Consider the following 57,671-nt stretch of genomic DNA (forward strand, 5'->3'; position numbering starts at 1 on the left):
TGCTGTAGCCATTCCTAAATCATTATGACAGTGGCATGACAGGATTACGTTATCAATTCCTTTGACGTTTTCTTTTAGATATTTAATCTTTGCGCCATATTCTTCCGGCAAGCAATAGCCAGTTGTATCTGGGATATTAAGCACGGTAGCACCTGATTTAATGACTGCTTCACAGACTCGAGCCAAGAACTCGTTGTCCGTTCTGCCAGCATCCTCCGCATAAAACTCCACATCTTCAACATACGATTTAGCATGGGAAACGGCAAATTTTGCTCGGGCAATAATATCTTCTCTGGTAGTATTCAGCTTGTGTACAATGTGTGACTCCGAAGTTCCTATTCCGGTATGTATTCTTGGTCTTTTTGCATGTTTTAAGGCTTGTGCCGCAACATCTATATCATTTTTTATCGCTCTGGTTAATCCACAAACAACTGCATTCTTAACGATTTTACTTATTTCTGAAACAGATAAAAAATCACCTGGACTAGATACCGGAAAACCCGCTTCGATGATGTCAACACCCATTTCGTCCAGTCGATTGGCTATGACTAGTTTTTGATTGGTATCTAATTTACATCCCGGAACTTGTTCGCCGTCTCTCAAGGTGGTATCAAAAATTTGAACTTTCTCTCTATTCATTTTCATTTATTTAATGTAATTTCACAACTTGATAACAAAAATATCTTTCATTACGTTAATATAAAACTCAATTTAATGAAATATACTGTTTATAAAGCAATAAAAAACTTAGTAAACAATTGAATTACAAAACATTAAGCTACACTATTCTACAATGGCTAACCATCAAAAAGATTTCTTGTTCGTATTAATTAAATCGCTTTCAAAATCTGAAAAAAGACAATTTAAGATTTTTGCCAGCCGATTAGAAACCAGTTCCAATACAAAATTCATCGAGTTATTTAATGTTTTAGACAAATCAGAAGTCTATGAGGAGAAGCTTATTTTGAAAAGTGGGATTATCAAAAAAGTACAATTATCCAATCTGAAATCGTATTTATATAAACAAATTTTAGTAAGCATCCGATTGAATATTCCCAGTCAGAATATTCGATATCAGCTTAGAGAACAAATTGATTTTGCTGCTATTTTGTACAATAAAGGGCTGTACAAACAAAGTTTAAAAATCTTGGATAAAACAAAGATTTTAGCGTTGGAAAATGACGAAAAACTCATGGCCTATGAAATTGTAGAATTTGAGAAACTCATTGAATCCCAATACATAACCCGAAGTATTCAAGGACGCGCAGATGAATTGGTTATTCAGGCTAAAGAACTGAATTATCGCAATACCATTTCCAGTAAATTATCTAATTTATCCTTGCAATTGTACGGTATTATGCTTAAAACCGGATATGTAAAAAGCGACGAAGAATACACCTATATAGATGATTATTTCAACAAGCATATTTCAAAATTTGACGAGAAAAAGTTCGGTTTCAGAGAGAAATATTGGTTTTACAATGCCAATCTTTGGCGAAGCTTTTTAGTTCAGGATTTTTTATCCTGTTACAAATATGCTTTAAAGTGGGTGACTCTTTTTTATGACAACCCAAGTATGATTCATTTAAATCCGGTGTTTTTCCTGAAAGGCAATCATTATTTATTGGAGTCTCTATACATGCTGAAGTACAAATCAAAATTCAAAAAATATTTATTACTGCTGGAAAATACCATAAAAGATTCCCATTTTCCTGTAAATGATAATATTGCATCTTTATCATTTCTGTATTTATATAATAATAAATTGAATTATCATATACTGGAAGGTACTTTTGCAGAAGGAGAATACTTAATTCCTGAAGTTCTGGGCAAGTTGAAAATACATACCGATCATCTTGATGAACACCACGAAATGCTGTTTTACTATAAATTTGCTTCTATATATTTTGGGAATGAAAAATATACAGATTGTATTTTTTATTTGGAGAAAATCATAAACAATAAAAATCTTTCCATGCGAGAAGATTTAATGTGTTTTGCCAGATTACTCTGTTTGATAGCTCATTATGAATTAGGAAAAGATTATTATCTGGAAAATCAATTGAAAAATACCTATAAATTCCTAATCAAAATGAATGATTTGCATGAAGTGCAAAAAGAAATTATTAAGTTTTTGAAAAATTTAAACTCCATTTATCCAACAGATATCAAAAAAGAATTTGTAAAAATGAGAACAAGATTTATAGAACTGGAGAAAAACACCTATGAAAAAAGAGCTTTCCTTTATTTGGATATTATTTCTTGGCTAGAGAGCAAAATCGAAAACCGAAAAATAAGCGATATCATTAAAGAAAAAGCAAAATTGAATAATCGATAAAATAAAGTGGAACTATGCCCTTAATAATTTAAACGGATGAACGGATTTTTTAAAACAATTCTCGCAGGTTACGGTGCCAAAAAACTAGGCGGCGGCTGTTTTGGTACAATTTTAATTTTCATAATTATCTATTGGATATTAGGTTATTTTTAGAATTAAAACGCTAAAAATAACCTACTTATAATTTTAAAATTAATACGTCAATAGTTCTTTTAGGTCATTTTCGAATCGGCCTTTTGGCAAATATTGATCTTCCAATGCTTTAGTAAACGGAATTGGTGTGTCTAAACTTGCCACTCGTTTTACAGGAGCATCTAAGTATTTGAAACAATTTTCCATTATCATTGCCGAAAGATCACTGGCAATTCCACCAAACATACTGTCTTCCTGATAAATAATTACTCTTCCCGTTTTCTTTACCGAAGCAAAAATAGCTTCGGTATCCAAAGGTTGTAAAGTTCTTAAATCCAATAAATCCGCTGAAATTTCAGGATTTTTTGCTAAAGTATCCAAAGCCCAATGCACTGCGGCACCAAACGAGATGATCGTAACCTGATCTCCTTCTTTCAACAAAGCCGCTTTTCCTAGTGGAATCGTATAATAATCAGAAGGAACCTCTTGATAAACGCTTCTGTACAATTGCTTGTGTTCAAAAAACAGTACTGGATTTGGGTCGTTTATGGAAGTATTCAACAATCCTTTCGCATCATACGGAAATGCTGGGTAAACCACTTTTAATCCCGGTGTTTTAGTAAACCAAGCCTCATTGGTCTGCGAATGAAAAGGCCCAGCTTGTGTTCCGCCACCGCAAGGCATTCGGACTACAACATCTGCTTTTTCTAACCATCGGTAATGTGATTTGGCTAATAAATTCACAATTGGATTGAATCCTGTCGAAACAAAATCGGCAAACTGCATTTCCACAATCGCTTTGTATCCATTTATGGATAATCCCATTCCTGCCGAAACCACTGCACTTTCACAAATTGGCGTATTGATGACACGCTCTTTGCCAAACTGCGCTACAAAACCATCTGTGATTTTGAAAGCACCACCATAGTCAGCAATGTCTTGGCCCATAATTACTGAGTTCTCATGGCGTTCCATCGATTGTCTCAAACTGGCAGAAATGGCATCTACAAAACGAATATTTTCTTTTTTTTCTGAAGGGTTAACTTGTTCAAATACATGCGTTTTATAAACATCATTTAGTTCTTCACTTAAAGTAGCTTCAATTTCTGGTTCGGCATTGGCAATAGCCAAACTTTCATCAATATCCTTCTTTATTTCAGCATGTAAAGCAGCGTCAAAATCCGCGGTAAGAATCCCATTTTCTGACAAGTATTTTCTATAATTTTCTACTGGATCTTTAATCGCCCACAGGTCCATTAATTCCTGCGGAACGTATTTAGTCCCACTCGCCTCTTCATGTCCACGCATCCGGAAGGTTTTAAATTCCAATAAAACAGGACGTGGATTTTCTTTCATCGAAGCTTTTAATTCAGATAATAAATTATAAACTTCCAGAATATTATTTCCATCAACAATATGGCTTTCCATTCCGTAGCCTTTTCCTTTATCGGCCAGGTTTTCGCAACGGTATTGTTCATTTGTAGGTGTTGAAAGCCCATACCCGTTATTCTCTATCACAAATAAAACCGGTAATTCCCAAACCGAAGCAATATTCAACGCTTCATGAAAATCGCCTTCACTTGTTGCTCCTTCGCCTGTAAAAACGGCAGTAACTTTTCCGTTTTTCTTTAGTTTATTGGCTAAAGCGATTCCGTCAGCCACACCTAATTGCGGACCTAAATGCGAAATCATTCCTATAATTTTATATTGTTGGGTTCCAAAGTGAAAACTGCGATCACGTCCTTTAGTAAAACCGTTGGCTTTGCCCTGCCATTGCGAAAAAAGACGGTACAACGGAATGTTTCTTCCGGTAAAAACTCCTAGGTTTCTATGCATTGGCAAAATGTATTCATCCGAATCTAAAACTGCCGTAACACCAACAGAAATTGCCTCTTGACCTATTCCAGAGAACCATTTTGATACTTTTCCCTGACGGATAAGAATCAGCATTTTTTCCTCTATCAGTCTTGGTTTCAGTATTCTTTTATATAAATCTAATAATTGATCGTCAGTAAGATTTTTTTTGTCAAAGGTCATTTTTCCTGTTTTATTATATGGTTCAAAGATAAAAAAATACAACAGTTTGATGTTGTTTTGTTATATTTTTTTACATTGTTTGTACGTTTTAAAATTCAGATATAAAATTATTCTTTACATTTGTATCTGCAAGGTTTTTAACCTTCAAGTTATTAAAAAATATTTAAAAGTATGCAAAACATTCCTAGTGTTGACTTGCGTGATTTCCTTTCGGACGATCCGAAACGTAAACAAAAATTTGTAAATGAAATCGGAAGTGCATTTGAAGATATTGGCTTCGTAGCACTCAAAGGGCATTTTTTAAACGACCAGTTGGTTGATGAATTGTATGGTGAAATCCGAAATTTTTTCGCTTTACCTTTAGAAACAAAACACGGGTATGAAATTCCTGGTATTGGCGGACAAAGAGGGTATATTTCTTTTGGAACAGAGCATGCCAAAGGCAGAAAAGAAGGCGATTTGAAGGAGTTTTGGCACTTTGGACAATACGTATCCGAAGGTTCAAAATACGCTTCTGAATATCCTGAAAATGTCGAAGTAAAAGAACTGCCTCGTTTTAATGTAGCCGGTAAGGAGGCCTATCAAATGCTGGAGAAAACCGGTGTTTATGTTTTAAGAGCTTTGGCAATTCACCTTGGTTTGGATGAATTTTATTTTGACCAATATGCCAAAGATGGAAATTCAATCTTACGACCTATTCACTACCCACCAATCACGTCTGAACCAGAAAATGCTATTCGTGCTGCTGCTCACGGTGATATCAACTTGATTACTTTGTTGATGGGTGCGCAAGGGAAAGGGTTACAAGTGCAAAATCATAACGGAGAATGGATTGATGCCATTGCAGAACCGGATGAATTAGTGATCAATGTGGGTGATATGTTATCGCGTCATACGAATAACAAATTGAAATCGACCATTCATCAGGTGGTAAACCCACCAAGAGAGTTATGGGGAACTTCACGGTATTCTATTCCGTTTTTTATGCATCCGGTGAGTGATATGAAATTGAATTGTTTGGAAAACTGTATTGATGCAGAACATCCAAAAAAATTCGAAGACATTACTTCGGGAGCCTATTTATACGAACGTTTAGTAGATTTGGGACTTATTAAAAAATAAACTTAAATTTACTTCAGATACCAAAAGACATTAAGTGTATGCTTAATGTCTTTTGTTTTTTTTTAATGGTGGAGACTTAAAGAAAACAGCATAATTTTAACCACATAAAAACATAGATAGAACAGAATAATACAAACCATTTTTGAATTTACATAGCAATGTTTTACTGTAAAAAAGTAAAACGCATCATTCTATGAAATATGGCTATGATTCTATGTGGTAAAAAATAATTTAAATATAATATGGACTTACAAGACCAATTAAAAAACCTTTTTCCGGATCACGAACCATCGCCTGAAGAGCCGATTGAAGAAATGACACACGAATTATACGTTCAAAAGGAGCCTATGATTTGCAAATTCGAAAAACGAAAAGGAAAAGCAACCACTATAATTGAGGGTTATGAAGGAACCGACGCCGATTTTAAAGTTCTTGCTAAGGAAATTAAAACCAAATTGAGTGTTGGCGGTACTTTTAAAGATGATTCTATTATTATTCAGGGGGATTATCGCGATAAAATAATGATTATTTTAAAAGAAAAAGGCTTTAAAGTAAAACGTGTGGGAGGGTAATCCCCACCTAACCTCCCCAAAGGGAAGGAACCAAAACGAAATAAAAGAATATAATCTAAATCAGGAATCGGCTCCCTCTCCTTTGGAGAGGGCTAAGGAGACGAAAAAATACTTTAATAATGATACAATCATCCGAATTAATATTAAATCCAGACGGTAGCGTTTACCATTTGAATTTAAAACCAGAACATATTGCACATGATATCCTCTTTGTAGGAGATCAAAATCGCGTGGAGAAAATCACACAGTTTTTTGACAGTATTGAATTTTCGACACAAAAAAGAGAATTCAAAACCCAAACCGGGATTTTCAAAGGCAAACGAATTACTGTAATGTCCACAGGAATTGGTCCTGACAATATTGATATCGTTATCAACGAATTGGACGCTTTAGTCAATATTGATTTGGAAACCCGTCTACCAAAAGAAAATTTGACTTCATTGAATATCATCCGAATTGGAACTTCGGGTTCTTTACAAGCGGATATTCCTGTGGACAGTTTTGTACTATCAAAATTCGGATTAGGATTGGATAACATGCTCCGCTCCTATTTGATTGACGAAGTTTCGAATCTTGAAATGGAAGATGCTTTTGTAAAACACACCAATTGGGATTTACGAAAAGGAAAACCATACGTGATTGCTTGTTCCGAAAAATTGGAAAAAATTATAGAAAGCGACAAAATGCACAAAGGAATTACCGCAACTGCAGGTGGTTTTTATGGTCCTCAAGGTCGCGTGTTGCGTTTGAATATTCAAGATGAAGCATTAAATTCTAAAATGGATAATTTTAAATTCGGTGACAACCATATCACGAACTTGGAGATGGAAACTGCAGCTATTTATGGACTATCGGCACTTTTAGGGCACAATGCATTATCATTAAACGCCATTATTGCCAATCGTGCTTCGGGAACATTTAGCAAAGATCCATACAAAGCCGTTGATGAATTGATTGCGTATACATTAGAAAAAATTGCTTTAGGATAGAGAAATTAATTTTCAAAATCTTCTCCATTTGTAGTTTTAAAAAAGTGCTGTTTAATTTTTTTAAAACTACATTTGTTTTTAGAACAAAATGATAATGAAAATAATACTTACAGGTGCAACAGGAGTTTTGGGATCTCATATTATGTATGAAATTCTGGAGCTTTTCATCAACACTAAAATTGATGGAAAACTATTTATTATTGCCCGAAATAAAGGAAAAAACTCCGCTTTAGATAGAATAAACGAACTTTTATCCAGCAGTTATACACCACAAATCATAAAAGACAAAGGGATAGCAAAACTGCACGAATACATTGAAATCATTGATACTGATTTGGCTGTCATTCAGGACACTTTTTCAAGCCAAATAAAAGATGCGTATTTCATTCATTCGGCTGGATTCGTGAATTTATCTACCGATGAAGAACAACGCGAAAAGATTTTTGAAGAGAATACTAAAATCACAAAATCCCTTTTCAATCTATTTCATCCTTTTATAAAAAAGTTTATCTACATCGGAACTGCTTTTTCATCTGGAAACCGAAAAGGATTAATTGACAATGATTTTCATAGTTTAGGATTCAAACCCGAGCATCGCAATGCCTATGAAAATGCTAAATTCCATTCGGAAAATTTTATAGCACAAGAATGTAAAAAAATTGGTTTGCCTTTTCAAATTCTGCGTCCAAGTGTGATTGGAGGCAAAATGTTAGGAACTGAAAATCCGTATTTTATTTCAAAATATATGGTTTTTTATCTTTTGGCAAAATTTTTTCATTTTACTTCCCAACGAAAAGGGGAACAAGAAAATGTGCGTTTTATCGTTAACGAAGACACCGTTTTGAACATTATTCCGGTGGATTATGTGGCAAAAGTGATTGTAAATACGTTTCAAAGAGACGATATTGAACAGCTTAATATTGTACATCATAAAAGTTTCAATATGGCAGATGGATTACAGTTAATCATGAAGGAAGTGGGGTACACTAATTTTACTTTGATACAAAATTCACTGGATTTTGCATATAAAAACACCATCGAAAAACTGTATTATGAAAGCATTGGCAAACATTTAAACCCTTATTTTACTACAGCTGCCAACGAATACGATACCACTTTGTTGAACTCCATTCTGGAAATACCCAAACTGGATCAGGAGGCTTTCACCAATATGATTCGGTATGCAAAATTGAATAATTTTAAAGATATTAATGTGTGATTGCTTCGTTCCTCGCAATAACATAATACCACAGCTATCAGGCTAAATCGTTAACCATGAAATTTCTAATAAAACATGAATCTTATTTTAGAAACCGACCGATTAATTTTAAGAGAAATGCTATTTTCAGATGCCGACGCATTATTTGAAATGGACAGCAATCCTAAGGTACATCAATATCTTTGGAACAAACCATTGACGGATATTAGCGAAGTACATTCCTATATAGAACTTGTTAGAGCACAATACTTTCGAAATAATATTGGACGATTTGTGGTTGTTTTGAAAAAAACCAATGAATTAATGGGTTGGGCCGGATTAAAATACAACACTGAAATGGTAAATAACAAAGTTCATTTCTATGATATTGGTTATCGGTTAAATGAAAAATTCTGGGGCAAAGGATACGCCAGCGAAGCCAGTTTTGCCTGGCTGGATTATGGTTTTAATGTAATGAAAATAAAAATTATGGAAGCCGCAGCACATACGGATAATATCGCCTCAAACAGAATATTAAAAAAAATTGGACTAAAAATGACGGAACAATATCTGGAAGATGGCGTTTCTTGGAATTGGTACGAATTAAAAAATCCTAACCTATAATGAACACAATAAAAATAGCCGGAGTTCCGGAACATTTTAATCTTCCTTGGCATTTAGCCATAGAAAGCGGAGATTTCGAAAAAGAAAATATCGATTTACAATGGACTGATGTTCCTGAAGGAACCGGAAAAATGTGTCAAATGCTCCGTGATGGCGAAACGGATATCGCCATAATCCTAACCGAAGGAATTGTAAAAGATATCCTTGCCGGAAACCCAAGTAAAATAGTGCAGCTGTATGTGGAAAGTCCATTAATTTGGGGAATTCACGTAGCTGCAAACTCCAATTATAAGACAGTAGCAGACTTAGAAAACACCAAAGTTGCCATATCCAGATTGGGTTCCGGTTCCCAATTAATGGCGTATGTCAATGCCGATAATCAGTCCCGACTGCATTCAGGATGGAAAACAGATACTCTTCAGTTTGAAATTGTAAATACTATCGATGGAGCCGTTGAAGCCTTGACAAACGGAACTGCAGATTATTTTATGTGGGAACGTTTCATGACCAAACCATTAGTTGACAAAGGTATTTTTCGTAGAATTGCGGATTGTCCAACACCTTGGCCTTGTTTTGTAATTGCGGTTCGAGAAGAATTTTTGAAAAATAATCCAGTCCTTATTTCAAAAATTCTGGCAATCATTAATCAAACTACAGAAGATTTCAAAGATATTCCAAGTATTGACAAAACGTTGGCTTCAAATTACCATCAAAAAATAGAAGATATTCAAGAATGGCTGTCGTTAACACAGTGGTCACAAAAACCATTAACTGTTGAAATGTTAAACAAAATTCAAAATCAGCTTTTTCAACTTAAAATTATCGAGAAAAAAGGTACTTTTGAAGACATTGTAAAAGCAGTCTAGATTATTGTTTTTATGCTACCATGATAAAAATAAAAAAAATCAATTTTCAAGGAATTAAACAAAAATTTCAGGTTGCAAAACCTTGGGATGACGTTATTATTTTTGTCCTGAACATATTGATTGCCATTCCGGTTTTTATCATCTTACATCAGAATTTAATCAACCCAAATTGGCCTCTTAATATTGATAGAGTCGTTCTGTTTATAGTAATGATAGTCGTTATTCAAGTGCTCTTGCGGTTCATGAGAACGATTATTCTTTTTTGTATTATCCTTTATTTTTTAATTTTAATTTATGGTTCTACTATAGGGAATTATGGGTTTAACAGCGTTTTTGAAGATTACAATTCTATCATGTATACCATGTCAGACAATCCATATCCGCAAGATATTATCATCGCTAAGCTACTTCCTTTCCCTAGTAAATCTAAGATTATTAATGCGATAGAATATCAAAATCCTAAAATTAGAAATTTTGCAATTATGGCAACGTCAAAACATTTTAAAGATATAAAAGGGTATTCCGATTACAGGACTATTATCCAGTGTTTTGCAGTTTTCAAAGAAATTAACAATCGGTGGAACTACGTCAGCGATCCAAAAGGCGGGGATTATATAGCAACAGCCACGGAGTCCTTACTTTATTTTTCGGGTGATTGCGATGACCATTCGATATTAATGGCAGCCAGTATCAAAGCTATTGGCGGTACACCGCGATTGATTCATACCAAAGGGCACATTTATCCGGAAATTTTGATTGGTTCTGTTACTGATTTAGAAAAAGTAAATTTTCTAATTAAAAATATCCTTTTTGTAAATGAAAGCAAAGAAAAAAAACTCTTTTATCATGTTGATGAACGCGGCCAAATCTGGATGAATTTAGATTATACGGCCAGATATCCCGGAGGTCCTTTTTTATCAGAAGAAATTTTAGGAGCTTTGACCTTGAATTAATTAAAATCTTTTTTTAGTACTAATACTTCTCATTTGATAAAAATTAATGAATCTTAAAGAAAGACCAATTGCAGTATTTTCTAATTTTTTTGATACTTTTTGAGAGTTATTTTCCGCTCTAAATACAGAAGTATCCCGTTGTTACGTCATTTTATTCATTAATTTTTTCTATCTTAACCCAACTGAAAATATTATTTTAATTAAAGTGTGTTATGGAAAATTCAAAACTCAAAGCCTTTATTCCTTTTTTTTACCTTGCTTGGTCAGACGATCTTTTAACTCAAAAAGAGATTGTTACTTTGCAAGATTTCATACGCTCACAAAAATGGATTTCCAGAAAAGAGCAGGAATATCTACTTTCAAAAGTAACGGTTTCAGCACCTCCTTCAAGAATAGAACTTGCGGAGTGGAAATTTGAAATAGATACTGCTATTGATCAGAATCCTTTGCTGAAATCTATATTTGATGTTTCAATGGTACTTGCAGAAAAAAATTCTGTTATCAAAGATCTTGCGACTGATTTTATGAAACTGGAAAACGATTTGGGAATTTTAAGTGAAGAAGCCGTTTCAAATTTAAAAAAAACGGCAAAAACCGTTACTTCAAATTATCATACGAGCAACACATTCGACATAGAAAAACTAACTCAGATTCTGGATGGCAAACAGGCTGCTATTATTAAAAAAGTAAAAACGGTCATCAGTCGACCGGATTTTGCCTATGAAACTTCGACTGATATAGCGGTTTATCGTGAAAAAGTGTACGATTGGTGCACAATTCTTGCAAAAGAAAATCTGGGAAATATGGCGTATCCTAAAAAATACGGCGGCGGTGAAAATAGTGCCGATTATTTTGCTATAATGGAAACATTAAGCTACCATGATTTAAGCCTGGTTATTAAATTTGGAGTGCAATTCGGGCTATGGGGAATGAGCATACAATCACTAGGTACCGAAAAACATTACAGTAAATACTTAAAAGATATTGGTTCGTTCCAGTTGCCCGGCTGTTTTGCCATGACCGAAACCAATCATGGTTCAAATGTAAAAGGATTAGAAACAACTGCTACATATAACCACGACAACCAAACGTTTATCATTCATACACCACATGAAAAGGCGCAGAAAGAATACATTGGCAATGCGGCAGTACACGGTCAAATGGCTACGGTATTTGCTAAATTGATTATTGATGAAATGGATTACGGCGTAAATGCCTTTATTGTTCCAATACGGGATACTAATAGTACAATCCTGAAAGGCATTACTATTAGTGATTGCGGACATAAAATGGGACTTAATGGCGTTGATAACGGTACCATTCGTTTTGAAAATGTCGTTATTCCAAAAGAAAACATGTTGGATCGATTTGCTTCGGTAAATGATGAAGGAAAATTTGAAAGTCCAATTCCAAGTGACAATCGCCGTTTTTTTACGATGTTAGGCACTTTAGTTGGCGGCCGAATTGGGATTCCGAGATCTGCTTTGGCGGCAGCCAAATCCGGATTAACAATAGCAATACAGTATAGCGACTCACGCAGGCAATTTGGACCCGAAGGCGGTTCAGAAGTTCCAATCTTAAATTACAGAATACACCAACGCAGGCTACTGCCTTTGCTGGCAAAAACGTATGCCATTCATTTTGCGTTGCAATACGTGACAAATAGATACCTAGAACGAACAGAAACTGAAATGCCAGAAATTGAAGCCTTGGCTGCCGGAATGAAAGCGTATTCAACCTGGAGTACTACTGCTGTTTTGCAGGAATGCCGTGAAGCCTGCGGTGGCAAAGGATACCTATCAGAAAACAGGATCGATGCCTTGAAAAATGATACCGAAATCTACACAACCTTTGAAGGGGATAATACGGTATTAATGCAATTAGTTGCTAAAAACAGGTTGTCGGAATTCCGCAAGACATTTGGAGAAATGGATGCTATGGGTATAATAAATTACGTTTTTGAGACTGCTAAAACTGCTATTGCTAAAAAAAATCCTATTATAACCCGAAAAACAGATGAGGATCATTTATTAGAGGATGCCTTTCATCTGGATGCCTTTCAATATAGGGAAAAAACGATATTGGCATCGGCAGCAAAACGATTAAAAAAACTGATTGATGGCGGACTTGAACCTTATGATGCCTTTAATGTGGTGCAGCACCACATGATTGATGTGGCTCAGGCATATCTGGAGCGAATTGTTCTGGAGCAGTTTCAAAAAGCCGTACAAGCTATTGAAGATCAGAAAAACAAGGAAATAGTGACAAAATTATGCCAGTTGTATGCGCTTTCACAAATGGAGAAAAATAAAGGCTGGTATCTTGAAGATGGCTACATGGAGGGGATAAAAACAAAAGCCATACGCAAGATGGTCAATCAGCTTTGCTGGGAAATAAGGCCGGATGCTGTCTCATTAGTAAAAGCATTTGACATTCCGGATAGTTGCCTTGCAGCACCAATTGCATTCTAAGGATTCAAACTCTTAAAAGTAATTTTCTTTAAACTTAAAAAACTCCATTATTTCTAATGGAGTTTTTTTGTGGTTCATACTGAACTTACAAACCGTTTTTTACCGGATTTAAATAAGTTAGCATTGCAATTTAATTACATCTTATAATTTACAAACTATTATTTTTCAACAAATTAATCTTCAGGTCTACATATTGCAGCCGAAGGTTGTTTTTTAGCACTTCATATTCTGCAGAAATAAATTGATTTTTTACTGATGAATATAAAATAGCTTCCACTTTTCCACTTTCAAATTTGGCTTGGGTAGTGGCCAGAGATGCCTTCGCATAAGACTGTTTTTGGTTCAATTTATCTTGAAACTCCTTATAATTTCTTTTGTTTTGATTTTCTAATTCAATTTGATTGCGCAAGACTTGTTTTGTCTGTTCGATAACCAGATTTGTCTTTTCACTTTCTATTTTTGAAGCACTAATTTTTTTATTATTTCTAAATCCGTTGAAAATTGGAATTGTCAATTGCATTGCTATATGCTGACTTTTATTCGCTTCTAATTGAGTGAAAAAAGCATCCGTGTTTGAATTTATCTGATTCAATGTTTTATAATAAAAAGAGGAGAACCCATAATAGGCTGATAACACCGGTAAATTGAGCGCGCGTTCTTCGGTAATTGATTTCAAACTGTTTTCGTATTGGAGTTCCGCAAGCTTTATTTTAGGATTAAATATTTGTTGATCAAAATCTTCGGTGGCTCTTTCGTTAAAATAAGACACCAATACAATTGCATCATAAAGGCTCGTATCGCTAACATTCATGAGTTGGAACAATTGCATTTTTTTAATAGCATACAATTGTTCGGTTTCCAAATTTCGGTTTTCTTCCTCCGAAAAGCTCAATTGCATATCATACAAATCGCTTTGAGGTTTGCTACCAATTGCTACTTCTTTAGTTACTCTGTCTAAGTTAAAGACAGCTTGTTTCAGTTGTTCATTTTGAATTTTAGATAATTCCTGAGTATAAAGTGCCTGATAATAGCTTTCCAAAAGCTGCAGTTTATATTCGTTTTCTAAAACTTCTTTTTCGGCTTTGGCTTGTTCGATATTGATTTTATCTTTTTGAGCATTCGCAAATGCGCCGAAATCAATCAGATTCGTTCTGGCATTGAGATAAAAATTATCACTTTGAAAATTAGAACTTACCCTTGCATTAGTGGCTGGGTCAATCGTGGAACCTAAAATGTACCCTTGTTGTCCATTTAAATTGATAGTTGGCAACATTCGATTTAAAACCGAATTTTGTGATCGCTCTGTTCTTTTTATTTCTAGCTGCCTAATTTTTATTTCGATAGTATTCTGCAAACCCGTTTCCATGCATTTTGTTAGCGACCAAGAATTTTCTTGACCGCTGGCAAAAGCACTAAAAATTAGAAATAAAAGTGTTATCACTGTTTTTTTATTCATATTTTAAATATTTCAAAACATCTATTTTTGTTGCTTGATAGGCTCTTGACAAAACAATGATTAACGTTAAAACCAATAGTATTATAAAACCAAAAAGGAATGGAAATAAGGTCATTTCAATTCTAAAGGCAAAATTTTCGAGCCATTTGTTCAACAAATAATACACTGGAAACAAAGCGATTAAAAACCCGATTGCGCAATATAAAATATACTGTTTTGATAATTCTTTAAGCAAAGTATTGGTTTCTGCACCCAAAGTTTTTCGGATAGCAATTTCTTTCATCCGACTTTGTATCGAATAAGAAGCCAAAGCAAACAGCCCGAAAAGCGCAATACCAATTACCACAATATTTAACAATGAAAAAAGATTCTTTTGTTTTACATAGGTTTCATAGGTTCTGGCGTACTCCTTATCAACAAAATCATATTTGAATGGGTATTCAGTATTGACTTTAGAAGTCCATAATTTCTCGATATCGGCTATGCTATTTTCCATATCATCAGCTTTTAGTTTTACATACACTCGACGAATGGCAGAGTAAGACATATTGAAGGAAGTAGCATGAAAAATTGTCATTGGCGGAACTTGGTCTTCTGGACTAAATAGATTGAAATCTTTTACGACTCCAACTATTTTTAATTTTTTTCCAAGCAATTCAATTTCTTTTCCCAACGGATTTTTCTCCTTTATCATTTTGAGAGCTGTTTCATTTATGATAACTGAATTAATTGTGTCACTAGCAAATTTTTCGTCAAGACCTCTGCCTTTTATCACTTTAATTTTCATCATGTCAAGCATACCAAAATCAACAGCCATATTTTGTCCTTGAAAATTTACCTCTTTATATGCAACGTTTGAAGACATTGCGCCATCACCAAACTTAACAATACCTGTCGAAGCCTGTTCAACTCCTTTTATCTTAGATAATTCCCGTTTAATAGTAGTATATCTATTGAATATATTTTGCAATAAAGGCGCTTCCTGATAATAGTCTGAAGCAGGGGGAGTAAAAGTTATAGACATTACTTGATCTCCCTTAAATCCAAGATCTTTATTGCTTAAATAGTTGACTTGCTGATAGACAATATGAGATCCAATAATAAAAAATGTCGCAATAGAAAATTGTAAAACCAGCATACCGTTGCGCAACCAAACGCCACTTTTACTTCTTCCGAAATTCCCTTTCAATACTTTTAAGGTTTCAAAATTGGAAATATAAACCGCTGGAAATATCCCTGCAACCAAAATGGTAATCATAAAAATTGCAAGTAATTGCAAATAAAATTCATTGCCGTTTATTATTAGTTCTTTTTCCAAAAATTCATTGTAATAAGGCAACCCTAACTCTACAATTACCAATGCCAATAAAATAGAAAACGAACTGATAAGGATTGTTTCAAAAATGAATTGACTAATAATATTGCCTCTTGATGCACCAACTACTTTACGCACACCCACTTCTTTGGCTCGCTTTATGGCATTGGCCGTAGCCATATTGACATAATTGACAATGGATAAAATGAGAATTAAAACAGATAAACCAACCATTATAAGTAGAAACTGATAGTTACCTCTCCCCTCTGGATAGCCATCAACAACGGAGTGCAATCTGGCGGTTGAGAGCGGTTCCAAAATAATTTTAATACGGCCATCTCTTTTAATTACATCATCAGGTGTAATTCCTTGTTCTTTCGCATTGTTTAGCGTTAATTCATTATAATATATTTGTTCAATCTTCTTTTTGATATCCTCTGCGTTAGAATAGGCTTTTAGTTTTAGAAAGACTTTAAAATTAAAAATATCTCGTTGGATATTATTTGAATCTAAATTCCTTCCTATCCTGTCAATCAATATCTCTGGAACAATGGACGAATTTCCAGGAATACGATAAACTGCGCGAACAACAAACATTCCGTAAAAAACTTTTAGTTGTTTACCGATAGGGTTTTCGTTACCAAAAACTCTTTTCGCAACATCTTCCGAAATGGCAATACTCGTTTCATCTTTCAATGCTGAAATAGCGTCTCCTTTAATAATTTTAAAAGGAAAAAACGAAAAGAAATTACTTTGAACATTGATGATTTTGTTGATTTCTTCACTCTTTCCGTTATAGAAAATTCGGTCATTTACATAATCCCCTTTCATATATATGATAGTTTCAATTTCAGGATCTTTTTCTAACAAAGATTTTAATATCGGAGGTTGATTTGCAGATACGGTTCCATCAGGCATTTCAATCAATACCTGAAATACATTATCTTTTTCTGGATTCCAAGCGTTATAACTTTGTTCATCATTCCAATAAAGCAATGCAAAAATCAATCCTGCAATTCCAATCGCTAAGCCGAAAACATTCAAAGCCGAAAAAAGCTTGTTTTTTTTGAGATGGTATAAAAATATATTTATCCAATTTTTTAGCATGATTGATAGAATTTATTGGTTGATTAACACATCAACATTACGACTATTTGTTTTTTCTGAAAGTATCATTCCATCTTTCATCAAAATTGTTTTTTGGGAAAAAGACGCATCGTACTCAGAATGTGTAACCATCAGGATCGTTGCTCCGTTGGAATGTAGATCAGTGAGCAATTCCATAACTTCATTTCCATTTTTGCTGTCTAGATTTCCTGTAGGTTCATCGGCAAGGATGATTTTCGGATCGTTAATTAAAGCTCTTGCCACGGCCACACGTTGTTGTTGTCCTCCGGAAAGCTGTTGTGGATAATGTTTTAATCGGTGTGAAATCCCTAATTTATCGGCAATTGCTTCTACTTTTTTCTTTCTTTCAGAAGAAGGAACTTTGTTATAAATCAATGGCAATTCGATATTATCATAAACCGATAATTCGTCTATCAAATTGAAATTCTGAAAAATAAAACCAATATTTTCTTTTCTGGCTTTCGATTTTCCTTTTTCTTTCAATCCAATCATTTCCTGATTTAACAATTGATAACTTCCACTGGAAGCGCTGTCGAGCAATCCAACAATATTTAATAAAGTGGATTTTCCGCTTCCCGAAGGCCCCATGATGGACACAAAATCACCTTGATTTATGGTTATAGAAACTTCACTTAATGCTTTCGTTTCTAATTCCTCGGTTCTAAATACTCTTGAAAGATTTTTAATTTGAATCATACTATTGTTCGTTTTTTGATTGATGCTATTTTTATGTTTCCTACTATTTCTTATTCTAAATTTAATATTTCCGCCCGTTTATAATCTTTGTACGATGACGTGATTACTTTTTCGCCAGCTTTCAATCCGCCAAGAACTTCATAATATAATGGATTTTCTTTCCCAAGTTTGATTGCTCTTCGTTCTCCTTTGCTGCCGTTGACAACAAAAATCCATTTTCCATTGGTTTCTTCATAAAAACTTCCTTTGGAAAGCACTACTGTTTTTGTTTTTTCTGACAAATTTAATTTAACCCCAAAACTCAATCCCTGTTGTAAATTCAAACTTTCTGAGGAGGTGAAATTCAATTCGACCACAAATCGTCCACTTTTTATTTCGGGAATGACTTTCGTAATCTGAACACGGATTGGTTTTCCATTAAAATCGACTGTTCCTTTTTGGCCATCAGTGATTTTGTTCAAATAAAACTCATCCACATCGGCAAGCAATTTATAGCCTTTCATTACATCAATTGTCCCAATACTTAGTCCCTGAATGTATGTTTTCCCCAGGATCGGTTCAAAAGAAGAAAGTCTTCCTGAAAGCGGGGCTGAGATTAAAAAATGCTGCTTGTTTGTTCTCAAAATCCCCAAACTTTTATCCATGAAGGCGATAGATTGATTCAGTTGTCCAATTTGGATTTGATTCGCCCGTTTCTCTTTGGTAACACTTTCCTTAATGATTTTCATTCTTTCTTTCTGGAAACGTAAATTTTCTACTGTTTTTTCCCATTCATTTATAGAAAGGATTTCTTGCTCAAATAATTTCTTATTTAAATCGTATAAATTTTTAGAATCCAAATAATCGTGCTCTATTGCAATTAAATCTTTGGCCAAATTCAACTCCTGGTTTCTTAAATCGAGTTTTGATTTGTTCAAATTATTGATTTGTTCGATAATGGCAGTTTCTTGTTGCATATAATTCAACTCGGTGTTGGGATTGTAAAGTCGGGCCAAAGCTTGTCCTTTTTTAACCATCGCCCCATTTTCAACATAAATTTCCTGAACAGCGCCACCTTCGGTAATATTAATCAAAATAGAATTCAATGGCGTTACTTTTGCCTGAAACACGATAAAATCTTCAAAGAAATTATTTTCGACTGTTTTAATAGTAATTTCTGCTCTTTTGACATTCAGGCTCCTTTTTTTAGTCACTGAAGAATAAACCAAAAAACCAAAAACCAAAAAAAGCGGCAATGCGATGAATAGATACTTATTTTTATTATTTTTACGAGGAAGGATGGTGTCCATTGTTTTTATTTTCAGGTGTATAAAGCAATTTCGTGCCAAAAATTTAAACCTTGCAATCGCCTCATTTTTAAATATTTTACTTTTAATACAAATTTCACGTGTTCAGTATTGAACACTTTTTGTCCAAAAACGAACAGTTAATGAAAAAGACAAACGCAAGCATTTTAGTGATTGACGATCAGGAAGACATCCTTTTTGCTGCTAAGATGCTGCTTAAAAAACATTTTGAGAACATTTATACACTCACTAATCCAAAAAATGTGGTAGAATTATTGTCAAAAAGCACCATTGATGTGGTTTTACTCGACATGAATTACAGAATAGGTTTCGAGGACGGAAGAGAAGGTTTGTATCTGTTAAAGGAAATAAAAACGCTTTCGCCAAAAACCATTGTTATTTTAATGACCGCTTTTGGTAAAGTAGAAACAGCTGTTGAAGGATTAAAATCAGGGGCTTTTGATTATATTTTAAAGCCTTGGGACAACGAAAAATTGCTTAATCTTGTTAGACAAGCTGTTAGTAAATCACGCAAAGAACAAAAGAAACTAATTGATGTTGCCACTACTGACGATTTCTTTATTGGTAATTCAGAGGCTATAAAAAAGGCTTATTTACTGGCTGATAAAGTCGCAATAACAGAAGCCAATGTTTTAATTCTCGGAGAAAATGGTACCGGTAAATTTGTTTTGGCACATCACATCTATCTGCAGTCCGAAAGAAAAAATAATGCTTTTATTCCTGTTGATTTGGGTTCTTTGAATTCCAATATTTTCGAAAGCGAATTATTCGGTTATGCTAAAGGGGCTTTTACCGATGCCAAAACAGATACTCCGGGACGTTTTGAATTGGCTGAAAATGGAACTATTTTTTTAGATGAAATTGGAAATGTACCACTGCATCTGCAGGCTAAACTCTTGCAGGTTATCCAAACCAAAACAATAACCCGATTGGGCGAATCCAAAGCCAGACCTTTGAATGTTCGCATTATTACCGCCACCAACTTGAATTTGAAGCAAGAAGTCGCAGACAAAAATTTCAGAGAGGATTTATATTATCGCATTAACACTATGAAAATTGTTTTGCCTCCATTACGGGAACGCAACGAAGATAAAATCCCTTTGGCTCACTATCTCTTGCAAAAAATGATGGCTAAGTACGGACGAGATGAAATCGCTTTTGATGAAAAATCATTGGAACAAATCGAAAAACATGCTTGGAACGGAAACATCAGAGAATTGGAAAACAGAATAGAACGCGCCGTGATTCTTTGCGAGAACAATCATATTACCGTTTCCGACTTAGATTTAGAACAAATAACAACTTACGAGGATAATCCAGACGATATTCAGCTGTCGGCTATCGAAAAAGCAGCCGTCGAAAAGATGCTATTGAAAAACAATAACAATATCAGTAAAACGGCGGAGGAATTGGGATTGTCAAGAGGTGCTTTATACCGAAGAATTGAAAAATATAACATCAGCACCAACTAATATGTTTACATCCTGGAAAATATACCATCTCCTTTTTATAAGATTGCTACTTATTCTTTTGACTACCGGAATTTCCTTCTTTCTTTTTCAAAAAGGATTGGTTTTCACGGCCGTATTTGGTGTCCTTATCATTTTTATACTGCTCGTTGAAATGTATTTTTATGTGAAGCAGGCCTTTTTACTTTTCGACAGAACGATTACTTCTATTTTGCAAAATGATTTCACCTCCGATTTTTCAAAGCATAAATCGTATAAAAATTATTCCAACGTATTCAAATTGTATGAAAATCTAAAAAACAAACAAAACGAAGAAGTTTCAAAAGACATTATTTACCGTTCAATTTTGAACAATATTGAAACTGGAATTATTATCCTGCAAAAACAGGAAACCGATTGGAATATATTTTTGATGAATGATTATTTTTCCAAACATTTTAACGTTCCAAAAGTTTCTAAATGGAAATACTTGAAAAATCAGTTGCCTTCTTTGTGTAAAGTTATTGAGGAGCAAGATTTTCAGGAAATTAAAACGTCATTAGAGATCCGTGTGAATCAACAAGACAGACAAACATTTGTACTGCAGACTTCGAGGAGTGAAATTTACAATCAGGATTATTTTATCGTTTTGCTGGATTCGATTCAAAATGTAATCGAGAAAAAAGAAAAAGAGGCTTGGGTCAATCTGATGAAAGTTATTTCTCATGAATTGTTGAATTCGATTACTCCCATTCGGTCACTTTCTCAGAATCTACAGGATTTAGTTCAGCAGGAAACCATTTCAACGGAAGACTTGGACGATATGAAAAGTAGTGTTGCCACGATGTTAAGGCGGAGCGACCATCTACAGCAATTTGTTGAAAGTTACCGCAAACTGGCCATGCTGCCTTCTCCCAAAAAAGAAAAAACAGAATTGTTGAAAATGGTTGAAAACAGTTTCCAAATTATGGATCCAATTTTCAAAAAAGAACAAATAGAAGTCATAAACACGATTGCTTTCGACCACAGGCTAAATGTTGACATGCAACAAATGGAACATGTATTGATTAATCTTTTGACGAATTGTATTTACGCCCTGGCAGATACAGAAAAAAAGCGGATTATTATTTCGGCAGAAGTTAAAGAAAAGCGAATTTTTATTAAGATTACCGATAACGGAAAAGGCATTGAAAAAGAAATAGAAAGCAAAATATTCTTACCTTTTTTTACCACTCGTAACGAAGGAGCCGGAATAGGTTTGACTTTATCTAAAAGTATAGTCGAAGCGCACGGAGGGTATCTGGCATATCAAAATGAAGGTGAAGAAACAGCTTTTGTAATTTGTCTGGTTGATAATTAAATTTCTGTTTTGGATTAATCCTGAAGGAGAGAAAAATTAGTTATAATAATTATATACTAATCTTTTCCGTCTTCATTTTTACTCATAAAACTAAGAGCAATATAACCCAATACAAAGAAAATCGCCAATATAAAAATTGAATTCCTAATCGAGTTTGTAATTGAAGCTACAAAACCAAAAATAAATGTACCAAGCACTATGGCAATTTTTTCAGTAACATCAAAAAAACTAAAATAGGTAGCATGATCTTCCGTTTCAGGCAATAACTTGGAATAGGTTGAACGTGATAAGGATTGAATAGCCCCTAAAACCATTCCTATCATTCCTCCAAGCGCATAAATTTGGATATCAATATATGTACTTTTAGCATCTAAGAAGTAGACCGTAAACCAAATAAACGCCCAAATTGCTACAGTAAGTTTTAGTGTTTTTATATTTCCAATTTTCTCTGATATTCTTGAAAATAAATAAGCGCCGAAAATAGCAATTACATTTATTAATAAAATTATAATAATCAATTTACTCGTACTAATTCCTAGTTCTTTTTTAAAGAAAATACCAGCCAATAATATCATTGTTTGTACCCCTATGCTGTAAAGAAAAAAAGCGGTTAAGAATTGTTTTAATTTTGTTAGTTTCTTTATACTTTTTGAAACAACTTTAAGCGCTATTAATCCTTTAAAAATATAATCTTTTTCGGGTTTTTTATGAAATACATTATTAGGCAAATAATAAAAAGTTACTTGGGCAAAACCAATCCACCAAATACCAACAGATAAAAACGAAATCCTCGCCGGTAAAGAAGAATCTGTTATCCCATACCATTGAGGCATCATAACCATCGTCAAATTAAACGCCAATAAAATTACAGAACCAAAATAACCATACATAAATCCTTTTGCACTTACTCGATCATGTTGTTCTGGAAAAGCAATTTCTGGCAAATAAGAATTATAAAAAACAATACTTCCCCAAAAGCCAACACTGGCTAAAATGGTACCTAAAATTCCAATCCACAATGTGTCCTGTCCCTTAAAAAAGAATAAACTCATGACTGATAACGAACCCAAGTAACAAAAAAACTGCATAAATCGTTTTTTGTTACCCGTATAATCAGCAATTCCAGACAATATTGGTGATAAGAGAGCAACTACCAAAAATGAGAATGATAAAGAGTAAGATAGCAAAGTTGAATTAATGAATTCTGTTCCAAAAAAATGAACAATCCCATTGTTTCCGCTTGTTACCGTTTCATAATAAATGGGAAAAACAGCTGTCGAAATTACTAAACTATAAACGGAGTTAGCCCAATCATAAAAAGCCCAAGCGTTAATAAGCTTTTTATCTCCTTTTTGTAATCCTTTCATATTTCATTTATTTATGCTACGAATTTATTTATTTTTTGTTTAACATTAGACAAAACGGGATGAAATCGTACATTAATAATCCGTTATCATAAGCACGCCGTTAGGATAAACAAAAAAAAGCTTTTCTGAAAAAGAAAAGCTTTTGTATAAAATTAGATTTACTAATTAATATGATTTTTATCTGTATATAATTCCAACTTTTACAGCTGTTGCTTTAGCTTCAGGAATTAATGCTTTCAAATTCGCAATTCGGGTAGCATCAGAGGGGTGTGTACTCATGAATTCTGGCGGTGCTTGCCCAGCGGATTGCGCTGACATCCTTTGCCAAAAAACAACTGATTCCTCTGGATTGTATCCTGCAATAGCCATTAAAGTAAGTCCTATTTTATCGGCCTCCGTTTCATGACCTCTACTAAAAGGTAACATTCCGCCATATTGTGTGGTTACTCCGTAAGCCTGTTGCCAAATTTGTTGATTCTCAGCACTTTTTCCTCCCGTTGCAACAGCAACTCCTACAGCACCTAATTGTTGCAATTGAGCAGCACTCATACGTTGAGCTCCATGATTGGCTAATGCATGCGAAACCTCATGTCCCATTACGGTAGCTAAACCCGCATCATCTTTAGTTATAGGCAGTATTCCGGTATACACTACAATTTTTCCTCCTGGCATACACCAGGCATTCACATCTTTATTGTCAATTAATTTATATTCCCAACGGTAATCCTTCAAATATTGTGATTGATCTAAATATATTAAATATTTTTCTGCAGCAGCTTTAATTCGAAGACCAACTGTTTCCACTTTTTTTGCATCAGCAGTTCCAGTAATTACTTTGTTTTCACTTAAAAAAGTACCATATTGCTGAAATGAGGTTGGAAACAACTCACTATTGGGAACAAAATTTAAGTTTTTTTTTCCTGTAAGCGGATTAGTTGCACAAGAAGATAAAATACCTAGAGCAAAAACCCCTACTATTAAATGCTTTTTCATGATTTTATTATTTTTAGATGTCATACAAAAATACAATTATTAATATTTTAAAACATTGAATTATTACTTGTATTTATAAAAACAAAATAGATCGATAATTGAATAAGAGACAATTAATGGATATTCCGGGGCAAACTGAACACCCTATTCCGGTTTAAACTGTGCATGTGATTCCGGAGCAAAGTGAATTAACGCATATGTCTTAAAAAAAATCGAAATAGGAAGAAGTAGAATATCCAAACAATAATTTGATTGAAGGTAAGCCGCTTTTATTTCATCTATTAATATTTTATGACAGGATTCATTTCAAATCCTCACGCTCTAAAATGAGACTTAAAATACAGATTTACGATAATTGCAAAGAACTTTTTTTAATCTATAGTGGACACTAGTGATTTTATGATAAAAATAAAATAACATGATATTAAAGATTGTATTGTTGCTTGTCTCTCTTGTATTGGAAATTATTGCAAAGTTAATCTTTCTATAATTTGAATTTGTCAATATATAAACGCGAAACTTTATCTTTTCAAAGAAAAATGTGATTTATACTCTTTAGAAACATTGTCTTCGGTATACGAGATAGAAAACCAGTAGTCATCTGCTGGGAGCGAATATCCCTTGAAAGTTCCGTCCCAACCGGAATCGTTCGGAAAAAGTTCTTTCAACAATTTTCCATATCGGTCAAAAATATATAATTTTAAGTTTTCTCCATTTGGTATTCCACTTATATTCCAAGTGTCGTTAAATCCATCTCCGTTTGGAGTAAAAAATTTAGGAGCATTTATGAGTTTGATTACAACTGGAATTGTAGCTCCACAACCTAGCGCATCACTTATGCTTATTTCATGAGTTCCAGGACTTACATTTGTAAATATATTGCTAGTTTGCGGAGAACTTCCATCTAATGAGTAAAGAAAATTACTTCCGTCACCCAAGCTTGGTATTGCATTTACGGTAATAGTTTGACTGTCTGTAAACCAGCCAGAAGTTGTCAAGGATATGGAAGCTGGAGGTGAAGACTCAATAACAGTGAATGGAACTGCATCCGATGTACAACCAAATATAGACAAATCGGTTACTGTTAATGTATACTTCCCTATTTGACTTGTTGAAAAATCAGAAGCAGTGCTTAACAAAGTACCATCTTCCGTTTTCCATTCAAACGCATATTGAGGGGCATTGTATCCACTTATACTATGTGAATTAGTAACTATACCAGTTTCAAAATCATGGCAAATAACAGTCACGTCAAGTACTGGATTTGGTTTTGACATAATGGTAATTACTATTGGTTTTTCATCCGGACAAATAACGGTTGATAGAATACCCTCTTCTGCATAAGCATAAATGGTTCTTGATGCTGTAATTAAATCGCCGGGAAATTTCTTTATATTGGTTTTGCCAGGCCCTCCTGATTGAGTGAAGTAGCTAGTTATTGGAGCTATAAATGGAGGTAATTCGTATGATTCACATCTTATTACAGGAGCAATAGCAGGAATTACAGGGCTATTGTAAATGGTAACCGTGAAATCATCTTCATCAAAACAGGCAATTCTATTATTCTCTTCTGCGTATATATATAATTTTGTCGTACTGGTTATCGGAGCGTAGGGAAGTGATAATTTTATACCTGCACCATGAGGACCATTGGTATCCGTATAGTAATCACCAGGACCAATTATTACCGGTAAATCATACGTATTGCATGCGTATTGATTTTGAATATTTACCACTTGATTTATCAAAAGTAATATACTATATTCAGAGATACAAGTATTTGGTGCAACTGCAGGAGCGTAAACATATATTGTTTTTGAAGATGAAATGGTGTAACCAGGAGGTAATATCGGATTTGTAGGCGAAGGACCTCCCGAAAATTCATAATATTCTCCATTTATTAAATCATCTAGTACATAATTTTCTCCACATTTTAGAACTTCTACCGGCCTTGCATCAATCAATGGTGAAGGACTAATGGTAATGAGAAACTTTTCTTCTAAATAACAAGTTTGAGTTACAGCCTTATCATAAAAATACATGGTTTGTGTAGTAGTGACAGGGAATCCTACAGGACACATCTTTCCAGTTCCTAAAGGGCCTGTAAAATAATTACCAGAATGTGCTACTGGCGGTAAATAATAGACATCACATTGAGGAGTTGTATCAATCATAATTGGTAATGGTACTGTGTTTATGGTAACCGTAAATGGTAAATCAGTAATACAACTTTCTTCGTTGACATAGTACCAAAGTGTCGTTGTTGCATCAATTGATGTTCCTGCAGCGACAAGTGAACCATCTCCTCCTGAATTGGTTCTATAATCACCAACTATTAATAAAGGTAAAATATAAGCAGAACAGGAATTAATATCCGATGGAGGATTAATAGCAGAAAGGCCAATATAAACTGTGAATGTTTTTTCAGAAGAAAAGGTCAAGAAATCTTTATAAACGTATATCGTCTTGGTCAAGTTAATAACAGTACCTGCTTCCATTATAGGAAGACCTTTATTTGGTCCCGAATAATAAATTCCTCCATTTGGATCACTAGGTAATGTGTATGAACTACAGCCAAATTGATTTGTATAATCCGGTAGTAGTGCGATTGGAATTATCGTTATGACAAAAGAAGTTTCTTTTATACATGGTGGTGTGACTGTATTGTCTTCAAACCTGACATATATGGTGTTTATTCCGGATGTATTAATAATTGTTCCAGCTGCTAATACCGTATTTCCTGGAGTAGTCGTACCACCACTCTGTGTGAAATATTTTCCATAAGGTAATCCTGGGAGTCTATATTCTGTCAAATATACAAATGATCTAGAGGTTATTTCATCCAAATCAACAACGGTAACTTTAAAAGAATCTTGATTCGAACAAATTCCAGATTGGTTAAAAACATAAATATCACTAGTGGCATCGATACTACTTCCAGCAAAAAGTTGTGTACCACTTCCATTTTTATCTGTCCAGTATTCAGCTCCCACATTTATTAATGTTGGCAAAGTATACGAAGTACAAACAAATACATCTTTTAAAATATCGACTAGCGGTAGTGGACTTACGGTAATTTGAAAACTGGTAACCACAAAACAGTTATCATTTGAAATATTTTGGAGCCTAGCCCATATTGTAGTACTAGAAGACAGTAAAATAGTACTACCGCCAGTATTTATTATATTTGTATTATTATTGGCTCCCGCAAAAGAGGAATGATAAGAGATTATATTGTAAGTGGTATTTTGCAATCCAAATATTGAAGATTTTTGTGGCGCTAAGTCGAAGTTTGCTTTTAGAGGTATATCCGTTATGTTTCTGGCGCATACCGTTATATTATCGGGAATAGTTGCAATTGTTGGAGGTGGAACAATCTGGAGTTGAAAAGAGCGTATTTCATAACATAATGTAGTAGGATTTTGTATTCTGACATAAATTTTTTTTCCGCTTTCAGAACTCAAAACAGTAAAAGGACTTGCAATTAGTTCAGTCCCAGCATTTGCATCTGCATTTGTAAGATGATAAGAGATAATTGTTCCAGCAGGTAAATCATCTAAAACACCAACTGCATTAGTTGATTTGTTATTGCCCGCTACTATAATAGAGGTATTTTTTGTTAAATCAAAATCATAAATAGCAGCTCCTGTATCACAGATGTAAATATTAGGGACAGTTGCAATAGCTCCGATAGTAGGATAAATTTTGATCGTTATTTCATCAGTTATTTCAGTGCAACCTGGCTCCTTGTAAGTGACACTAAAGGTATGATTCCCAGAACTTATTAACGGAGTAATAGTATTGAGATTTAAAATAGCTCCCGTTTGAGCTGGTGAAAAGGCAACTCCTTCTTTTTCCCATACAAATGTAGTTCCGGTTCCTAAACTGGCAGCAGATAATATTGGTAAAATGCTTCCGGGACAAATTGTACTTTTGTTAGCATCGGTATAGTCTAATCCCAAAACATTTTGTCCAATGTTAAGACTATTTGCTTTAATAAATATTGCAGAATCATAAGCCGTATTATTTCCACCATCAGCAATAACTAATTTAATACGGTAAATGTGGCTCGTGTTTAAACCAGTTGCTGAGGCTATCATCGGAATTGTTTGTCCATTGAAATTAATCGCAGGACCAAATCCACTGCCGTTAAAAGCTCCAAAATAGCTTGGATTTGCAGAAAGGCAATTGGTATTATAAGCATTATCTCTTATCGTTTCCACTGAAACAGGTATTGTGGTATTTGGTATTACAGCTAAATTTACATTTGAGCCACCAGCAGTAACATCTTTCAAAAGAAATGCAAATGCATCTGAGAAATTACATTGCGAAGTACCATACTCTTCCGAAGCAAAAAGAAAGGAGAAATCGAAATTTGGAGATTTTGGTTTGAAATCAAATTCAATATAACTCGCATTAACAGAGTTCATAGTTATTCCTGATTGTGATAGTAAATTAGCCTCTAAATCTGTATCACCAGTCCAAGCAGCATTTCCGTCGATTAAAATAGTGTTATTTGGACTTACAATTTTTGTAACATCACCGGTGGACAAAACAACACCATTAGAAAAGGGAAAATTAGCATTGGTGTTTTCAAAATATCCAATACCATTTGTTGAGCCATACTGCGAACCTGTTTTGTATTTAACGTTAGTTCCGGATACACAAGGAGAATTAATTAAAATTTGATTAATCAATTGTTCGACCGAATAATTAGTTGTGTTGATCGTTACTGATTGAGAAAAACAAGCGACATAACAGAATAAAAATAGTAGTGGTAGGAATTTTTTCATAAAAGGATTAATTGAATTTTGCGAATTTTAAATAAATTGGCAAAGAGCTAACAAATTATTATTTTTACAAATCGCTTGGTGTCTAAGTAATAGTTAAAATTTAATGTCGTATTTTTTTTCAAAATTATTCAGTACAAAGTATAATTTTTCTTTGAGGCTTTGGTATTTCTTATAAGCATCAAAACTAACCGTTGATATTTTATTCTACGCCATAGAATTTCTATCAGGTTTAATTCTGAAGAATACGTTGGTGTCAACCTTACTGGTGTATTGACTACTATAATCTGTATTGAAAATTTAAGGCGCATCAGTCGGCACTCATTGTGTTGCTTACACTACAGTTCAAAACAAATCTTGTGTTCAAATCTATAATCGCAGTCAAATACATAAATCCTTTTGCAATAGGAATGTAGGTGGTATCTGTTGCCTATATCTGATTTTTATGCTAATAATATCGTTACAAACTATAATTTGAGACCAATAAAAAGCACATTAATAACTCGCTATATAAACACTATGTCACGACACTAGAGACCTGTCAAAAAACTCAAAACAATTATCATTATAAATACGTAAGTGGCGGTCATTTTTCAGATAAAATTGTATCATGAAGAAAAAAATGAGTATCAAAAATATTTTATTCTGTCCGATAATTGACTCGTTATTCTTTTTACCTTATGAACACAACAGCTTACAAAAAAACACTTAAAAATAAAATGAGCCTGACTTATTTATATTTTGAACACAAAAAATGCGTTTTCAAAATAAAAAAGACAGACTCAAAATAAAAAACAAATTTAATTCAAAAAACTTTAGGTCTTGTTAACTCATTAACTAACAAGTATTACATTAGTGAATTTAATTTTTAGGTAGAAAATAAAGAAAACTAAACTTTTAAAAAAATCTCAATGGTCCTATCAACCTACCCAACAAACACTAAACTAATTCATTCAATTTAATGTTAACGTAATCTCAATTAAAAAAAAGAACCTACATCGATGTCATTTGATTTTTAGAAAATAAATTAAACTTAATAAAAATTTCATGCGAAGCAGTATTATAATTGCGCATACTTCTTGTTTCTAAATCATATCCATACCCAATAAAAACTCTATTATTAATCTGAAACCCTACAAGACTATTTATGGTTCCACCAAAACGATATGACGTCCCGAAGGTGAATACATCATTGACTAAAAAAGTTGCTGATGCATACGTTTGCACGTGACCTTCTTGAACTATTTTAACCAGTAATGCCGGCTTAAATTTTAAATTATAATCTAACTCAAATAAATGATTCGCTGTAAGAAAAATATTCAAATTATCTGTAGCAATACTACTGCTACTTGCATTACTGGAGTATTTATCATAAAATTTTGTTGCCAACAGATTAGGAACAGATAAACCAATAGAAGTTTTGTCAGAATGCAGATACAAACCAACTCCAATATTTGGAGAAAATTTATTATCAATATTATTTTCAAAAACAGACTCTGTACCATCCTTTAAATACAACTTAGTAAAATCTACATTGAGTAAGTTAGCAGATGCTTTTAACCCAAAAGCTAACTTATAATTTGGATTCAATCTCAAACTGTAAGCAAAATCTACCGCTAAAGCACTCTGGACAGACGGACCTATCTGGTCATTCATTACAGATATTCCCAAGCCCACATTTTCATTTTTAGTAGCGCCATTAAATGATAGCGCCATAGTCTCCGGAGCGCCAGCAACCCCTACCCACTGTGTACGATAAGAAGTAAATAAAGTATTCATCTCACTTGCTCCAGCAGCAGCAGGATTTATACCTATTGGATTGTATAAATATTGCGTATATCGCTCATTCTCTTGAGCATTTACGACAAAAATACCAATTAAAAATAAAAAAAAAGTAACCTTGTTTTTTATGTATGTAAAATTCATCATTACCTTAAATTTATATATAAATAATTCGATTTTTTAACCCTAAGCCCAGTAGATTCATTCAGATAATCAACAGTATAGAAATAAACCCCTAACGGTAAAATTGTATTGCTATTTTCATTTAAATATCCCTTAAAAACATTTCCTTTCGTATTGTATGAAGTGGTATCAAAAATAATTTTACCAAAACGATCAAAAACAGTTACTCTATTATCTGAGTGAGATTCTAAACCTTGAATTACCAGCTCGTCATTAACACCGTCACCATTAGGAGAAATACCAGGATGAGACAAAACTATATTTTCGGGCGCTACAATTGGCGCAACTCTTGCCAGGGTAAACACGCCGTAATTACCCAACGTCTGTGAAACGGTAACCACTTCTTTTTTAGAGAAATCCACTACCCCTCCTTCATCTATCCAGAGCTTTTTTACATTATCCCATCTCACAACATGAATATCTTCAACAGGATCAGCAAATACAGCGGAAGGAGTCGTTGCTTCATCCCATTTTAAAGTCACAAAAACATTACTGGTACCAGGATCCGTTCTCAAAATCACCCAATATTCAGTATTATCAATTAAACTCAATGAAGGATCTAAATTAGCCGCTAAGGGATCCACAGTATTTGGATTCTCAAAAACATATTTTGATACAAAAGCAGCATTTAATTCGTTTGGAGCAGAAATAGTAGTTGGCCTGTATTTACCCCCACCCCCAATTGGATAACTAAACGCGGTATTTCCTTTCTTGATAACACCACCATTAACATAACTGACATCATCAGCATTTACTGCAGTTGCGCCTTTTTCAAAAGACAACTGATTAAGCCACCCCATACCCGAAGCCAAAGCCTCGTAATTAACAATCCCATTTTGAAAATCTGCCTTACCAAAAACATTCAATCCATTTGACATTTTAAAACCAGACTGCCCATTAAACTCCACATTATAAACAGCTGCTGTTTCTAATCCCGAAATTAACTGATCCTCAGATTTTTGTCCATAAAACCGTGTTATTCCAGAAGACAGACCAGGAGAAAATCCTACCTTACCATCATTCTTAAAGTCAGCATATACGAACAACTCCCCATCATTGATAAGCTCAGCCCCTAAATTATTTTTTAACGAATAAACCGTACTCAAAATTGTATTAGCCTTTACACTAACAACACCCATATTACTTGTAATACTTGCGTCGTTAACTGCAGACTGTGAAAGACACAAACAAGGTACCAATGCTATAAGAGACAACAGACTAACTCTACTTTTTTCTTTTTTTACCATAATCAATTAAGTATTAATTTCTATTTATATTATTTTCCTCCTACCTACTTTAAACAGATTCGAAACATCTTAGTTCTCCCTTTATTAAAGTAAATATACCATCCTGCGCAACTCAAACAAGCCAAGAGGTTACAAGTGGTTCATCACACTATATAAGTGGTAAAACACCTCCTGTTATTTTGCTACATCCCGTTTATAACTTTCTAGAATAGCCTCCAGATGATCTGCCGATAATGGTTTTGCCATGATCTTTTGAGTACCATCCAACAAATACATTGTAGGTGTTGCAAACACGCAGTAATCCCGAACCGCCTGCCCATCCCAGGATTGATAATTGCAACTGGAAACCCAGGGGAAGTCTTTTGTGAAACTAGCAAAAGCAGTCTTGTCAGTATCCAGCGAAACAAAAACAACTTCTACCCCTTCCTTTTTCCATTTTTCATACAAAGGCTTCAGTTTAGGTAACTCCTCTGTACATTTTGCACACCAGCTCGCCCCAAAAACGACCAACTTATATTTTGATTTTATCGCTGATAATTTATCATATCCTTTCACCTCTTCCGGAAATACAATATCAGGTGCTATTTTACCTATTGCCATTTTACGGTATTGCTCAAACAAAGCCTGATGCTTTTCATCAATTTGACAACTGCTCTCGTCTAACATGGCCAGCGCCAAATGCTCTGCGGACGAAAACAAACTGCGTTTCTCTAACAGGTTAAATAAATTTTGACTCATATCCTGCAACAACAATGGCTTATCTTTCAAACTTTTAAGAGCCACATCAATACTTGCATTAAGATGCGTATTTAACGCATTCATATCAGCGCCTGCAAAACTTTCCATTAGCTGAACGTACCCCTCAAATAAATCTTTATATAAACCGGAATGCTCCATTCTTGCATCTCCAAAATCCAAAGCATTAAATTCTTTTTCGTTTTCCGGAAATCGATCCATATACCTGCTTGCCGTCAACGGCATATCTGAAATCAGTTTTCGCAATTTTATATAATATGCAGCATACGAATTCTTAGGAAGCACTTCTAAAAAAGCCCGAAACAATTGCTCCTGTACTTTTAATTCTTTTTGAAAAAATGCCTGACTAGAAGGCTCGAGTACATAAAGCGGAATTAAATAAATCAATCCGGCTTTTTTTCCTTCAATGTTTTGATACAATTGCAAGCCGCGAGACAAATCACTGTTCTCTGTAGAGTGCATAAACTTTAAGCTAGAAAAATCCTCCAGATTACCCCAATTAATTTCAAAATCCTCGTTATTCAATAATATAATAACACTTTTAGCCCCTTTAATTTCAAACAAAGCAGCCCCAACATAACTCGACGGATACACAAGCTTAAACTTACCCTGTGCATCTGTCTTAGCCGTAGCTAACTCACTATCACCTTCAACATTAAAACCCCTGATTATAATTTCTTTATCCACTGCCTGAGGTAAAAAACCCACAATAGTGCGTTGTGATTGCGCAATAGAAAAAGCGCTAACCGAAAGAAAAAAAAGAATAAAAGAAATTGTTCTCATTTGCATAGTAGTATATATATCCCGTTTAAATCAATACAATACGTTTAATAAAAAATGCTTTTATAATTCGTAAAAAACATTAAAACAAAAAAAATGATGATTTCTAAGACAAAAATAAACCTAAACCAGACCAACTAGAATTATAAAATAAACAACTGATAGGTTATATAGAATAACTGATGCGGTATTTTAAATTACAGTAATCACCAGAGATTACGTTTTATGATAACTGAGTCAGCCTTGTCACAATCCTACCTCCCACGATGCAATTAAAATTCATCATTTTGGCGATCTGACTGAAAGACCTCAAGAGCCCCTTTATTTGCCGCAAATTACAGGCAATATTCGTACTGAAGCCAGTGGGGGGAATCTAAATAGTCTTGTTAAGTGTACAAAGGTACGTTCACCGTAAAAGCCTTCGAGTTCCCTCAGGGTGACACTTCTGTACCGTATCGCAAAAATGGGATAATGTCATTAAGTCAGGAATTCGTCGCTTCGAGTGTTTTGACTTGCAGGAATATGTTTGAAAGCAGAAATGTAATAAGTAAAAATGTGTCGAGAAGCCATTAAAGGCAGAGATTCACTAGGTTTTGACTTAATCCATTTGATTGCAGATTTACGAGACTAGTAAATTCGATACATAATTATTTACTATCACCATTCTACTGGATCTGCAAAATCTGCGGGAAAATTTTTAGCCCGCTGATTCAGCAATCGTTATACCCTAATCAAAAATCCCTTAGCAGCGAATAAATCCTGCTAAGGGAAAATCTAAAATAATTATTCTTTCTAACTATCCTCTTAAATGTCCTTAAATACCTTATCTGCTTAAAATAATACTATTTAGGCTTTAAAAACAATTTACGCTACTCTTTCCAAGCCAACAATTCTTGCACAGTTGCAACCCTTGTTTTAATCATCCCTTTACTATCTAAAATATACATTGTTGGCGTACCTATCACGGCATAGTTTTTAAAATTGACCCCATTGGTTCCGTCTAAATCACAATATTTATCCGTCCAAGGCTGTTCAGACGCCGTGTTTTTAAAAACGGAAGCATCGGTATCGGCAGAAATGGAGATAATTCCAAACCCTTTGGCAACCAAATCCTTATAATTGGCGTTCAAACCTGCTAGTGTTTCTTCACAAGGACCACAGCCTGATTTATAGAAGAGTACCAAAGTGTATTTTGAATGGAATCCTGCCATATCAATTACGGTAGTGCTGCGCTCTCCTGCCTTGTCTAAAGGAGTAGTAACAATCAGGTCTGGTGCTTTACCGCTAAGGTCTTTCTGGTATATATCTAAAACCCCCTTAAAATTTAACAAACGGTTGGAGTTCTTTATATCCATAAATAAATCCGCTAACACCTTGTCTTTGCCTGCTTTGGTCAATTCTTTGGTCAAATTGGTTACGAAATCAGTATAGATGGTATTGCTTGGCAAACGGTTTAAAATGGTTTTGGTGTTTTGCACAAATTGAGAATCGTCCTTAATCGCCATCGTTTGCAATTGCACCCAATTGTTGATTACCCCGCCCCAGTGGTTGGAGGTATAAAGGTGGGCAAAATCCAATTCGGTTACAATAAAATCATTAATGTTATTGGCTTTTTCTTTTTCGTCTAACGTGATGATGGTACCAATGCCCATGGTTAGGTTTACAATTTGCCGGAACTTGGCGGCATAAAGGGGCGATGCGGCTAAATTTTTGACATAAGCCACATACTGATCTTTTATACTGCGGTATTCAGTATCGAATATTTCATACAGTTTGTTGTCTTTGGGATAGGCACGTAGGGTGGCCAACATGGCATCGTGTTTTTCGAACAATTTTTGCTGCTGCATATAATTGGTTTTGCCAAAGGTGTTTTCGGTAGTCCCTTTATAAACAATGCTTTCGTTGGTTGGTACCGAATCCAAACAACTAACCGAAAAGTTTTCGTTATTGATAATCAAATCCAGTCCGCCGCCGGTTTTGCTGTTGGTCAAATACCATTGTGCCATCCCTTTGTAGCCGGTGTATTCTTTGGGGATGCTTAACAGCACCTTGCCTCCCTTGCGAATGGTATCTGTTTTAAGGGTGATTTGTTTTTCGCCCTGGAAAATTTTGAACTCGTAGGTTTGCCCTGCAAAATAAGGGAATTCAAGATGAATGGTTTGTGCTTTTGCACCAAAGCTTGCCAGTACTAAAACGGCAACTAAAAGATTTTTTTTCATTCTTTACTAGTTTAATTTGCCCCTTGGGTGCAATTATTGAAAATTATAAGACTGTCCGTTACTTGCACCAAATTACATCTTATTGATGAAATTTAGCTATTTTGTCATTGCGAGGAACGGGCGCCATCTCCTATCGAGAGCAACTGATGTGATTTGCTTCGTCAGTTCGAGTTGAGCAACGGTTTGCGACAGAAAACCTTTGCGAAGTATCGAGAACCATTACGGTTTATACTGCTTCTCGATACAATTTTTAATAGTAAAGCTGTCGCATTACTATTAAAAATCACTCGAAGTGACGGATATCGAGAAGCATTTGTCCCCAGATGCTCGGTATTTAGGATAAAATTTTGCCATGAATTCATAATTCTCATAGAGAGCTACTTTATTTTTGTTACTCTATTCATTGGCTTTTATAAAAAAACGTAGTAAGACTAATATCTTACTACGTGTTAAATGCTAAAAAAATTGACTGCTTCACAGTTTAAAAAAACCGTAGTGTGTGCGGTACACACACACTAAGAAAAAAAAATGCTTAATAGTCAAATAAATTGAATTATTGTACCATACAACGCACTGGAAAGCCATAAGAACTGTAGACTGCGGCACTGCCTATAGACGCGCCGTTATACCATACATAGACTGAGCTGTAGGTGGTAGAAGGATCACTAGTCCAATACCCGGCAACGGCGCCACGCTGATCCAACATACCATTGTCGTAGTTGCGTTGGCCAGCTGCCGGCAAAGTAAGCGTTTTGGTAGTGCCAATTGAAAAGAATACGGCAGTAGTGAAATTACCGTTATTTACCCAACTCGCTGTATAGCTTAAAGTATTAGCGCTCTGCGCACCAATAAATTGCACAGAACTGGGTACAATATATCCAGCAGGGCAAGGATCGTAGGCGCCTTTAGTGCCCGACGACCACGCATTAGTGGCTGCGTATGAGGCATTCCAACCCGAGATTGCTGCTGCAGGAGTGCTGTCTGTAGCAACAGGTTCGATTCTACCCCATTGGTAATAACTACCGTTATTACCTTGTTTTGGAGTATTTGGATCTGAAGTGGTGTCTGTTGACCCCAAATTGTAACACATAAATTGTTTGTAAACACCCGAGGATACATAAGCACCACAAGTGCTAATGTATAAATTCATGGTTTGTCCGCCAATACTAATTGCGAAGATAGCCCCGCCCCACCCAACAGTCGTACCCGATATATTGTAGGTTAATGTACCTGCACCATTAGCAAAATTCCCTGCAACCAAGGTCGCAGTTAAACCTGCTTGCCCTGTTGAGGCAATAACTTGTCCGGCGTACGAACCACCATTACCCCCTGTATAAGGGATAGCTGAACTTACTCCGCTAGCGGCTACCTTTCCGGTAACAATGCCAGAAGTATTCGCAATTGCAAGTGTAGCTACTGAACCTGGTGCTACAGGGATGTTTAAACTACACGATTGACCTCCTGTAGAAATGGCAAAAGAGGCCGTACCAGAACCCACAGGAGTCCCCGCAATGGTATACGTCAATGATCCGGCACCCGTAGCAAAATTCGCTCCAGCAATGGTAGCTGTTAATCCAGCTACCCCTGTCGAGGGGTACGTTTGAGCGGGATACGAACCACCATTACCACTAGGGTAAGTAATAACAGAAGTTACTCCGCTGGCTACTTTACCATCAACTAAAGTACCGGTAATAGTGGCTGAGGAACACGTTAAAGAATTTATCGAGCCTGCTGCTATTACAGGAATGCTTATACTACACGATTTACCACCTATAGCAATAGCAAAGGAAGCCGTGCCTGAACCGATAGGACTACCTGTAATGGTGTAAACTAATGTTCCACCGCCCACAGCAAAATTCCCTGCAGTCAAGGTAGCGGTTAAACCAGTTACCCCAGTTGAGGTAACTACCTGACCGGTATTCGTCCCGCCATTACCACCTGTATAAGCTATAGAAGAACTTACACCGCTAGCGGCTATATTTTGAGTTAAAGTACCAGTGGTAGTAGCTCCTGCACAATTGAGAGTAGCTATAGAACCCGATGTTACAGTAACGTTTAAAGTACACGACTGACCGACTATGCTAATGGCAAAGATAGCCGTACCTGAACTGACAGGAGTACCCGTGATGGCATAAGTAAGAGTACCCGCACCCACAGCTAAATTCCCTGCAGTCAAGGTAGCAGTTAAACCTGTTACCCCTGTTGAGGTAAGAACTTGTCCGGCATACGAACCACCATTACCCCCTGCATAAGGTATAGAAGAACTTACACCGCTCGAAGCTATATTACCAATTAATGTACCGGTAGTAGTAGCACTTGAACATGTTATTGATGTTATGGTGCTTGCTTGAACTGTAACGCTCAAACTACACAATTGCCCCCCTATAGAAATGGCAAATAAAGCGGTACCTGCACTTGCAGGAGTCCCCGTAATGGCGTAAGCTAATGATCCAGCACCCACAGCAAAATTTCCTGCAACCAAGGTGGCGGTTAAACCAGTTACCCCAGTTGAGGTGACTACTTGACCGGTATATTTATTACCATCACCGCCGGTGTAAGGAATAATAGAAGTGGCACTGCTTGAAGCTAATTGACTAACTAAGGTACCGCTGGTAGTCGCTGTTGCACAATTTATAGTAGCTATTGTGGCTCCCTGAATGGTGCAACCGTTGTGCCAGGTGGTACCATTATACCACTCCACACAATTTAGAGTAATATTATAAATTGTTAAACCATTCGCCGGAGAGACAATCGCAATACGCTGATCAGTGGTCATACGCGGAAGCAAAAAACCCTTAGTAGTACTCTCTACTTCAAGCGCCGCCGAGACATTAATAGTATAGGGATTATTTCCTAGCTTTAACAATGTCTGCTGCTGTGCAGAGACTGTTCCTACAAAAGGTACTATCATAAGAAGCAACGCAATTTTTTTTAATAATTTATTATACATAATCTGTATTTATTACCCTATTTATACACTACTTTTTTACTCTAATTTAATCTCATTTGAGATCTTTTAATGAGCTAATTTCTTCTTTTTAGGACTACAATCCTGTTTTATTTAAAACTAAACCTATCTTGATTATTGGTCACCACTTAAAGAAAATAAATTCAACACGTTATCCTCAACAATACCAGCAAGGGCCCATCGATGATACACATGTATCATGACCAAAAATTTTCTATTTTCCTGCCCGTACAACCAAAAATATTTTTATACAGAATACTTAACTTCGTTATCATATCCGGTGTGCTGTACACACACTAAGAAAAATTGCTTAATAGTCAAATAAATCGAATTATTCTAATGCACAACGCACTGAAGCGCCATAAAGACTATTCATTATACCATTGCCTGCGACAACAGTGTTGGGCATATACCAAGAAGTTAATATGGGGTAGCCGCTACTCATACTACCAGACCAATACCAGGCATTAGCGCCACGCATGGTCAACGCACCATTGGCGTTAAAGTCGCAATAGCCCGCAGCCGGAAAAGTAATCGTTATGATATTATTTGACCCATAGGATATGGCACTAGCGAAATTACCATCATTTGCCCAAGTCCCTATCACGGTTTTAGTATTACTATTAGTCATATTAACTATTTCGCTAACAGTGGGTACTCTGTATCCGGTAGGACAAGGATCGCTGGCGGATTTAATGCCATCACCCCATGCAGTTGTAGTTGAATTACTCCAACCCGAGACTGGTCCTGCAGGGGTGCTGTCGGTAGCAGAAGCAGTGTTTCTACCCCATTGGTAATAAGCACCGTTATTGCCTTGCGTTGGAATATTTGGATCTGAGGTAGTGTTTGTTGACCCCAAATTGTAACACATAAATTGTTTGTAAGTACCCGACGTGTTTAAATAACCACCACAAGTGCTAATAATTAAATTACGTGTTTGTCCTCCAATAGTAATTGCAAAGGAAGCACTCCCCCATCCAACAGGTGTACCCGTTATATTGTAGGTTAATGTACCTGCACCAACAGCAAATTTATTTGCAACCAAGGTCGCCGTTAAACCCGTTACCCCGGTTGAGGTAATTGCCTGAGCGGTATACGAACCTCCATTACCCCCTGTATAAGGGATAGCTGAACTTACTCCGTTAGCGGCTACATTTCCGGTAACAAAACCAGAAGTAGTGGCAATTGCAAGTGTAGCTACGGAACCTGGTGCTACAGGGATGTTTAAACTACACGACTGACCGCCTGTAGAAATGGCAAAGGAGGCCGTGCCAGAACCCGCAGGAGTACCTGAAATGGTATAATTCAATGATCCGGCACCCGTTGCAAAATTCGCCGCAGCAATGGTCGCTGTTAATCCAGTTACCCCTGTCGAGGGGTACGTTTGAGCGGGATACGAACCACCATCACCACTAGGGTAAGTAATAACCGAACTTACTCCGCTGGCTACATTACCATCAACTAAAGTACCGGTAATAGTGGCTGAAGAACATGTTAAAGAATTTATCGAGCCTCCTGCTATTACAGGAATGCTTATACTACACGATTTACCGCCTATGGCAATAGCAAAGGATGCCGTGCCTGCACCGATAGGAATACCCGTGATGGTGTAAGCTAATGATCCAGCACCCACAGCAAAATTCCCTGCAGTCAAGATAGCGGTTAAACCAGTTACCCCAGTTGAGGTAACTACCTGAGCGGGATACGTCCCGCCATTACCACCTGTATAAGCTATAGAAGAACTTACACCGCTAGCGACTTTATTTTGAGTTAAAGTACCGGTGATAGTAGCTCCTGCACAATTGAGTGTAGCTATAGACCCCGTTGCTACAGTAACATTTAAAGTACACGACTGACCGCCTATGCTAATGGCAAAGGAAGCTGTACCTGAAGCGGAAGGAGTACCCGTGATGGTGTAAGCTAATGATCCAGCACCCACAGCAAAATTCCCTGCAGTCAAGGTAGCGGTTAAACCAGTTACCCCTGTTGAGGTAAGAACTTGTCCGGCATACGAACCACCATTACCCCCTGCGTAAGGGATAGAAGAACTTACACCGCTCGAAACTATACCACCAACCAAAGTACCGGTGGTAGTAGCGCTTGAACATGTTATTGATGTTATGGCGCTTGCTTGAACCGTAACGCTCAAACTACACGATTGACCCCCTATAGAAATGGCAAACAAAGCGGTGCCTGCACTCGCAGGAGTACCCGTAATGCTGTAGCCCAATGATCCAGCACCCACAGCAAAATTTCCTCCAACCAAGGTGGCGGTTAAACCAGTTACCCCAGTTGAGGCAACTACTTGACTCGTATATACATTACCATCACCACCGGTGTAAGGAATAATAGAAGTGGCACTGCTTGAAGCTAATTGACTAACTAAGGTACCGCTGGTAGTCGCTGTTGCACAATTTATAGTAGCTATTGTGGCTCCCTTAATGGTGCAATTGCTGCGCCAGGTGGTACCATTATACCACTCCACACAATTTGAAGAAGTATTATAAATCGTTAAACCATTCGTCGGAGAGGTAATACCATCACGCTGCGCAGCGGTCATACGCGGAAGCAAAAAACCCTTAGTAGTACTCTCTACTTCAAGCGCCGCCGAGGTATTAATGGTATAGGGATTAGTTCCTAGCTTTAACAATGTCGTCTGCGTCTGAGCAGAGACTACACCAGCGAAACTTCCTATCAAAAGAAGCAACACAATTTTTTTTAATTGTTTGTTATACATAATCAATATCAGTTACTCTATTTATACACTACTTTTTTTATTCATTCTGTATGTAATCGCTATCCGGTGGTATCAGTATCCAGTTTCCTTCTTTACAATTACAATGCTGTTTTATTTTAAACAGCGTCTCTCTCGGTTGATGGCCACCACGAACAGGAAAATAAAGCTAATAAATTCTTACAAGCAATTGCCCCTCAAAAACCGTAAGACTCCTCTAGTCGATACACTTTGTGTACCGGAACCTAGAGACTTTATATTTTTCCTGCTGTAGTAACCCAAAGAGTAAACTTATTTTTTGTACTCGAAGGCCTTCCCTGCCCACTTAAGTTTTGCTTCTATATATCTAAAAATTAATCAATGATTATCCAATTAGTACCATCACATTGCACTTTGATAGTTTTGGCATAATTTAAAACAACAGTTGTTGTAACTCCCGATAATTTTAATGCTGGTGAAATAGTCAACGTATTTGTTGAATTATCATCTTTACGTATAAAAAATATCTTTCCGGTTAATGCAGTAGTAACAGTTGGCAAAGTTGCAGTCAAGCTAGCACTTGTAGTATCAAACAAAACAGTCGAATCTGCTGATGTAAGTTGAGGAGTACTAAGCGTTTGAATTCTTATAGACGGATTACTAGTAGCTGATTTCCATACCGGAACAGCAGGAGTTCCTATATTTACCTCTAATGCAGAATTGTCTGTATTATAAATAGTCAATCCTGAAGCTGGTAATGTACTATTAAGTGTTGTTAGCTGTAAAGCAGTCAATCGTGGTGGCAAGAAACCTTTTGTAGTCGAATTTATATCTAAGGCCGCTGTAGTACTTGATGAAATTCCACCTATACTAACTTGTGAAGTAGTGCTCCCTAAAGTAACTAAGTTTGCACCCGTACCTCCTGTACCAACATTAACCGTAGATACACCCGTTCCAGTTCCTATATTAGTAGTTTGAGCTGCAGTAGACGATCCTAAAGTGATAGGTCCCAGTCCTGCTGCATTCCCTATAACTATTGTTCCTGCTAGGTCTGCGGCTGGTGTTAACGTTAATGCTGCTGAACCGGACTTGATCGTTGTGGCACTCGTACTGGCATCACTCCCTAAAGAAACTGTTTTTGTCCCTGTTCCAGTACCAATATTTATAATTTGTGTTCCTGTACCTCCAAGGGTTATAGCACCTGAGGTACTACCCCCTCCTATGGTAGTGGCGTTTGTAGAAGCATTATTATTTAAATTCAATGCTGTCCCACTGATACCAAGTGTACCCGTCATCGTTCCTCCTGCCAAAGGCAAGTACGAATTAGATAAACCTGTCCATGCCGGAGCACCTGGAGTTCCTGTATTTACCTCTAATGCATTATTAGTTGTATTAAAAATAACCATTCCTTTATCTACTAATTTAGTAAGAGTCCCTCCAAGAATATCTCGCTCTCCAGAATTCATTCGGGGTGGCAAAAATCCTTTGGTCGTTGAAGTCACTGCCAAAGCTGCATAAGTTACTGGCGCTCCGCCTACACCAACTTGTGACAGACCGCCTCCTATAGTAACTAAATTTGCATTAGTATCTGAACCTGTAGCAATTTTTACCGTAGATATACCCGTTCCAGTTCCTATATTAGTAGTTTGAGCAGCAGTAGATGATCCCAAAGTGATTGTTCCTAATCCTGTTCCTGCTGGATTACCTATCAAAATAGGCCCTGTTTCTGCTGGTGTTAAACTTAAAGTTCCTGTACCTGACTGAATCGTCGTAGTACTTGATTCACTAAACCCCCCTAGAAGAACCGTATTTATACCTGCTCCTGATGCAATTCTTACAGTGGAAGGATAAGTAGAAACATTGGTAGCAATATTTCCTATGTTAACATCACTACCGCCAGTACCACCTCCACGACTTGATCCAATGAATACTTTAGCGATTCCAGTAGCAGTTCCTACACCTATATGAGTCTCTTGAGTATTACTAGAGGATCCCAAAGTAATATCTCCTGTTCCTGCTGCATTACCTATTACTATAGATCCTGTACCTGTTGGCTTTAAACCTAACGTTCCTGTACCGGACTGAATTGTTGTAGCACTTGCACCAACTGTACTACCTATAGTAACTGTTTTTACATTTGTACCAGTGGCTCCAGTACCAATGTTTATAGCTTGAGTTGCTGTACCTCCAAGGGTGATAGTTCCTGTGGTACCTCCAATTCCTATGTCTGTTGTATTAACAAGATTACCAGTGGTTCCATCATTTAATTTCAATGCTGATCCCTGGATTACTGCCGTACTTGTCATCGTTCCTCCTGCCAAAGGCAAGTACGAATTAGATAAACCTGTCCATGCCGGAGCACCTGGAGTTCCTGTATTTACCTCTAATGCATTATTAGTTGTATTAAAAATAACCATTCCTTTATCTACTAATTTAGTAAGAGTCCCTCCAAGAATATCTCGCTCTCCAGAATTCATTCGGGGTGGCAAAAATCCTTTGGTCGTTGAAGTCACTGCCAAAGCTGCATAAGTTACTGGCGTTCCGCCTACACCAACTTGTGATGCACTACTACCAATAGTAACTAAATTTTCAGCTGAACTTGTTGCAATGTTAACTTTATTATTACCTGTACCACCTGTTGCAATGTTAACAGTAGATACACCTGCTGATGTTGCTGCACCTACACTAGTAACATGAGTGTTACTAGAGGATCCTAAAGAGACTTCTCCATATCCTGCTGCATTACCTATAACTATAGATCCTGTTGCGGCTGGTGTTAAATTTAAAGCTCCTGTACCGGACTGAATTGTTGTATCACTAGAATTGACTGTACTCCCTACAGTAACTGTTTTTACACTTGTACCAGTTGCTCCAGTACCAATATTTATCGCTTGAGTTGCTGTACCTCCAAGGGTGATAGTTCCTGTGCCAAGCCCACCTCCTATGGTAGTGGTATTTGTATTGGCAACAGCAGTATCCGTATTTAAAGTCAATGTTGCCCCATTAACACCTACAGCTCCCGTCATCGTTCCTCCTGCCAAAGGCAAATAGCCTTTCACTGAACTCCATACCGGTTGTAGTGTCGTTCCTGTATTTATCTCTAATGCAATAGTATCAATATTAAAAATAGTCAATCCTACAGCTGGAGTTATAATACCATTACGCTGAAGGGTCGTCATTCGGGGTGGTAAAAATCCTTTGGTTGTACTTTCTAGTTCGAAGACGGCACTTTTGGTTACGTTAAAAGGAGTACCTCCAATTTTCTGAACCGTTTGCGCCGATGCGTTGTTTATGCAGCAACAAATGAAAAGAAAAAATAAACCTATTTTTGTTATTTTTGAATACATAATAATATAGAGATTAAAAATTAAAATTAAGCAACCGAGAATGTTATTCAACAATTACTTAATTACCAATTTATTACATTGAGGGCTGGGGTAAAATTTTAATGATCTATTAATTTTTAAAATTAATATAGCATTGTACAATTGGAGAAATCACATTAATTGCTCCTTTTGTTGTTATTGTTGTTGTTGTTGTTGTTGTTTGCATTCTATACCGTAATGGCAAATAAATTATTGTATGCTGCATTAAGAGACTATAAACCCATTCTAAGCATAATACATAAAGGCTATTAAAATAAATAACCCACTAGCATTAATGCCCTAAAAAGTAATCATCAACATTCCTGTTTGTTCTGTCACTTTGAACCCTAATAGACAAATAATCATTCAAAATTCTTACTGTAACTTTTGGGTGAAAATTAATGTTAAAAAAAATGGTGTACTCCATTGATTTGATTAATTAGTAGCTGATTTTAAGTGTTTTATAGTCAGAATGGTATTCTTTATTAATGTTTATAGAGGGTTAAAATAAAATACCGCTATTCTTGAGGAATAGACCCCACCCGCTTTAAAAACGGATGAGGACCGTGACTTACCCCCAAAAAAAGTATAAACGCAACCCTTGATTCAAATTGTTAGTTAGTTTTTGGGATAAACCCAGTTAACCTTAATTTCATAAATGAAAAATATTAATTAATAACATTCCATTTTGAACCGTCACTTTGAATTCTAACCGCCTTAGCATAGTTCAATTCACTAACCGCAGGATATTCTATATTAAAAACTAATGCTGGGACAAATTTTAATTTATTTTCTGATGCATCTATTTTAATGATGGTGAAAATTTTACCTTTGTTAGCAAGAACATCCGGTAATGTTACGGTTAGCCCTGCTGATGCAGCAGAAACATCAAACAAAACGGTAGCATCAGTACCAAGTACGGTATAATCAAGAACTTTTGCCAGAAGTGTAGTTGCAGTAACTGTAGCGGCACTCCACACTGGTAACGCTGTTGTTCCTGTATTCACTTGCAATAAATTATCAGTGATATTATAAATCGTTAATCCCGTTGCCGGGGTAGCAATAAGATCACGTTGTGCTGGTGTCATACGAGGAGGCAAAAAACCTTTTGTAGTACTCTCGATCTCCAGAGCGGCACTTTTTGTAAGAGCAAAAGGGTTTGCTCCTATCTTTTGAGAAACTTGTGCTGATGCCGTTGTAATTCCTGCAGCTGCGAATAATAAAATCGCTAATGCTTTTGTGTACTTGTTGTTCATAATGTGTTATTTATTAATTGTTATTTAAGAATATTCCATTTATTTTACGAATTGTTACTTAATTGACAACAACCCAACTAGTGCCATCGCTTTGCACTTTTAGTGTTTTTGTATAATTTAAAACACTGACTAGAACTCCCTCGGCAAATTTTAGGGAGGGAGAGAACGTTAGTGCATTATCACTGGTATCTGTTTTACTAATTATAAAGGTTTTCCCGGAATTAATGGCAGCATCAGGTAATGACACCGTAAACCCACCCCCAGTAGCATTACACAATACCGTAGAGTCGCTATCGACAATTACATAAGAGGCCGTTTTAGTTACCACACTTGTAGCCACAACAGCGTCCTTAGACACAACTGCAAGCCAGGTCCCCCCGTTTAGAGTAACTGATTTATTGCTGTAATAATAAAACCCGGGTTTTACCGCAACTAATCCAATACCTGATGTTCCTGTGGCGGTATTATACACTAACATCCCATCAAAACGATTTGGATTATTAGTAGGCCCCGTAGTTCCCGCCTGAGCCATATTCGCCATAGTTGTCAAATCGACTCTTGGAAAAACTAACCCCTTAGCTAAATTAGTATTAGTAATATTATTCCAACTAGGTGAACTAGAAGCATCCAAAAAAGCAGAGTTCGTATTCATAGTTGTAGTACCAATATTAGTATTTATCTTTATTTGACCAAAACTAATTTGAACCAACAACAAACAACACATAACTATAAAAATTTTCTGTATCATCCTTTAGGTAATTTAATTATTATAATGAACTTTGATATAATAACCATGAAGTACCATCACAAAAAGCATGACAAACTGTACCTCCTTGAATATTAAGAACAAAAGCAGTACTAATAGATCCAGTACAATTAATTGCGGAAGCAGAGGCATTAATGATTTTAATTTCCATACCCGTATTTGCAGCAGAAGGTGTCGGCAAAGTTAAAATAGAGGCCCCTACACCATTATATAAAACCGTATTTGCATTATCAGGAATAGTATATGCATTAGCTGTAGTCGTTACAAAATTATGTATAACAGCCGCATTCAATTTCAAAGCACCATCAATAACTAGTTGTGCAGTCCCTGTAGTAAAGGTTAAGTTATTATTATTCTGCGTTACTGTTCTTGCTCCAGTTAAAGTACCATCAGCATTATAAAAAGAAGGAACAGCATTAACATACGTTTTTACAGCTAATGCACTAGGATATTTTGTATCATTAGCAGTAGCGTCAATAACAATAGTCTTGTTAATTTTATCTTCTTTTGATAATTCTGCTGCTCTAGCTGTAGCTGCTTCAGTAGTTATTGCTGTAGAATTTGATAATTCTGCTGCTCTAGCCGTTGTTGCTTCCGTAGTTATTGCTGTAGAATTTAATAATTCTGCTGCTCTAGCTGTAGCTGCTTCAGTAGTTATTGCTGTAGAATTTAATAATTCTGCTGCTCTAGCTGTAGCTGCTTCATTAGTTATTGCTGTAGAATTTAATAATTCTGCTGCTCTAGCTGTAGCAGCTTCCGTAGTTATTGCTGTAGAATTTAATAATTCTGCTGCTCTAGATGTGGTTGCTTCCGTAGTTATTGCTGTAGAATTTGATAATTCTGCTGCTCTAGCTGTGGTTGCTTCATTAGTTATTGCTGTAGAATTTGATAATTCTGCTGCTCTAGCTGTAGCTGCTTCAGTAGTTATTGCTGTAGAATTTGATAATTCTGCTGCTCTAGCTGTGGTTGCTTCATTAGTTATTGCTGTAGAATTTAATAATTCTGCTGCTCTAGCCGTTGTTGCTTCAGTATCTATGTTCGCTTGCAATGCAACTTCGGCAGCAGTGGCTCTTGTAGTTTCTGTAGCTACCGCAGCAGTTACATTAGCCGTTGATGCTTTTAAACCAACTGCAGTTTGCAATCCCGATTCGGCAGTAGTAGCTCTACTTACTTCGGAAAAAATCTGATTTTGCAATCCCGACTCAACAGTAGCAGCTCTAGTGGCTTCGGTATCGACGTACGTTGTCACCGCACTTTCTGAAGGATAATGATCCAAGGTAGTTCCTAATACTGTAGTAATATTAGCGATTGACTGCGCTCCTAAGCTAGCCAAAGCAGCCGGAGCAGTAGTCGCCCCTGTTCCTCCACTACTTATTGCAACATTCCCTGAAAGACCTCCTGCTAAAGTAACCCACTTAAGCGAATTCCAGTAATAAAATCCTGGAACAACATCTCCAGCAGTTGCCGTGTTATAAATTAACAAACTTTCTTTTGGGTTGGCTATAGTACTAACATCCGAGGTTCCCGTTAATTTCATTCGAGGAATCAAAATTCCTTTATTTGTCGAAACCACATCGAGTTGAGCTGATGTATCCGGATTAGAAGTTCCAACCCCTACTTGCGCATAGCTCGACAATCCCATGAACAACACAATGATAAATAAAAATTTTTTCATACGTTTTTAAGTTTTACAGTAATAATGACCTCAAATAAAATCATTTTCTTGTGAAAATACCATCCTAAATAAACAAGTGCACTTTTCAGGGAATAACCGTATCAATATCGGCATTATTCAATCTCAAAAAAACATAACACGTTTTTTATAAAAAGCGAACTGAAATCATGTGCCGCATGCTAATCAAAATTAAAACAGGATTTTGAATCTAAAAACGCTGAGCAGACTGTATGCATCTTCAAGCAACGTCACTTCGTCCCGAGACTTCGGGATTTTGACTTGTAGGATTGTGGTAGAAAACAGCAACGTAATAAGTCAAAATGTATCGAGAAGCTATTTAGTAAACAACGGTTCTCGATACAATTTTATAAACTGCTATCGATAATTTATAAAATCACTCGAACTGACATTTAAATGAAAACTCCTAACTAGAGCAACAGATGTAATTACTTCTTTCCTCACAATGACAAAATAAACCTTACCTTACTAACATTGCGCTTGAACTCCTAATTGGACTAATTAACGAACAACATTGGTAGTCCAACAAATTAAAATAAGAATTGTACATAAAAAAACTCTTTACAACTCAATAAATAGAGGGATATACAATGTGTTTTTATCTTGTTGTTTAACCTACCTTAGAAGCCCCGGAAAGCCTCAAATTAAACTTTATATAATCTATCATTTCCTGACGACTTAGCTGTAAATCAAGAAAAATAGTATCCTCTAACTCTTCTAAAGCATTACTGATTTGCATTATCCGAGTCCCTAAAAAAATCAGCACTCCTATTTATAAATCCACATCATATCCAAAAGTTCTACAGTCTAGTTGACAATAAAAATCACTGCAACAAAATCATTATAATCAATAACTTCCTCCCTTATGTATTCAAAAAAGCTCTTGAAATCAAATTCATTTTTTTTAATAATGAATTTGCAACCGTTTGAAAAGTCATAAATCAGGAGTTTATTTTTCACACATACTTATTTTTTTTGCTTCTTAGCAAACCATTATTTTCTGGCCTATCGTAAACAATTATTAATTTTAGAACGTGATCCGAAAACCTAAAAAAATGCTGATTACTTAATGCCCTTTTCTATTCATTTCCTTAAACAATCTGAGCTCGTTACCCCTAAATTCCATCAACTACTGCTGCTTTAAATGCGCTAAATATCCCAATAATCTAAATACGTTTTTTTCTAATCCTAAACTAAAAATTAAAAAAATCTTCGATTATTTTTTCATCAACTTCAAGTTTTGATTTCACTTTTAAAGAGCTACTTTCTCCAAAACATTTTACTAAAAAAGCAGCCTTTGCAACATCATACCTCAGAATCAAAAAACCTGCGGATATAGAACTGCTTTGCAACACATCAGCATGTAATATATCACAACTAAACAAAATCGGAATTCCATCCGCACTAATAACATATTTAATTATCTTCTTCATTGCTAAAATATTTAAAATACTTAAATTGAAATACTACTTAATCCAAGCTTGTTTATCAAAAAAATAACATCGTACAGGATAGAAAAAAATGTTGCATTTTTTCAAGTAAACAAACCAAAAAAATTGAAGTACCTACTACCCCTGTAACTTGATAAAAAAAAACTTTAACGAAAAGTACTCTCAGACATTTTTCAAAAAACAAAAAACTTTTGTACACACGTTCCAAACTCAAATGGATAAAAAGGTGGCATGACAACTATTTTTTTCAAATATTACTATTTTCAATAATAACTCCTATCTAAAAGTAACAAGTGTAAATAAAAGGAGTATAATTGCCCAAATATAAAAGTAAAGAACTCTCCCGCAACTACATCCACAATCTTTTATTAAATAGGCTATTCATATGATCGCTCTATATTTATATTGAAAATTTAAAGTTAACCCCTCCAGAAATCACATGGCTAAAATATACTACTATTGAGGTCTGCATTTAAATTCACACCTTTAAAGTCTAGTAAAACATAGAAAAAATGGAAATTTTTAAAGGACAAAACCTCATAGAGTTTGCTGAACGATTCAAAACAGACCAAGATTGTAGAGAATATCTTTTAGAAATAAAATGGTCAGAGCACTGTGTTTGTAGTAAGTGTGGTCATACAAAAAGTCAAGTACGCAAAGATTTTGCGAGAACTTGTAATATTTGTAGCGATACTGAATTGGCAATGGCTAACGCTTTATTCCACAAAGTAAAATTTGGTTTGAAAAAAGCATTTTTTATTTGTTTTGAAATGTCAACTAGTACAAAAAGTCTTTCCGCTTCTCAAACTGCAGTTCGTTTTGGCGTTCACCAAAGAACCGCTAGGTTATTTATGCATAAAGTGCGTGAGGCTATGAAATCAAGTGGAAATTTCCCTATGACTGGCGTAATTAATGTTGATGAATATGTCGTAGGTGGCTATGAAGAAGGTAAACCCGGACGAAGTTATGACAGTACAAAGAAAAAAGCCATATGTGCTTTGGAACTTACAGATAACGGAAAAGCAAAACGTTTTTATACCTTTCAAATCCTCGATTACTCCGCTAAATCTTTAAGAAAAATGTTCGAAAAACATATAGATTTACACGCAAGAATAACGACCGACAAATGGAAAGGATACAATCCTATTGCTAAGGATTATGACCTAACACAAATATTAAGTGATAAAGGGTCTAATTTTAAAGCATTACATATTATGATTCATCCAGTGAAATCTTGGATAAGAACAACCTTATTCTTGGGTAAGTGAGAATAATATTAACAGATATTTTGCTGAATTTTGTTACCGAATTAATCGTTCTCAAAACAAAGACACAATCTTTAACAATTTAATCAAAAGGATGGTGAAATCAGAGAATATTACTCATCAAGAAATGATATGTGCTTAAATACCGACCTCAATACTACTATATTCATTTAGTTTTTAAGCTTAATGAATTTGTTAAAGCTTTCCTGTCTCCTTTTGGAAACTGGTATGGTAATTTTATTCGCTAGTTCACAATAAACACCGTCTTTTTTGATAATACTTATTAAAAATCTGATATTTATAATATATCCGTGATGAATCCTATAGAAATAGGAACTATCCAAGACTTTCTCATACTCTCCTAAATTTTTACTTGATACAATTTTTTTACCCCCTAATAAGAAAAAAGTAGTGTACTTACCATCAGCCATACAAAACATAACATCCTCTTTTTTTATAAAATCAATTTTATTTAAAGATGAAATAGCTAAATAATCATTATGAGTATTTCTATTTTCTACAGAAAAATCAGCTTGCAAATACAAGTTATTCATCTTGATTCTCTTTACTGCTTTATTGATTGCCAAAATTACATTCTCTACTTTAAATGGTTTTAGAATAAAATCAACAGCATTATTTTCGAAAGCATTTACCGCATACGCTTTTTCTGAAGAAATAAACACTACCGGAACATCCTCTAAACTAAACTCATCTAAAAAATCAAAAATAATTGAATCTTTAAATATAACATCCATAAAAACGATATCAGGCTTATTCTCGTTAAGTTCAATAATTGCCTCCTGGATAGTGGCTATATGAATGACTGAATTAATATTGATACAATACGCTGAAATTATTTTTTTTAAAGCTAAAACATCAATAAAGTCGTCGTCAATTATCGTGATATTGTAATGTGCATTCATAGTAATTATTTTTAATTAGTTTTATTTTAAAAAAAATATCCTCAAATTTCGAGTCTAAAGTATAAGAATTAAGTCTAGTCTTTTAAAAACCCCAAACAGGCATTTTTAAACCAAATCTCAAAAGCAACAATTGTAACTGACAGATTATAATTGTTACTTTTTAAAGTATAAATGACAAACACAACACATTTGCGAGTGCCATAAATATGATCCAAAAGTAAAACGTAAATAATATTCCCCAATACTACATTGCTGCATTTGTTGTCTCATTTCGTCAAACGATGCGAATTTGCTGCCTTGTTTGGCGAAACGAAGCAATTATGAGTGGTTATTTAGTCCGTTTTACAAATTTTTTAAAATTAATCGCTTGCATGAAGGACACCTGTCACAAGCACTGAAACAAAATCCATTATAATTTAGGCTACTGTGGTACTTAATTCTACAACAAACAGCTCAGAATCTAATGTAAAAAAATGGTCCATTCTAGTTACCATTTCATATGCCAAAATTTTCCCTAATGCCAATTCAGTAATGGCTAAAATTTAATATCTTAGTGTAATGGAGCCCTAAATATATTCTTTGCCGCAGATTAATTTGCCAGCTAGCCCAAAAATCTCTTTAATTCTTAAAATTATTGGCAAAAACTCTTTTTACTAATTGGTCTCGTATTTTATATTACGACACTGTATCTTTCTAATTACTTATACCTCTCTTGAGAGAAGTCCAAAAATTATACTAGTTAAAAAAGATTGTGCTTATATACAATAACGACAACTTCGAATGTCCCACTAATTGCGGACGGTATTTATACTCTTGACCAAACTGAGAAACAATAAAAAATGCTTCCCCATTGTGATCCGGGAATTTGGAGTCTGATCTTTTATGACTATCCGTTACTAATACCAGTTACTTATTTCCGTCCAGGATTATACGGATTTTACCGGAGTACAGCAAAAAGAACCGTTTATTAGAAAACAAACAGTGAAAATATTTTAAATCTGAGGCTAAAAGGAAATTTACTCAGTCTGCTTTACGAGTCAAAATAATTTAAACGATTACAGCACTAGTCATTATGCAAATATTCAATACAAAGGAAGATACTAAACTTAAAAATTGCTTTTATGAGGAAAAAATAAAGTATTAGAAATTTCAAATTCAAGAAGTTATACCAAAGACATAAATAAGATAGCCCTATTACACCCCTTCTCCTTTAGCTACCGTCTGGACACCAATATTAAAAAAAAATCAGACTCAACTTTCATAAATTATCACAAATTAATTCACGTAAAGTCGAATCCAGATAGGTTTTATTTTTACGGAAAAAAGAAAAAACTACGTTAATCTGTGTTATCTGTGTTCTATTTTAAACTTGTGTCTACAGCGTAGCTAAAGGAGATGTATCGATGATCCGTTTTTACAGAAAAGAAATCGGTTTAATACTTTTTATACTATTATGCTTTTTTTGCGCAAAATAATCCGAAGGTGTTTGACCGGTTACTTTCTTAAATGCATTAAGAAAAGAGCTCCGTGAATTAAAACCAGCCTCAGAAGATAGCCCTTCGAATGAAAAGGAACTCCAGTTTTCATCATACCGATGAACAATAATATAATTGATACGGTAACTATTAATAAAATCAGTGTAGTTACAACCATACTCCCCATTAATAACAATAGACAAATGATGAACAGGGATATTACAGTCAATCGCAAATTCTCGTATCGAATAATTTTTTTTTAAATACGGTTTTTGACTCTCAATAAAAGACTCCAATGCTACCTTATACAGCTTCTTTTTATCGGAAGAAAGAATAAATTTTTTTGAACTTGATTCTGTTTGATCGTCCGCATCTATAGCTGTATTCATATTCAAAGTTTCTTTCATACCATACAACACTCTTGGATTAAACACTAAAGTAATTACACAAAAAAACTGAACCACACTTAGTGTTAAAATCGCATATATTCTTATATCGCTTCCAATATGAAAAATAGACAAAACAAAAACAAAAAGATAGGTTAAGCTATGGAAAAAAGTGAGACAAATTAGCCAATTCCAAACTCTTTTATTTTTTTTCGACCATTTATAGTCATTTTTGTAGAAAAAAAACAATAAACGTACCTGAAAAAACTCATACACAATACCGGTTCCTGTTTTAAGAAGGGGATGAAGGTTCGCTGGCAATAAACCTTCTTTTTGCTCAGAAAGTATTTCGACATGAGAAAAAGCAATTTTTAAATACGCTATTTTTTCATCTGTTGGCATAAAATAAAAAGGAATAAACTCAATAAAATGCAACAGGGCCGGCATAAAATGAAGCCAGTCCCATTTGCGAAAGCGAACTTCTCTATTAATAGTCGCTCGCACATATAAATAAAAAAAAGGCGCCAGCAAATATTGTGAAAAAACACCTAATCGATACAAATGTGGGTAAGAAAGATAAAAACCATCAACATACGTTAAACCGTTCAAAACAATAACAACAGAAATATTAAACAAACCCATCGCTAATAACCGATTTGCAAATACATCAACCCTATTTAAAATTAAAAGAATAAAAGCACATAATATTCCCGAAAAAGAAAAAGCTAAAAAGAAAAATAACAACATACTATTAGAATCAGGTAAAAGGGACATTAAAAAAAGCGAAACTACAAAATATTAAAACTAATAGTTAGATTCTCTTCTATTATATTATGCGAATCAAGGGTTAAAATGTTAAGTTTATAAAAGCGGAAGCGATTTTGCCGAAGATATGAATCAACAGTCCTTTGGCAGACCTCACTTTACTAGCTCTTTGAATATCTGTTCTTTGAATTAGCCAACTAAAAAATGCTTCTATAGGTTGTCTAACTCTTGATACTGCTGTCGAAAACAAATCATTTGCAGCTTTATCTCTATTTTTGATTTCTTGACATTGCCCTTTAATTCCTTTGATTGGAGTCATCATAATCGAATTTTTCTTTTGCTCTAATTCAGTAAAAAAATCTAGATTATTGTATATTTTATCTCCAAAAAAATTCCTGTTAGTTTTCTCAGACCAAGCTTCTTTGAATACAGTTAAATCATTTACTGAGGCAGGAGTTATTTGAATTTCCTCAGGAAAAGGGATTTTATCTAAACGTCTAAAAGCCAATGCGTGTAATTTCACACCATAATAATACAAGCTTTTAGTAGAGCAATATCCTTTGTCGGTCAGTTCTTTAGCTACTTTTGCATTACGCTTTCCAGAACAAGTGATTATTGGCATTGAATCCAGTAAACTTTGATCAGCAAAACAGTCAGAGGGTAGAAAATCTTCAAACAACGAAGATGTAAAACGTCTAAAAGCTTCCGACAATTGGTTAAGCCGATTAGAAAAAGCAGTATATGAACCGAGTTTTGGAAACCAATCAATCAAATAATCACAAGCATATTTGTGAATTTGTTTGATGCTAAAGCGTTGTTCTTCTTGAACTGCGAATAGATAAATGGTCATAATTTCTTGGTCTGTTAAATCTTGCTTATCGTTGTTGCTAAAACGTTCGCAAGTATATTTTAAATCTTTTTCAAATCTGTCGCAGATTATTGAGTAGATTTTTATTAATTTTAGGGCTTTAAGCTGATTAATCATATATTTAAATGTGCGTTAGATACACTATATAAAATATTATAGAAATATCTTATTTGAATGCTAATGCAGTATTCAAACAATTGAGAAATAACAACGCTTTCAAAATATTTTTTAGTACTGTTCGATAAGCGGACTAAATTTACAAAAGAGCAGTATTTCTAAAAAAAATGATAAAAATTACACTAATTTTTACCGTTTTTTTTAAAGATTAAAATAGAAATTCAGGATAATTGCTTCGCCAGATCGAGTTCCTCATGTTGTGGCAGCAAAAAGTGACTGGTAGTCCGAACGGAAAGTCATGTTATTTTTTATCCTTTTTTTGTTTTTGTAACTTGAATCTAGGGTTTAAAAAAACGTAAAACCTAAATATTTAAAACTTCCTGCCTCAAAGGACAGGAAGAAAAAATAACAATTTAGTCTTTGATACAACGAACACTATTACCGAATTAACGCATGTAATAAATTCCAGCCTTTGCATTATTTGTAAAGAAGCTAAAAAGCACATCAGCACCACTCACATAACTACTCCAATGTAGCTGTGGCTCCAGTAGCATTAAAGCGTATTTCGGCTAAAATTACACGATACACTTCTATCTAAAACAAAATTTGAGTTGGCAACTACTAAGGGAATCCCTGAAGCAGTAAGCACAATATCCTGAGATCCAGTTCCTGCAAAAGAGCCAGAACCCGTAAAAGTCACCCCATTAGCACTAGCCGAAATACTATAGGTACCCACTCTATCAACCGTTGCCGTTATGGTTTGGGTTACCCCAGACACAGGAGTACCCACAGTTAAGGTACCCACTGAATTAGTAGAACAGCTATACGCCGTGACAACAGCAGTAGCTCCCGAGGATTCCTGAACCCCACAACCGTTATACCAGGTAGTCCCATCAAACCACTCTAAACAATTTTTGGTCGTATTATAAATCACTAAACCCGCCATTGGCGACGCAATCGCATCACGTTGAACCGTAGTTAAACCAGGGGGCAAAAAACCTTTGGTAGTACTTTTTAATTCCAGTACTGCCGAAGGGTCAGGCATAGGTGTACCAATACCTATTTGCGCTTTTGCCATAAAACAACTCAGCGATAGCATTGCTATTAAAATATTTTTCATCATTTTTTATTTTTTTTAAAAAATTATTTAACTTAAAAACCGTAAAACTAAATATTTAAAACTTCCTGCCTTAAAGGCAGGAAGAAATTAAAAAAATTAGTCTTTGATACAACGAACGGAAAAACCGGTAGAACGAGGGAAAGAATTGACAATATTATAAGTATCTAAATTACTAAAGTTATATGCTCGCGCATTAGCTGCATTTACAGTACTAGTCCATAAACGAACACGTACTCCATTATCTTGTACATCACCAGTATACATATTTCGATAACCCGCAAGAATAAACTTATGAGGAGAATCATACGCACTATCAAAATTCGTAATTTTATAAGCCACTGCTTCTGCAGCGAATTCAAACTCTGTAGGTACTCTATATCCTGAAGGACATGGATTATTGACTCCTAAAAC

36 protein-coding genes and 1 pseudogene (2 of these 37 running past the window's edge) are annotated in these 57,671 nt (G+C 35.2%); 12 read left to right on the forward strand and 25 right to left on the reverse strand.

Translation table 11 applies throughout. The features are described 5' to 3' along the window. Positions 1 to 639, reverse strand: partial view of a 2-isopropylmalate synthase gene (locus EKL99_RS01035; RefSeq protein ID WP_126568523.1) — the 5' portion only. It extends 537 nt beyond the left edge of the window; the window shows 639 of its 1,176 coding nt (coding positions 1-639); the start codon lies at positions 637 to 639; its stop codon lies off the left edge, out of view. Positions 640 to 793: 154 nt separating this feature from the next. Between EKL99_RS01035 and EKL99_RS01040 the strand changes: the two genes are divergently transcribed. Further along, entirely contained in the window at positions 794 to 2,338 is a 1,545-nt protein-coding gene (locus EKL99_RS01040) for a hypothetical protein (protein WP_126576223.1), read from the forward strand. A gap of 192 nt (positions 2,339 to 2,530) precedes the next feature. Here EKL99_RS01040 and EKL99_RS01045 read toward each other — a convergent pair whose 3' ends face one another. After that, a complete protein-coding gene (locus EKL99_RS01045; RefSeq protein WP_126576224.1) occupies positions 2,531 to 4,507 on the reverse strand; it encodes a thiamine pyrophosphate-dependent enzyme in 1,977 nt (658 codons plus the stop codon). 171 nt (positions 4,508 to 4,678) lie between these two features. On the opposite strand from EKL99_RS01045, the gene EKL99_RS01050 reads away from it, so the two are divergent. The 8 genes from EKL99_RS01050 to EKL99_RS01085 all read left to right on the forward strand — a co-directional run bounded on the left by EKL99_RS01050 (position 4,679) and on the right by EKL99_RS01085 (position 13,302). Continuing rightward, entirely contained in the window at positions 4,679 to 5,629 is a 951-nt protein-coding gene (locus tag EKL99_RS01050) for an isopenicillin N synthase family oxygenase (protein WP_126459743.1), read from the forward strand. A gap of 242 nt (positions 5,630 to 5,871) precedes the next feature. Continuing rightward, positions 5,872 to 6,201, forward strand: coding sequence for a translation initiation factor (locus EKL99_RS01055; protein WP_126459745.1), 330 nt, complete (start codon positions 5,872 to 5,874; stop codon positions 6,199 to 6,201). Between the two features lie 119 nt (positions 6,202 to 6,320). Further along, on the forward strand, positions 6,321 to 7,190 hold the full coding sequence (locus EKL99_RS01060) for a nucleoside phosphorylase (RefSeq protein WP_126568526.1): 870 nt from the start codon (positions 6,321 to 6,323) through the stop codon (positions 7,188 to 7,190). A gap of 94 nt (positions 7,191 to 7,284) precedes the next feature. Further along, positions 7,285 to 8,409 (forward strand): SDR family oxidoreductase, encoded by a 1,125-nt coding sequence (locus EKL99_RS01065; RefSeq protein WP_126576225.1) that lies wholly within the window; start codon positions 7,285 to 7,287, stop codon positions 8,407 to 8,409. 75 nt (positions 8,410 to 8,484) lie between these two features. Next, a complete protein-coding gene (locus tag EKL99_RS01070) occupies positions 8,485 to 9,012 on the forward strand; it encodes a GNAT family N-acetyltransferase (protein ID WP_126576226.1) in 528 nt (175 codons plus the stop codon). Continuing rightward, on the forward strand, positions 9,012 to 9,878 hold the full coding sequence (locus EKL99_RS01075) for a substrate-binding domain-containing protein (RefSeq protein WP_126576227.1): 867 nt from the start codon (positions 9,012 to 9,014) through the stop codon (positions 9,876 to 9,878). Before EKL99_RS01070 ends, EKL99_RS01075 begins: the two co-directional genes overlap by 1 nt. Before the next feature lie 20 nt (positions 9,879 to 9,898). Continuing rightward, positions 9,899 to 10,831: a transglutaminase gene (locus EKL99_RS01080; RefSeq protein WP_126451587.1), complete on the forward strand. Its 933-nt coding sequence runs from the start codon at positions 9,899 to 9,901 to the stop codon at positions 10,829 to 10,831. Between the two features lie 212 nt (positions 10,832 to 11,043). After that, complete coding sequence (locus EKL99_RS01085; protein ID WP_126576228.1) at positions 11,044 to 13,302, forward strand: acyl-CoA dehydrogenase; 2,259 nt, start codon at positions 11,044 to 11,046, stop codon at positions 13,300 to 13,302. Positions 13,303 to 13,450: 148 nt separating this feature from the next. Here EKL99_RS01085 and EKL99_RS01090 read toward each other — a convergent pair whose 3' ends face one another. Genes EKL99_RS01090 through EKL99_RS01105 form a run of 4 tightly spaced genes read right to left on the reverse strand, consistent with a single transcriptional unit; the run spans position 13,451 to position 19,186 of the window. Next, entirely contained in the window at positions 13,451 to 14,758 is a 1,308-nt protein-coding gene (locus tag EKL99_RS01090; RefSeq protein ID WP_126576229.1) for a TolC family protein, read from the reverse strand. After that, positions 14,751 to 17,180, reverse strand: a complete 2,430-nt coding sequence (locus EKL99_RS01095) for an ABC transporter permease (protein WP_126576230.1) — start codon at positions 17,178 to 17,180, stop codon at positions 14,751 to 14,753. Before EKL99_RS01095 ends, EKL99_RS01090 begins: the two co-directional genes overlap by 8 nt. 12 nt (positions 17,181 to 17,192) lie before the next feature. Beyond that, positions 17,193 to 17,897, reverse strand: coding sequence for an ABC transporter ATP-binding protein (locus tag EKL99_RS01100; protein ID WP_126576231.1), 705 nt, complete (start codon positions 17,895 to 17,897; stop codon positions 17,193 to 17,195). 50 nt (positions 17,898 to 17,947) lie between these two features. After that, positions 17,948 to 19,186 (reverse strand): efflux RND transporter periplasmic adaptor subunit, encoded by a 1,239-nt coding sequence (locus EKL99_RS01105; RefSeq protein WP_126576232.1) that lies wholly within the window; start codon positions 19,184 to 19,186, stop codon positions 17,948 to 17,950. 140 nt (positions 19,187 to 19,326) lie between these two features. Between EKL99_RS01105 and EKL99_RS01110 the strand changes: the two genes are divergently transcribed. After that, a complete protein-coding gene (locus EKL99_RS01110; protein ID WP_126576233.1) occupies positions 19,327 to 20,676 on the forward strand; it encodes a sigma-54 dependent transcriptional regulator in 1,350 nt (449 codons plus the stop codon). Beyond that, positions 20,648 to 22,012, forward strand: a complete 1,365-nt coding sequence (locus EKL99_RS01115) for a PAS domain-containing sensor histidine kinase (RefSeq protein ID WP_370453895.1) — start codon at positions 20,648 to 20,650, stop codon at positions 22,010 to 22,012. Before EKL99_RS01110 ends, EKL99_RS01115 begins: the two co-directional genes overlap by 29 nt. Before the next feature lie 56 nt (positions 22,013 to 22,068). Here the strand turns inward: EKL99_RS01115 and EKL99_RS01120 are convergent, their stop codons facing one another. From EKL99_RS01120 to EKL99_RS01185, 14 genes are all read right to left on the reverse strand, one after another. After that, on the reverse strand, positions 22,069 to 23,379 hold the full coding sequence (locus EKL99_RS01120; protein ID WP_126459770.1) for an MFS transporter: 1,311 nt from the start codon (positions 23,377 to 23,379) through the stop codon (positions 22,069 to 22,071). Positions 23,380 to 23,556: 177 nt separating this feature from the next. Beyond that, entirely contained in the window at positions 23,557 to 24,372 is an 816-nt protein-coding gene (locus tag EKL99_RS01125; RefSeq protein ID WP_126459772.1) for a M48 family metallopeptidase, read from the reverse strand. 521 nt (positions 24,373 to 24,893) lie between these two features. Then, on the reverse strand, positions 24,894 to 29,165 hold the full coding sequence (locus EKL99_RS01130; RefSeq protein WP_126576234.1) for a T9SS type B sorting domain-containing protein: 4,272 nt from the start codon (positions 29,163 to 29,165) through the stop codon (positions 24,894 to 24,896). Positions 29,166 to 30,155: 990 nt separating this feature from the next. Continuing rightward, complete coding sequence (locus EKL99_RS01135) at positions 30,156 to 31,091, reverse strand: type IX secretion system membrane protein PorP/SprF (RefSeq protein WP_126576235.1); 936 nt, start codon at positions 31,089 to 31,091, stop codon at positions 30,156 to 30,158. Continuing rightward, the gene (locus EKL99_RS01140) at positions 31,091 to 32,374 is read right to left on the reverse strand and encodes a gliding motility-associated C-terminal domain-containing protein (RefSeq protein ID WP_126553203.1); all 1,284 of its coding nucleotides are present in this window, start codon (positions 32,372 to 32,374) and stop codon (positions 31,091 to 31,093) included. The genes EKL99_RS01135 and EKL99_RS01140 overlap by 1 nt, the downstream gene beginning before the upstream one ends. Before the next feature lie 174 nt (positions 32,375 to 32,548). Further along, positions 32,549 to 33,913 carry a TlpA disulfide reductase family protein gene (locus EKL99_RS01145; RefSeq protein ID WP_158615130.1) on the reverse strand — a complete coding sequence of 455 codons (1,365 nt, stop codon included), beginning with the start codon at positions 33,911 to 33,913 and terminating at the stop codon, positions 32,549 to 32,551. An 866-nt stretch (positions 33,914 to 34,779) separates the two neighbouring features. Beyond that, positions 34,780 to 36,129, reverse strand: a complete 1,350-nt coding sequence (locus tag EKL99_RS01150) for a peroxiredoxin (protein ID WP_126576236.1) — start codon at positions 36,127 to 36,129, stop codon at positions 34,780 to 34,782. A gap of 553 nt (positions 36,130 to 36,682) precedes the next feature. After that, positions 36,683 to 39,040, reverse strand: coding sequence for a hypothetical protein (locus EKL99_RS01155; RefSeq protein WP_126576237.1), 2,358 nt, complete (start codon positions 39,038 to 39,040; stop codon positions 36,683 to 36,685). A 388-nt stretch (positions 39,041 to 39,428) separates the two neighbouring features. Beyond that, the gene (locus EKL99_RS01160; RefSeq protein ID WP_126576238.1) at positions 39,429 to 41,834 is read right to left on the reverse strand and encodes a hypothetical protein; all 2,406 of its coding nucleotides are present in this window, start codon (positions 41,832 to 41,834) and stop codon (positions 39,429 to 39,431) included. Between the two features lie 350 nt (positions 41,835 to 42,184). After that, complete coding sequence (locus EKL99_RS01165; RefSeq protein WP_126576239.1) at positions 42,185 to 45,157, reverse strand: hypothetical protein; 2,973 nt, start codon at positions 45,155 to 45,157, stop codon at positions 42,185 to 42,187. A gap of 686 nt (positions 45,158 to 45,843) precedes the next feature. Further along, on the reverse strand, positions 45,844 to 46,431 hold the full coding sequence (locus EKL99_RS01170; protein ID WP_126553191.1) for a hypothetical protein: 588 nt from the start codon (positions 46,429 to 46,431) through the stop codon (positions 45,844 to 45,846). 58 nt (positions 46,432 to 46,489) lie between these two features. Next, a complete protein-coding gene (locus EKL99_RS01175; protein ID WP_126576240.1) occupies positions 46,490 to 47,179 on the reverse strand; it encodes a hypothetical protein in 690 nt (229 codons plus the stop codon). Between the two features lie 19 nt (positions 47,180 to 47,198). Next, positions 47,199 to 48,872, reverse strand: a complete 1,674-nt coding sequence (locus tag EKL99_RS01180) for a hypothetical protein (protein ID WP_126576241.1) — start codon at positions 48,870 to 48,872, stop codon at positions 47,199 to 47,201. A gap of 1,211 nt (positions 48,873 to 50,083) precedes the next feature. Next, positions 50,084 to 50,323 carry a hypothetical protein gene (locus EKL99_RS01185; protein WP_126553183.1) on the reverse strand — a complete coding sequence of 80 codons (240 nt, stop codon included), beginning with the start codon at positions 50,321 to 50,323 and terminating at the stop codon, positions 50,084 to 50,086. 530 nt (positions 50,324 to 50,853) lie between these two features. Between EKL99_RS01185 and EKL99_RS01190 the strand changes: the two are divergent. Further along, positions 50,854 to 51,748: pseudogene (locus EKL99_RS01190) on the forward strand (IS1595 family transposase). 28 nt (positions 51,749 to 51,776) lie between these two features. On the opposite strand, the gene EKL99_RS01195 reads toward EKL99_RS01190, so the two are convergent. From EKL99_RS01195 to EKL99_RS01215, 5 genes are all read right to left on the reverse strand, one after another. Beyond that, positions 51,777 to 52,529 (reverse strand): LytTR family DNA-binding domain-containing protein, encoded by a 753-nt coding sequence (locus EKL99_RS01195; protein WP_126553179.1) that lies wholly within the window; start codon positions 52,527 to 52,529, stop codon positions 51,777 to 51,779. 1,414 nt (positions 52,530 to 53,943) lie between these two features. Beyond that, positions 53,944 to 55,137, reverse strand: coding sequence for an AraC family transcriptional regulator (locus EKL99_RS01200; RefSeq protein ID WP_126553177.1), 1,194 nt, complete (start codon positions 55,135 to 55,137; stop codon positions 53,944 to 53,946). A 100-nt stretch (positions 55,138 to 55,237) separates the two neighbouring features. After that, positions 55,238 to 56,140 carry a transposase gene (locus EKL99_RS01205; RefSeq protein WP_126576242.1) on the reverse strand — a complete coding sequence of 301 codons (903 nt, stop codon included), beginning with the start codon at positions 56,138 to 56,140 and terminating at the stop codon, positions 55,238 to 55,240. A 553-nt stretch (positions 56,141 to 56,693) separates the two neighbouring features. Continuing rightward, entirely contained in the window at positions 56,694 to 57,263 is a 570-nt protein-coding gene (locus EKL99_RS01210) for a hypothetical protein (protein ID WP_126576243.1), read from the reverse strand. Positions 57,264 to 57,356: 93 nt separating this feature from the next. Next, positions 57,357 to 57,671, reverse strand: partial view of an FISUMP domain-containing protein gene (locus EKL99_RS01215; RefSeq protein ID WP_126576244.1) — the 3' end only. 6,255 nt of this gene lie beyond the right edge of the window; 315 of the gene's 6,570 nt are visible here — the last part of the coding sequence; its start codon lies off the right edge, out of view; it ends in the stop codon at positions 57,357 to 57,359.

The sequence above is a fragment of the Flavobacterium sp. ZB4P23 genome, assembly GCF_003970375.1.
In the GTDB taxonomy this organism is placed as follows: Bacteria; Bacteroidota; Bacteroidia; order Flavobacteriales; family Flavobacteriaceae; genus Flavobacterium.

Coding starts and splice junctions, on each gene's coding strand:
- EKL99_RS01040 (WP_126576223.1), top strand. CDS start 794: ATGGCTAACCATCAAAAAGATTTCTTGTTCGTATTAATTAAATCGCTT.
- EKL99_RS01045 (WP_126576224.1), bottom strand. CDS start 4,507: ATGACCTTTGACAAAAAAAATCTTACTGACGATCAATTATTAGATTTA.
- EKL99_RS01050 (WP_126459743.1), top strand. CDS start 4,679: ATGCAAAACATTCCTAGTGTTGACTTGCGTGATTTCCTTTCGGACGAT.
- EKL99_RS01055 (WP_126459745.1), top strand. CDS start 5,872: ATGGACTTACAAGACCAATTAAAAAACCTTTTTCCGGATCACGAACCA.
- EKL99_RS01060 (WP_126568526.1), top strand. CDS start 6,321: ATGATACAATCATCCGAATTAATATTAAATCCAGACGGTAGCGTTTAC.
- EKL99_RS01065 (WP_126576225.1), top strand. CDS start 7,285: ATGAAAATAATACTTACAGGTGCAACAGGAGTTTTGGGATCTCATATT.
- EKL99_RS01070 (WP_126576226.1), top strand. CDS start 8,485: ATGAATCTTATTTTAGAAACCGACCGATTAATTTTAAGAGAAATGCTA.
- EKL99_RS01075 (WP_126576227.1), top strand. CDS start 9,012: ATGAACACAATAAAAATAGCCGGAGTTCCGGAACATTTTAATCTTCCT.
- EKL99_RS01080 (WP_126451587.1), top strand. CDS start 9,899: ATGATAAAAATAAAAAAAATCAATTTTCAAGGAATTAAACAAAAATTT.
- EKL99_RS01085 (WP_126576228.1), top strand. CDS start 11,044: ATGGAAAATTCAAAACTCAAAGCCTTTATTCCTTTTTTTTACCTTGCT.
- EKL99_RS01090 (WP_126576229.1), bottom strand. CDS start 14,758: ATGAATAAAAAAACAGTGATAACACTTTTATTTCTAATTTTTAGTGCT.
- EKL99_RS01095 (WP_126576230.1), bottom strand. CDS start 17,180: ATGCTAAAAAATTGGATAAATATATTTTTATACCATCTCAAAAAAAAC.
- EKL99_RS01100 (WP_126576231.1), bottom strand. CDS start 17,897: ATGATTCAAATTAAAAATCTTTCAAGAGTATTTAGAACCGAGGAATTA.
- EKL99_RS01105 (WP_126576232.1), bottom strand. CDS start 19,186: ATGGACACCATCCTTCCTCGTAAAAATAATAAAAATAAGTATCTATTC.
- EKL99_RS01110 (WP_126576233.1), top strand. CDS start 19,327: ATGAAAAAGACAAACGCAAGCATTTTAGTGATTGACGATCAGGAAGAC.
- EKL99_RS01120 (WP_126459770.1), bottom strand. CDS start 23,379: ATGAAAGGATTACAAAAAGGAGATAAAAAGCTTATTAACGCTTGGGCT.
- EKL99_RS01125 (WP_126459772.1), bottom strand. CDS start 24,372: ATGAAAAAGCATTTAATAGTAGGGGTTTTTGCTCTAGGTATTTTATCT.
- EKL99_RS01130 (WP_126576234.1), bottom strand. CDS start 29,165: ATGAAAAAATTCCTACCACTACTATTTTTATTCTGTTATGTCGCTTGT.
- EKL99_RS01135 (WP_126576235.1), bottom strand. CDS start 31,091: ATGATGAATTTTACATACATAAAAAACAAGGTTACTTTTTTTTTATTT.
- EKL99_RS01140 (WP_126553203.1), bottom strand. CDS start 32,374: ATGGTAAAAAAAGAAAAAAGTAGAGTTAGTCTGTTGTCTCTTATAGCA.
- EKL99_RS01145 (WP_158615130.1), bottom strand. CDS start 33,913: ATGAGAACAATTTCTTTTATTCTTTTTTTTCTTTCGGTTAGCGCTTTT.
- EKL99_RS01150 (WP_126576236.1), bottom strand. CDS start 36,129: ATGAAAAAAAATCTTTTAGTTGCCGTTTTAGTACTGGCAAGCTTTGGT.
- EKL99_RS01155 (WP_126576237.1), bottom strand. CDS start 39,040: ATGATAGTACCTTTTGTAGGAACAGTCTCTGCACAGCAGCAGACATTG.
- EKL99_RS01160 (WP_126576238.1), bottom strand. CDS start 41,834: ATGTATAACAAACAATTAAAAAAAATTGTGTTGCTTCTTTTGATAGGA.
- EKL99_RS01165 (WP_126576239.1), bottom strand. CDS start 45,157: ATGTATTCAAAAATAACAAAAATAGGTTTATTTTTTCTTTTCATTTGT.
- EKL99_RS01170 (WP_126553191.1), bottom strand. CDS start 46,431: ATGAACAACAAGTACACAAAAGCATTAGCGATTTTATTATTCGCAGCT.
- EKL99_RS01175 (WP_126576240.1), bottom strand. CDS start 47,179: ATGATACAGAAAATTTTTATAGTTATGTGTTGTTTGTTGTTGGTTCAA.
- EKL99_RS01180 (WP_126576241.1), bottom strand. CDS start 48,872: ATGAAAAAATTTTTATTTATCATTGTGTTGTTCATGGGATTGTCGAGC.
- EKL99_RS01185 (WP_126553183.1), bottom strand. CDS start 50,323: ATGAAGAAGATAATTAAATATGTTATTAGTGCGGATGGAATTCCGATT.
- EKL99_RS01195 (WP_126553179.1), bottom strand. CDS start 52,529: ATGAATGCACATTACAATATCACGATAATTGACGACGACTTTATTGAT.
- EKL99_RS01200 (WP_126553177.1), bottom strand. CDS start 55,137: ATGTTGTTATTTTTCTTTTTAGCTTTTTCTTTTTCGGGAATATTATGT.
- EKL99_RS01205 (WP_126576242.1), bottom strand. CDS start 56,140: ATGATTAATCAGCTTAAAGCCCTAAAATTAATAAAAATCTACTCAATA.
- EKL99_RS01210 (WP_126576243.1), bottom strand. CDS start 57,263: ATGATGAAAAATATTTTAATAGCAATGCTATCGCTGAGTTGTTTTATG.